Origin of the sequence: Kitasatospora sp. YST-16 (assembly GCF_026802215.1) — a bacterium.
GTDB lineage: Bacteria > Actinomycetota > Actinomycetes > Streptomycetales > Streptomycetaceae > Kitasatospora > Kitasatospora cineracea.
The window spans coordinates 1,418,249-1,475,180 of sequence record NZ_CP113837.1 but is presented as its reverse complement, the minus strand read 5'-3'; the positions used below and the strand labels follow the sequence as shown (position 1 = coordinate 1,475,180).

Sequence of the window (56,932 nt, the reverse complement as noted above, 5' to 3'; positions counted from 1 at the left end):
GGGCCCGGTACCGGTGGGTCTTCACCACGCCGGACGGCGGTCCCCGCCTGGTGGGGACGGACGTGGTCCACCTGCGGCGGAGCCTCATCGACCAGGTCATCGTCTTCGCGGGGGAGATCGGACCGCTCGCCCCCTGAGCCGACGGCCCGAGGCCGTCCGGGCTCCCCGGGGGTGGGGAGTCCGGACGGCCTCGGGGGCTTTCCGGGGCGGGCGCGCCGGTCTCCGGTCAGAGGCCGGGGGACTTGGGCGCCGCGGTCAGGTCGTACAGGGTGGTGCTGCCGACGGTCTTGGCGGTGTAGGTGGACTCCACCCAGGAGGTGATCTCCGAGGAGTAGTTGGAGCCGCCCATGCTGCCGCCGCCCATGCCGCCGAAGCCGCCGCCGCCGATGAACCAGTGCACCTTGCCCTCCTTGACCAGCTGCTTGAAGCCGTCGAGGGAGAGCGACGGGTCGCTGCCGTTGAAGCCGCCCAGCGCCATCACCGGTTCGCCGCTGGCGAGTTGGTAGCTGGCCTGGTTCTGCGAGCCGACGGCGGCCGCGACCCAGGTGTACTTGCCGGCGTCCTGCTTGAGCAGGTCGGCCACCTCGGAGGAGACCCGGGCGCCGTTCAGCAGGCCGCCCATGCCGCCGCCGCCCATGCCGCCACCGAAGCCGCCGCGGCCGGTGCGGCCGTCCCGGCTCTCGCCGGTGCTGCCGGTGCCGGTACCGCCGGGGAAGCCCGGGAAGGTGCCGGTGCTGCCGGTGCCGGTGCCGTTCCGGGTGCCGCCGGGGAAGTTCGGCATGCCGCCGCCGTTGGTGCCGCCGGTGCCGGTGCCGGTGCCGGGGAAGCCCGGGAAGGTGCCGTTCTGGCCGCCGTTGCGGTTGCCGCCGGGGAAGCCGCCTGCGCCGCCCGGGAAGCCGCCCCGGCCGCCGAAGCCGCCGCTCCGGACGGCCGGTCCGGCGGTGACGATGGAGCCGCTGTGGCCGGTGGAGACGGTGTCGAGGGCGTACGCGGCCGGGCCGGCCAGGCCGGCGGCCAGCGCGGTGAGGCCCGCGACGGTGGCGATCCGGCGGCCGGGGCGGCCGGGGATGCGGCCGGCCAGCAGCAGGGCGATCGCGGCCAGGACGCCGCCGATCAGCACCGCGTTTCGCAGCCAGGGCACGAACTGCGAGCTGCGGCCCAGCAGTTGGTGCGCCCACCAGGCGGTGACGGCGACCGTGACGGCCAGCACGGCCGCGTACGGGAGGCGGTGGCGGGCCCGCCACAGGCCGTCGGCGCCCATGCCGACCAGGGCGGCGACCGCCGGGACGAGGGCCACCGTGTAGTACTGGTGGAAGATGCCGGACATGAAGCTGAAGGTCAGCGCGGTGGAGAGCAGCCAGCCGCCCCAGACCAGGAAGCCGATCCGGGCCGAGTCGGTGCGCGGGTGACGGCGGGTCGCCCACAGGCCGAAGAGCAGCAGGATCAGCGCGGCGGGCATCAGCCAGGCGATCTGCCCGCCGATGTCGCCGTCGAACAGCCGGGTGATGCCGGTGGAACCCCACATGCCACCGCCACCGCCGCCCGCCCGGCCGCCACCGCCGCCGACCGAGCCGGTCTCGTCGCCGGTGATCCGGCCGAAGCCGTTGTAGCCGAAGGTCAGCGAGAGGAAGGAGTTGTCCTGCGAGCCGCCGATGTACGGGCGGGCGGAGGCCGGCATCAGCTCGACGATCGCCACCCACCAGCCGCCGGCCGCCAGCATGGCGAGGGTGCCGTACAGCAGTTGGAGGAAGCGGCGGCCCGGGTTGGTGGGCGCGCAGACCAGGTAGACCAGGGCGAACGCGGGCAGCACCAGGAACGCCTGCAGGGTCTTGGTGAGGAAGCCCAGGCCGAACATCACGCCGACGAACACCAGCCAGCGGGTGGAGGCCGTCTCGGTGGCCCGGACGGTGCCGTACGCGGCCAGCGTGAGCAGCAGCACCAGCAGGGCGTCCGGGTTGTTGAAGCGGAACATCAGCGCCGCGACCGGGGTGAGCGCCAGCGCGGCGCCCGCGACCAGGCCGGCCAGCGGGGTGAAGCGGCGGCGCACCGTCGCGTACACGGTGGCGACCGTGCCGACGCCCATCAGCACCTGCGGGGCCAGCACGCTGAACGAGCTGAGGCCGAACAGGCGGGCGGAGAGCGCCATCGGCCACAGCGACAGCGGCGGCTTGTCGACGGTGATGAAGTTCGCCGAGTCCGAGGAGCCGAAGAACATCGCCTTCCAGCTGACCGAGCCGGCCTGCACGGCGGCCGAGTAGAAGGCGTTCGCCCAGCCGGAGGCGGTCAGGTTCCAGAAGTACAGGACGGCCGTCGCCAGCAGCAGGCCGAGGAACGCCGGACGCACCCACCGCGGGTCGTCCGGGCGTCCGCGCCAGGTGCGGGCGGGCAGGGTGCGCAGCCGGCCGGCCCAGGAGGCTCGGCCCTTCGGGCCGGCGGGGGCAGCGCGACGGGCGGGAACAGCGTCTCAGCGGGCCGCTCGCGTTCGGCCCCGGCGGGCGGGAGCGGCGCCGCCTCGGGCCACGCGGTCGGCCCGGCTGCGGCGTCGGCCGCGACCGCCGGTGGCGGGTAGTTCGCGGCGTCGGGCCACGGCTCGCTGGTCGGAGGAACGGAACTGGACGTGGTCATGGGCAATACGCTCGGAGGCGAGGCTGAGAGGTTGATGAGAGGGGGCTATGAGGCCGCTCTAATCTCCGGGCGTACGGGTGGACCTGCGCTGCCGCGCGGGGTCTGACGCGGTGTCAGCCGGCCGCGGGGGCCGGGGTGGGCGGGGCGAGGCGGGTGCCGAGCCAGGTGAGGGCCGGGGGGATCTCGCGGGTCCAGGTGTGGAAGTTGTGGCCGCCGCTGTCCAGGGTGATGGTGGACACCCGGGTCGGGGCCTTGAACGCGGCGACCATCTGCTGGGTGGGCTGGTAGTTCTCCTCGTTGCGGCTGGTGGCCAGCAGCAGCGAGACCGGCGGGGCGGGGTGGTTGCGCAGCCGCCACAGCAGGTCGTTGTCCTGCTTGACCTGGTCGCTGCCGCCGAACAGGTCGCCGGTGGTGGGGTCGTTGTGCACCTCGTAGTAGCCGGACAGCGAGATCGCCGCGCGGTACGCGTCGGGCTTGCGCACCGCGAACTTGACGGCGCAGTAGCCGCCGGTGGAGTCGCCGATCACGGCCCGCGACTCGGGCCGGTCGTCGACCCGGTAGGAGGCGGACATCGCCTTCGGCAGGTCCTCGGTGAAGAAGGTCTCCACCTGCGGGCCGTTCGGGACGTCCATGCACTCGGTGTCGCGGTTGCCGACCAGGGTGGGCCGCATCATCACCAGCACGGTGGGCGGCAGCTCCCTGGCCTCGATGGCCTTCAGGGTGGACGCCGGGTACTGCAGCAGCGAGATCAGCTTCTCCGGGGTGCCCGGGTAGCCGGACAGCGCCAGCACCATCGGGAAGCGGCTGTTCGCGTAGGCGGGCTGGAAGTACTGCGGCGGCAGGTAGACGTACGCGGGGGTGCCGGTCAGGCCGGTGCCGGTGCCGTGGATCTCCACCTTCTGGATCACCCCGGAGCGGTCCTGGGCGGAGCCCTGCGCGGAGTACATCTTCTGCTCGCCGGTCACCGAGACGGCCTTGCCGCCGGGCTGGTGGTCGACCACGGTGCCGGGGCTGCCGTCCAGGCCGAGCAGGTCGCTCCAGGTCGAGTAGAAGCCGAAGTACGAGTTGGCGACCAGCCCCATGGCGACCAGCACCGCGACCTGGGTGCCGAGGAACGCCCCGATCCGGCCGAGCCAGGACCGCCAGCCCCGCCCGCCGAGCCGGGGCCACAGCCACATGGTGGCGGCGAACGCGGCGACGGCCGCCAGGACGGCGATGATCTGCAGCGGAAGTCCGGTCAGGCTGGGCACCCGATGATCGTAAGGTACGCCTTCACGAAGCTCACAGTCGGCTCCCAGCAGGTTCACGGTTTGGCCAAGGCGGCCCCAAGCACACCCCAACCCGCCTGCGGCGCGGGCCCGGGCTGAGAAGGCGGCGGCCCGCCGCACCCATGGGGAAGGTGCGGCGGGCCGCCGGTCCGGGGAGGGGTCAGCCCAGGCTGGTGGAGATGGTGTTGAGCAGGGTGGAGTTGTCGTCGTCGTTCTCCAGGGCGAAGGCGAACATGCCGCCCAGACCCTTGTTCTTCGCGTACGCGGCGCGGGCCTGGATGGCCTTCGGGTCGTCGCCGGTCCAGAAGTTGGTGCCGTCGTAGACCCAGGTGCTCTCGGTCACCGGGTCCCAGTGGGTGTTCTGGGCGGTGAGGGCGAGCTCGCGCCAGCTGGCCAGGCCGGCCTCCTGGCTGCCGGGCTTGGCCGGGGTGGCGCCGGTGGCCTTCTGGTACAGGCCGTAGTTGTCACCGGCCTGGACGCCGGTCCAGCCGCGGAAGTAGAACGGGATGCCGAGGATGATCTTGTTGGACGGGAAGCCGCCCTTGATCCCGTACTCGGGCAGGCCGGTGGTGTACGCGGCCAGCGTGGTGTCCACGTTGTACTTGGCGGTGCCGGGGGCGATCGGCGTGGTCGGGTCGGCCGGGCTGTCGTGCAGCGGGTCCTGGAGGTTGGTCGGACCGGTGGCGTCCCACGAGCCGTGCATGTCGTACGTCATGATGTCGGCGTAGTCCAGGTACTTGCCGATCTGGTCGGTCTCGATGTACTGGATCTTGTCCTGGCCGGACGGCAGCGCCGCGGTGAGCAGGAACTTCTTGCCGACGCTCGCGCCGTACGAGTCGAGCTGGCTGCGGAACTCGGCGAGCAGCGCGGTGAAGTTCTGCTTGTCGGCCGCGGAGTAGTGGTTGCCGGTGTGGCCGCCGGCCGAGCCCGGGTACTCCCAGTCGATGTCGATGCCGTCGAAGATGCCCGCGCCGGTGGCCGCGCCGCCGGAGGCGTCGCCCGCCACGCCCGTCGGCAGGTTGCCCTTGAGGAACATGTCGATGCAGGAGGAGACCAGCTTCTTGCGCGAGGCGTCGGTGGCCGCCGCGTCGGAGAAGTACTTGGAGTACGTCCAGCCGCCCAGCGAGAGGGTGACCCGCAGGTTGGGGTTCTTCGCCTTGAGCTGGCGCAGCTGGTTGAAGTTGCCCTTCAGCGGCTGCTGCCAGTCGTCGGCCGAGCCGTCGACCGAGATGGCGTTCGAGTAGTCCATCTGGTAGTCGGCGTACGCGTCGGCCGCGCCGTCGCCCGCGTTCGGGTTGTCCTCGTGGCTGGCGTCGGACGCCTTGACGGCCTCGAAGCAGTTGAGGTTGGTCGGGTGGATGTTCTCGAACGCGTAGGAGATCACGTCGAGCTTGCCGGCCGCGCCCGAGGTGTCCACGTTCTTCGGGTAGTAGGCGGCGTCGTAGACCGACCACTGGTCGAAGTAGGCCGACTTGAGCGGCTTGGCGGCGGGCGCGGCGGAGGTGGTGGCGCTCACCGCGGCGGACTGCTGGGAGGCGTGCCCGGCCTTGTCGTACGCCTGCACGGTGAAGGTGTACGAGGTGTTCGGCAGCAGCGAGGAGACGGCGATGGTGGTGCCCATCGAGGTGCCGACCAGCTGGCCCTTCGACCACACCTTGTAGCCGACGTAGTTGTCGGTGGAGTCGGTGGAGGCGTTCCACTTCAGCACCACGGCGTTCGAGGTGGCCTTGGTGACCGCCACCCCGCCCGGCACGGTGATCTTGCCGTCGCCCGAGGGGCCGTTGCCGGTGCCCGAGCTGGAGCTCGCGGACGGCGACGGGGAGGTCGAGTTCGACGGGCTGGGGGAGGTGGAGTTGGACGGGCTCGGCGAGGCCGAGGTCGAGCCGGACGGGCTCGGCGAGGCGCTGGTGCCGGTGCTGGTGGAGGGGGACGGGCTGGAGCTGCCGCCGCCGTCCGGGCCGGTCAGGGTCAGGTCGTCCGCCTGGTAGGCGCCGGTGCCGTACCAGCCGTGGGTGAACACCGTCACCGAGGTGGTCGACGCGCCCGTGGTGAAGGTGGTGCTCAGCTGGGTGTAGTTGGTGGCGCCGGGCGTCCAGGTGGAGGCGTTGACGCCGGTGCCGGTGGCGCCCAGGTACACGTAGCTGCCCTTGAGGAAGCCGGAGAGGGTGTACTTGGTGTTCGGCTGGACGGTGACGGTCTGCTGGCACTGGCCGGTGTCCGCGGCGGTGGCGTTGCCGTTCAGGGCGTAGGAGCCGCCGTGCACGGGGGTGGTGACCACCGAGCCGCTGGTGCAGGTCCAGCCGCTCAGCGTGCCGGACTCGAAGTCGCCGTTGGCGAGCAGGTTGACGGTGGCCGCCGAGGCGGAACCGAGCGAGAGCGCGAGCGCGGTGGAGCCGACCGTCATCGCGGCGGCCACCACCAGGGCGCCGGCGCGGCGGCGGGAGGGGGCCCGGCGCGGGGTCGGTTCGGTGGTGGGCGTGGCCCGTTCAAGCATGGAGGAACCTCCGGAGAAGTGGGGTTGTCCGGTAGGTGCGGCGGCCGTGGGGACCAGGTGGGAGCCTGCGCGCCTGGGGTGAGCGCGTCACCTAGATTGGACTGGACCATTCGCCCGGGTCAAGGATTTCGGCCCACGAACCGTCAGGAACCTTTCCGATCGGTCCTTTTGCGGGAGCGGGTCCGGAGCGGGGGTGGCGCCGTTGTGCGCCCCTGGCTCGTAGTTGCACATGACTTGCAATTACGAGCGGATAAAAGGAAAGATGGCCCAGCTCACCGCCCCCGCGGCACCCTGTTCGGAAGGAAGTCCCATGGCAGCGCCCAGCCGTCTGCGCGACCGGCTCACCCGGGAGGAGTGGCTCCGGCTCGCCGGGATGGGCGGGTTCGTCCTGCTCCTGCACGTGGTGGGCTGGGTCACCCTGCTCGCGGTGATCGCCCCGAGGCACTACGACGTGGGCGGCCAGGTGTTCGGCGCCGGGATGGGCCTCACCGCCTACACCCTGGGCATGCGGCACGCCTTCGACGCCGACCACATCGCGGCGATCGACAACACCACCCGCAAGCTGATGGGCCAGGGCAAGCGCCCGCTCTCGGTGGGCTTCTGGTTCTCGCTCGGCCACTCGTCGATCGTCTTCGGGCTGTGCGCGCTGCTGGCGTTCGGGATCCGCTCGCTGGCCGGGCAGGTCGAGTCGGACGACTCGACGCTGCACCAGGCCACCGGCCTGATCGGGGTCAGCGTCTCCGGCACCTTCCTGGTGCTGATCGGCCTGATCAACCTGGGCGCGTTCAACGGCATCCTCAAGGTGTTCCGCAAGATGCGCCGGGGCGAGTTCGACGAGGCCGAGCTGGAGCGCCAGTTGGACAAGCGCGGCTTCCTGAACCGGATCCTCGGCCGGGTCACCCGGGCGGTCACCAAGCCCTGGCACATGTACCCGGTGGGCCTGCTGTTCGGCCTCGGCTTCGACACCGCCACCGAGGTCTCGCTGCTGGTGCTGGCGGGCGGCGCGGCCGCGTTCGCGCTGCCCTGGTACGCGCTGCTGGTGCTGCCGATCCTGTTCGCGGCCGGCATGAGCCTGCTCGACACCATCGACGGCTCGTTCATGAACTTCGCCTACGAGTGGGCGTTCTCCAAGCCGGTCCGGAAGATCTACTACAACCTGACGGTGACCGGCCTGTCGGTGGTGGTGGCGCTGGTGATCGGCGTGATCGAACTGGTCGGGCTGCTCGCGGAGAAGCTGGACATCACCGGCGGACCGATCGGCTGGATCGGCTCGCTGGACCTCAACCTGGTCGGCTACGTGATCGTCGGCCTGTTCGTGGTCACCTGGGCCGGGGCGCTGGCGTTCTGGAAGTTCGGCCGGGTCGAGCAGAAGTGGGGCGCGGGGCTGCGCGAGCAGTCGTAACGCGGCGGGCGGGCCGACGGCCGTCGGTCGTCGGCTGTCGGCCGGGATTCGCGGTTCGCGGTTCGCGGTTCGCAGGGGAGGGGTGCCCGTCCGGGCGCCCCTTCTGGCGTTCCCGGGGCGGGAGGTTCGCGCAGGTGGGGAACTGTTCACGTCCGCACCCTTGTCGCGTCAACTTCTACGCGCGTATCTTCTGGAACCGGATCTACGCGAGTAGCCCGACAGGGCCCGTCCGGACGCCCGGACCGGCCCTGGCCGACAGCCTTCTGACGAACCCTCACCACCCGGAGCGCCCCGGCGGCGCCCCGGGCTTCGGTCCTGCCGTGAAGGAGCCCCGCAACGGTGCCCAGCCCCACTCCCGTCCGCCGTTCCCGCCGCACCCTGCTGCGCGTCACCGCGACGGCCGCGGTCGCCGCGTCCGTGCTGGCCGTCCCGCTGCCGGGCGCGTCCGCCGCGCCGTCCACCGGCGCGGTGATCGCCGAGGTGTACGGCGGCGGCGGCAACTCCGGCGCAACGCTGAAGAACGACTTCATCGAGCTGGGCAACCCGTCCGGCGCGGCCTTCGGCCTGGCCGGCTACAGCGTGCAGTACCTGCCCGGCAGCCCGAGCGCCTCCAGCCAGTGGGGCGTCACCCCGCTGACCGGCTCGGTCGCCCCCGGCGGCCGCTACCTGGTCGCCGAGGCCGCGGGCACCGGCGGCGCCGCCGCCCTGCCCGCCGCCGACGCCAGCGGCAACCTGGCGCTGTCGGCCACCAGCGGCACCGTCGCCCTGGTCAACGGCACCGACGCGCTGACCTGCAAGACCGCCGCCGACTGCGCCGCCGACCCGCGGATCGTCGACCTGGTCGGCTTCGGCACCGCCGTGGTCCGCGAGGGCAGCGGCCCGGCCGCGGGCGCGTCCAACACCGCCTCGGTGGCGCGCGGCGCCGCGCTCGCCGACACCGACGACAACGCCAAGGACCTCACGGTCGGCGACCCGACGCCCACCAACACCAAGGGCGAGACCACCGGCGGCAGCACCACCCCCGGCGGCGGCGACGGCGGCACCACCCCGCCGGTGCCCGGCGCGCTGCGGATCCACGACATCCAGGGCACCACCCGGACCTCGCCGAAGAACGGACAGACCGTCACCAACGTGCCGGGCGTCGTCACCGGCGTGCGCGGGTACGGCACCAAGGGCTTCTGGATCCAGGACCCGAACCCGGACAACGACCCGGCCACCAGCGAGGGCGTGTTCGTCTACACCTCCGCCGCCCCGACCGTGAAGGTCGGCGACTCGGTGCTGGTCACCGCCAAGGTCAGCGAGTACTACCCGAACAGCTCCGGCGGCTCGCAGTCGATCACCGAACTGACCGGCGCGAAGACCACCGTGCTCTCCTCCGGCAACCCGGTGCCCGCGCCGGTCGTGCTGGACGGCGCGAACATCCCGGCCGCCTACGCCCCCGACGCGGCCGGCGGCTCGATAGACGGCCTGCCGCTGGACCCGTCGAAGTACGCCCTCGACCTCTACGAGTCGCTGGAGGGCATGAACGTCCAGGTCGCCGACGTGCCGGTGGTGCAGGCCACCGACAAGTACAACGAGCTGTGGGTGGACGCCGGTTCGGCCGACCCGCGGACCGGCCGCGGCGGCGTGGTCTACCTCGGCTACGACAAGCCCAACAGCGGCCGGATCATGGTCCAGTCGCTGCCGCCGCTGACCGAGACGCCGTTCCCGGTCGCCAACGTCGGCGACCAGCTGACCGGCGCCACCGCCGGCCCGCTCGACTACAACCAGTTCGGCGGTTACACCATCGCCGCCAACACCCTGGGCACCGTCCGGGACAACGGCCTGCGGCGCGAGGTCGCCGACCGGGCGCTGCCCAGCGAACTCTCCATCGCCACCTACAACGTGGAGAACCTCGACCCGAGCGACGGCCCGGCCAAGTTCGCCGAGCTCGCCCAGGCCGTCGTCACCAACCTGCGCTCGCCCGACATCATCGCCCTGGAGGAGATCCAGGACGACAACGGCGCCGTCAACGACGGCACCGTGGACGCCTCGCTCACCGTCAAGACCTTCACCGACGCGATCAAGGCGGCCGGCGGCCCGTCCTACGACTGGCGCTCCATCGACCCGGTGGACGGCAAGGACGGCGGCGAGCCCGGCGGCAACATCCGCCAGGTGTTCCTGTTCAACCCCGACCGGGTCTCCTTCACCGACATCCCCGGCGGCACCTCCACCACCGCCGTGGACGTCACCGGCACCGGCAAGCGCACCGCGCTGACCGCCTCGCCCGGCCGGATCGCCCCGAACGACGAAGCCTGGAACTCCAGCCGCAAGCCGCTGGTCGGCCAGTTCAGCTTCCACAACAAGCCGGTCTTCGTGATCGCCAACCACTTCAACAGCAAGGGCGGCGACCAGGGCATCGACAGCCGCTTCCAGGCCCCGACCCGCTCCTCCGAGGTGCAGCGCGTCAAGCAGGCCACCCTGGAGCAGGCGTTCGTCGCCAAGCTGGAGGCCGCCGACCCGGACGCCCGGATCGTCTCGCTCGGCGACTTCAACGACTACCAGTTCTCGCCCGCGCTGCAGACCCTCACCAAGGACGGCGTGCTGCGCGACCTGGTGAACGACCTGCCCGAGGCGGAGCGCTACTCGTACGTCTACCAGGGCAACTCGCAGGTCCTCGACCACATCCTGGTCAGCGACGCGTTCAAGCGGCAGCACGTCCGCTACGACGTGGTGCACATCAACAGCGAGTTCGCCGCCCAGGCGTCCGACCACGACCCGCAGGTGGTCCGGGTCAAGCCCTGACGGCCCGCCGCTCCCGGCAGCCCCCGCCCGGCCGGGCGGGGGCTGCCGCCTCTTCGCCGCGCCCCGGAAGTTACCGGCGGGTTGACCGCGGGGCGCGCAGGCCGGAGGATCATGGCACCCCCGAGCCAGGTCTGGAAGGACGGCCCCGCATGGCCCACGACGCCGACGTCATCGTGATCGGAGCGGGCCTCGCCGGCCTGGCCGCCACCGCCGAACTCGCCGACGCCGGACGGAAGGTGCTGCTGCTCGACCAGGAGCCCGCCGGCTCGCTCGGCGGACAGGCGCACTGGTCGTTCGGCGGCCTGTTCCTGGTCGACTCGCCCGAGCAGCGCCGGATGCGGATCAAGGACTCCCGCGACCTCGCCTGGCAGGACTGGCTCGGCACCGCCGGGTTCGACCGCGAGGAGGACGCCTGGGCGCGCCGCTGGGCCGAGGCGTACGTCGACTTCGCGGCCGGCGAGAAGCGCGCCTGGCTGCACGCCCAGGGCGTCCGGCTGTTCCCGGTGGTCGGCTGGGCCGAGCGCGGCGGACTGCTCGCCTCCGGCCCCGGCAACTCCGTGCCGCGCTTCCACATCACCTGGGGCACCGGCCCCGGCCTCGTCGAGCCCTTCGCCCGCCGGGTCCGCGAGGCGGTCAGGGCCGGACTGGTCGAACTGCGCCCCCGGCACCGGGTCACCGGCCTCGCCGCCAGCGCCGGGACGCTCGACACCGTCAGCGGCGAGGTGCTCGCCCCGTCCGCCGTGCAGCGCGGCGAGGCCAGCTCCCGCGAGGTCGCCGGGCACTTCGAACTGCGCGCCCAGGCCGTGGTCGTGGCCTCCGGCGGCATCGGCGGCAACCACGACAAGGTCCGCGCCGCCTGGCCCGAGCGGCTCGGCACCCCGCCCGCCAAGCTGCTCTCCGGCGTCCCCGCGCACGTCGACGGCCTGATGCTGGACGTCGCGGGCGAGGCCGGCGGCCACCTGGTCAACGGCGACCGGATGTGGCACTACACCGAGGGCATCGAGAACTGGAACCCGATCTGGGCCAGGCACGGCATCCGGATCCTGCCCGGCCCGTCCTCGCTCTGGCTCGACGCCACCGGCAAGCGGCTGCCCGTCCCGCTGTTCCCCGGCTTCGACACCCTCGGCACCCTCGAACACATCATGCGCACCGGCCACCAGCACACCTGGTTCGTGCTCACCCAGAAGATCATCGAGAAGGAGTTCGCGCTCTCCGGCTCCGAGCAGAACCCCGACCTCACCGGCCGCTCGATCCGCCAGGTCCTCGGCCGCGCCCTGCCCGGCGCCACCGGCCCGGTCGAGGCGTTCAAGCAGCACGGGCCGGACTTCGTGGTCGCCGACACGCTGGAGGAACTCGTCCGCGGCATGAACGAGCGGCAGGGCGACGCGCCCGCCATCGACGGCGCCGACCTGCGCCGCGAGATCGAGGCCCGCGACCGCGAGATCGCCAACCCGTTCAGCAAGGACCTCCAGGTCACCGCCATCCACGGCGCCCGCCGCTACCTCGGCGACAAGCTGATCCGCACCGCGAGCCCGCACCGGCTGCTCGACCCCAAGGCCGGCCCGCTGATCGCCGTCCGGCTCAACATCCTCACCCGCAAGTCCCTCGGCGGCCTGCAGACCGACCTCGACTCCCGCGTCCTGCGCGCCGACGGCACCGTCCTGGACGGCCTCTACGCGGCCGGCGAGGCGGCCGGCTTCGGCGGCGGCGGCGTCCACGGCTACCGCTCCCTGGAGGGCACCTTCCTCGGCGGCTGCCTCTTCTCCGGCCGGGCGGCCGGCCGGGCCGCGGCCGCCGCCACCGCGTAGCCGGGCCGCCCGGCCGGGCTCGTCACCGCCCGGTGGTGCCGTCGAGCTGCTCGCGCAGGATGTCGGCGTGGCCCGCGTGCCGGGCCGTCTCACCGGTCATGTGCGCCAGCACCCAGCGCAGCGAACGGGGTTCGCCGCGCACCACCGGGGCCGCGGTCGGGGCGTCCGGGCCGCCGGCGGCGCGGATGGCGGCGTCGCTGTCCGCGCAGGCCCGCCGGTAGTCGGCCAGCACCCGTTCGGCCGGGACGTCCGCCGGGACGGCCATGCCGAAGTCGACGTCCTCGTACTCGGCCAGGCCCGCCAGGTGGTAGCCGAACCAGTACCGCTCGGACGCCGTCAGGTGCTGCACCAGCCCCAGCAGGTTCGTCCCGGTCGGCACCAGGACGCGGCGCAGCTGCTCCTCCGCCAGCCCCTCGGTCTTCTTCACCACGCACTCCCGGGCGAAGGCCAGGAAGGCGAGTGCGATGTCGAGTTCACCGCCGTCGGCGAGGGGCACGGGGCGGCGCTGCGTTTCGAAGGTCGTCATGCCCACGAACCTAACCGTCCCGGCCCCCGGGGCGCACCGGGTTTCGGCGGTCGAGCGGATGAGCGGCGCGGCCTGGTGTCGGGTGCGTCGGGTACAACGGGTGCGGCGCGCGAGGCGCCGGAGCGGACGGAGGGGCGCGGTGGGCGGGATCGGGCGGGCGGTCGAGGTGTTGGACGTGCACTTGGCGGTGGGGGCCGCCGAGGGGTTCGGGCTGGTGGGGGCGGTCGCGCCGATCGGCGGGGCCGGGCGGGAGCGGGAGGGCGCGCGCTGGGTCGGTGACGACTACGGGACGAACCTGTGGGTGGAGGACGGGTCCGGCGCGGTGGTCTCGGCGATGCCGGGAGTGGTGGAGCGCCGGTTCGTCAACTCGGGGTTCGACCGGTTCACCGCGTGCCTGGACCTGTTCGGCCGCTGGGTCGCGGTGATGGAGGCCGGAGGCGAGCCGGAGCCGCCGGACGAGGACGAGGTGGACGCGCTGGCCCGGGGGCTGGCGTCGGTGGACGGGGCCGCCTTGGAGGGCCCGGACCACTGGTGGAGCCTGGTGATCGAGCAGATCCGGGACGGGCTGATCTGACGGGACGCCGGGGGGCACGCTCCGGTGGCTGCGGAGCGGGTTCCCCGCCGCGAAGGCCACCCGGGGCTTCGACCACGGCGCGACGGCGCGGGGGCGGACCGGGTGGCGGGTGCCCTTACCGTCCCATTCGGGGCGCGGGCAGGGCTCCGCACCGGAAGGACAGTCCGCGGAGCAGCGCGGGGGTCAGCCGGACGCCGGTGAGTACCTCCGCGAGGGCGAACGCCGCGCTCGCCGTGCGGGGGGTGGCGGCGGGTGTCGGGCTGTCGAGGTCGAAGCCCATGTGTCGCAGTGCGGCGGTGATCTCCTGCGGGCTGCGGCCCAGCCGGTTCCCTGAAGCGGCCGGATCCAGCAGCACGAGGGGAGCGGAGTCCACGTAGGCGAGGAACGTGTCGACGTCGCCCTCGCTGCGGTGGTGCGCCACCCACTCGGTTCCGGACGAACCCGGCTCCGCGGCTTCTTCGAGGACGCCCAGAGACCCGTCGGGCTCGACCATCAGCGCCCACGACCCGAGGTCGGCGATGCCGGCGAACCGCAGGCCGTCCGGGCCGGTGCGCCGGGCGGTCGCCGCCTGCTCGACCAGGGCGTCGACTCCGACCGCGTCCGTTCCGGCGCTGCCGCCGAGGCGCCGGAACAGTTCCTCCGGGGACAGGTCCTTCACCAGAGTGAGGCAGTAGGAGGCGGCCAGCGCAGGGAAGTCCCGGTGGAACCACAGGTAGTCGGACGAAGTCGGGTGCATGGCAGTGAGGATGCCGCATCCGGCCCGGGTGATCGTCGAGAATGGGGGCGTGAGCGGAGGAGTCGCGGTGGCGGAGTTGGACGGGCGGCCGGTGTCGGCGGGGCAGTTGCAGGTGTTGGCGCTGACGAACTACGGGCACTTCACCACGATGGTGGTGGAGGACGGGCGGGTGCGGGGGCTGGGGTTGCACCTGGAGCGGCTGGAGCGGGACTGCGCGGCGCTGTTCGGGGTGGTGCCGGACCGGGAGCGGGTGCGGGAGTTCGCCCGGCGGGCGGTGCCGGGGGCGGGGGTGGTGGCGGTGCGGGTGACGCTGTTCGATCCGGCGATCGACCTGGGGAGCATCGGGGGGAAGGCGGAGCCGAGGGTGCTGGTGACGGCGCGTCCGGTGGGCAGCGGGGTGCCGGGGCCGATCCGGGTGCGGACGGTGCGGTTCGAGCGGGAGCTGCCGGAGGTGAAGAGCGTGGCGCTGTTCGGGGCGCTGCGGCAGCGGCGGCTGGCGCAGCAGGCGGGGTTCGACGACGCACTGTTCGTGGACCGGGACGGCGGGGTGACCGAGGGCGGGACGTGGAACGTCGGGTTCCTGCGCGGGGACGGGGTGGTGTGGCCGCGCGGGGCGTACCTGGCGGGGACGGCGATGGCGCTGCTGCGCGGGGTGTGCGGGGGCGCGGAGGAGCGGGTGGGGCCGGAACTGGCGGGGGTGGAGGCGGTGTTCGCCACCAACGCGGCGGTCGGGGTGCGGCCGGTGGCGGCGGTGGACGGGCGGGTGTTCGACACGGCGGGGGTGGCGCGGCTGCGGGAGGCGTACCTGGCGGTGCCGGGGGAGCGGTTGTAGCGGGACGGGGCCGGAGGGTCGGGGTCGAGACGGGGCAGGGCAGGCGGGGAGTTGGGGCGGGACGGTGCGTTAGGGCAGGTGGGGCCGGCCGCGGGGGCGGTTTTACCATCCCATGGTCTGATCATGTGCTGGGCTAGACCGACACGATGACGGTCGTTCACCGACCATCCGGGCGGCGGCCACCGGCCGCTGACAGTCTCCCGCGCATGGATATCCCCAACATGGGCGTGCCCGCCCAGCTCGCCGCCCGCATGAGCATGGCGGAGCAGCACGAGTACCTGCGCAGCAAGCTGTCCCGCCGCACCCTGCTGCGCTCCAGCGCGGTCACGGTCGGCGCGCTGGCCGTCGGCGGGGCGATGGGTTCCGGCACGGCGTTCGCCGACCAGCCCGTGAAGTCCGCCACCGACGGGGTGACCGGTTCGCTGGTCGCGCCGATCGGCCGCCACCTGCAGTTCGGCGCCGACGCCGGCACCCAGATGCGGGTGTCCTGGCAGGTGCCGGCCGCGGTGAAGAAGCCGTTCCTGCGCTTCGGCCGCCACCCCTGGGACCTGAGCGGCAAGATCGAGGCCGAGGTGCGCGCGCTGCACACCCCGGCGCTGGTCGACGGCGCCACCCCGGTCGACCAGTACTACCTGCACGTGTCGCTGGACCACCTGCAGCCGGGCACCACCTACTACTACGGCGTCGGCCACGAGGGCTTCGACCCGGCCTCGCAGCAGGCCGTCTCGACCCTGAAGACCTTCACCACCGCGCCGTCCCGGCACGGCCGGCACAACCGCCCGTTCGAGCCGTTCACCTTCACCGCCTTCGGCGACCAGGGCGTCTCGACCCACGCGGCCGGCAACGACAACGTGATCCTGGCGCAGGACCCGGTGTTCCACCTGCACGCCGGCGACATCTGCTACGCCGACCCGATGGGCCAGGGCCTGGACAGCGACAAGTCCGCGTTCAACGCGCTGACCTGGGACGCCTTCCTGGCGCAGACCGAGCCGGTCTCCGCCGAGATCCCGTGGATGGTCTCCTACGGCAACCACGACATGGAGGCCTGGTACTCGCACAACGGGTACGGCGGCGACGACGCCCGCTTCACCCTGCCGGGCAACGGCCCGGACCCGCGCAAGGCCCCCGGCGTCTACTCCTTCACCTACGGCAACGTCGGCGTGATCTCGCTGGACGCCAACGACGTCTCGTACGAGATCCCGGTCAACTTCGGCCTCACCAACGGCCGGCAGACCCAGTGGCTGGAGCGCACCCTGCGCGAGCTGCGGGCCGACGAGTCGATCGACTTCGTGGTGGTCTTCTTCCACCACTGCGCCTTCTCCACCACCCACCAGCACGCGTCCGAGGGCGGTGTCCGGGAGGCCTGGGTGCCGCTGTTCGAGAAGTACCGGGTGGACCTGGTCGTCAACGGCCACAACCACGTGTACGAGCGCACCGACGCGATCCTCGGCAACAAGGTCAGCAAGGCGGTGCCGAGCGGCGCGACGGTCGACCCGGTCAAGGACGGCGTGGTCTACGTGACCGCGGGCGCGGCCGGCCGCAGCCTGTACTACTTCGACGCCCCCGACACCTACGAGGGCCACGAGAACCACCAGGACGAGGTGGTCACCTTCCACTTCGAGAAGGGCGCCGTGAAGGTCCCCGAGACCGTCCAGTGGTCGCGGGTCCGCTACACCGGCTACTCCTTCATCAAGGTGGACGTCACCCCGGCGCACCGCGGCGCGAACACCACCATGAAGGTGACCGCGCTGGCCGAGAACGGCACCCAGATCGACCACTACTCGATCGTCCGCCGCGCGGGCCGCAGCGAGCACGGCCACTGACGCCGGGGCGGCGCCCGCCCCGGACCAGGTGCTGTCAGGTCCGGGGCGGGCACCCTCCAAGGTGGGCGCCGTCTAGGGTGGGGCGGTGAGCACCGCCCGTTCGATCCTGCTGTTCGCGCTGGCCGCCGTCCTGGAGATCGGCGGCTGCTGGCTGGTCTGGCAGTCCGTCCGCGAGTCCCGCCCGTGGTGGCTGGCCGGGCTCGGCGTGGTCGCGCTGGGCCTGTACGGCTTCACCGCGGCCCTCCAGCCGGACGCGAACTTCGGCCGGGTGCTGGCCGCGTACGGCGGCGTGTTCGTGGCCGGGTCGCTGCTGTGGGGCGTCCTCCTGGACGGGTTCCGCCCCACCCGCTGGGACGTGCTCGGCGCGCTGGTCTGCCTGGCCGGCGTCGGCGTGATCATGTACGGGCCGCGCCGGTAGGGAGCCTCAGGAAGCGATCCAGCGCCAGCCGTTCTTGTCCACGCAGACGATGGTCCGGCCGGAGGCGTCGGTGCCCGAGACGCCGTGGTCGGAGGCCCGGCAGTACTGGCCCGCCTTGTAGCAGTTGCCCGCGTTGGACAGCGGGTGGCAGCCCGCCGCCTGCTGGGTGTGCGTCGGCTCGGCGGGCGGCTTGCTGGTGGTGCGCGCCGCGGTGGGTGTGGTGGCGGCGGGCTTGGTGGTGGCGGTCTTCGGCGCCTGGGTGGTCGCCGCGGCGTTCGGCTCCGGCGTCGCTTCGGGCGTCTGCGCGGGCTCCGGTGTCGGCGTCGGGGTCGGGGTCGGCGTGGGCGTGGGCGTGGGGGAGGGGCTCGGTGCGGGGGCGCTGCTGCTGTGCGACGGTGCGACGGACGCGGGCGCGACCTGGTCGGTCGGCTCGCAGGCGGTGGCGAACAGCGCGGCGGCCAGCAGCGCGCCGGCCGCCGAGGCCCGGCGCAGGCGGAGGGAGAGGGACAAGAGGACTCATCTCGGAGGGACGGCTCGGGACGGGACGCCATCCTTCCGAGTGTGTGCGACCGGTGGACTTCGAGTGATGGCTTCGTTACCGATCGGCAATCGGAACGCCGCGCAGCACCCCCTCGCCGCGGACCCGGACGTGCCGCCCCGGGTCCGCCCGCCCTCCCGCGACCGGCCCCAGCGCCTCCGGAGTCCCCAGTGGCGCAAGCGACTTGACGGCCCGTGCCCGGGCCGGGCCGGCACCCCGGGGAGCCGGCCGTCGAGGGTGAGTCCGCGGCGCCGGCCTCCCAGGTGGGAAAGCCCGGTGCGAGTTCGAACGGAAGTGCTACATTCGCCGGGCTTCAGATGGGGAGGATCATGCGGGACTACGTGGCGGGGGTCGGCCGGACGATCGCGGTGCGCGCGGTGGTGGGGGTGTTCGTCCTGGCGGGCGGGCTGTTCTGGCACTCGGTGCAGGACTCGGGCGGACGGGCGGACGGGGCGCGGGCCGAGGACGGCGGGCCCGCCGTGTGCCGCCCGATCCAGGAGGGCGAGCCGGCCGGCTACCCGGCGATGTGCGCCGCGCTGAACCGCCCCGGCCTGGCGGAGCTGGTCGGCGCTCCGGGCGAGCGCGTGGTGTCCGCCGGGGTCGGCTCCTACTCGCCGTGGGAGACCGGGGCGGCGCAGGTGCAGGTCGGCAAGGTGAAGGCCGCGGTGTCCGAGAGCCGCACCGTCCCGTACGACCTGCTGCTGGACAGTGCCCGGGTGAGCGCCCGCGAGGTGGCGCCGGTGGCCGGGCGGCCCGCGGTCGCCTACGCGGAGCAGCTGCACTGGATGACCATCAACCTCGGGACCGGCGGCTCGGGTCCGGGCTCGGGCTCGGGTTCCGGCCGGGCCGCCGCGCCCCAGGGCGACCCCGGCACGGCGTACCACCTGGTGGTCGCCCGGAACGCGGACGGCAGCGGCGGCTCCCTCGAAGTCTCCCTGTGGCGGGAGGACGGCGGTTTCGCGGACAGCAACCTGCTGCCCGCGCTGGCCGAGAAGCTGATGGCCGACCTGGACGGCTGGAACGCGCCCCCGCTCCCGGCCGAGCCGGGACAGCCGACCCGCCCGCCCCGGCCGTCCCCGTCCCCGTTCCGGCCGTTCGGCGGGCGCTGAGGCCGCCGAGCCGGCGCGCGAGGCGGGACACGTGCTGGGTTCGACCGGTTCCGAGGGGAAGACCGTGACAGGGCGACGAGTGACGCGGCAGATCAGGTGGGAGAAGGTCCAGTTGGCGTGGGCGGTGCTCGGTCTGTGCAGTCTGCTGGCCGTGGGCGTGTGGGGCGCTGATCACGAGAGCCCGACGTTCGGCGGGCGGGGGAGCGACTCGCCCGCCGCCGAGCCGGGTGAGTCGCTCCGGCCGACCCCGCCCTGGGCCTCGTTCCAGCCGTTCTCGGGTGACCGCTGAGCCGTCCGGGCCTCGCGCTACTGGCGGTAGGTGGCCAGGAAGCGGCCGATCCGGTTGATCGCGGTCTCCAGTTCGTCGGCGCGCGGGAGGGTGACGAAGCGGAAGTGGTCGGGGCGGGGCCAGTTGAAGCCGGTGCCCTGGACGATGTGGATCTTCTCGCGGAGCAGCAGGTCGAGGACGAAGCGCTCGTCGTCGACGATCCGGTGCACGGCGGGGTCGAGCTTGGCGAAGGCGTACAGGGCGCCCTTGGGCTTGACGCAGGAGACGCCGGGGATCTCGTTCAGGGCGCGCCAGGTGACGTCGCGCTGTTCGGTGAGCCGGCCGTTGGGCAGCACCAGGTCGTTGATGGACTGCCGGCCGCCGAGCGCGGCCTGCACGGCGTACTGGGCGGGCACGTTGGGGCACAGCCGCATCGCGGCCAGCATGGTGAGGCCCTCCAGGTAGTCCTTGGCGTGCTCCTTGGGGCCGGAGACCACCAGCCAGCCGCTGCGGAAGCCGGCCACCCGGTACGCCTTGGACAGGCCGTTGAAGGTGAGGGTGACCACGTCGTCGGCGAGGGCGGCCAGGCAGTGGTGCTCGGCGCCGTCGTAGAGGATCTTGTCGTAGATCTCGTCGGCGAAGACCAGCAGGTGGTGGCGGCGGGCCAGGTCGAGGATGCCCTCCAGCAGTTCCTTCGGGTAGACCGCGCCGGTCGGGTTGTTCGGGTTGATCACCACGATGGCCTTGGTGCGGTGGGTGATCTTGGCGGCGATGTCGTCCAGGTCCGGGTACCAGTCGGACTCCTCGTCGCACAGGTAGTGCACCGCCTTGCCGCCGGCGAACCGCACCACGGCCGTCCACAGCGGGAAGTCCGGCGCCGGGACGAGCACCTCGTCGCCGTCGTCCACCAGCGCCTGGACGGCCATCTGGATCAGCTCGGAGGCGCCGTTGCCCAGGTAGACGTCGTCCACGCCGACGCCCGGGACGCCGCGCTGCTGGTAGTACTGCACGACGGCGCGGCGGGCGGGGAGGATGCCGCGGGCGTCGGAGTAGCCGTGCGCGTTGGGCAGGTTGCGGATGATGTCCTGGAGGATCTCCTCCGGGGCCTCGAAGCCGAACGGGGCCGGGTTGCCGGTGTTCAGGCGCAGCACGCTGTGGCCGGCCTCCTCCAGCGCGTTGGCGGTGTCGACGACCGGGCCCCGGATCTCGTAGCACACGTCCTTCAGCTTGCTGGACTGGCGAAACTCCATCAGCGGCCTCCCGACCCGTCACCGAGCCCCTGCGGCCGGCTTGCTTCGTTCTACCAAGTGAGCACTTGGAAAGTCCAACCTATTGGCTATGCTGACGGCATGCCACGCCGAAGCTACGACCAGTACTGCGCCGTCGCCCGCGCCCTGGACGCGGTCGGGGAGCGCTGGAGCCTCCTGATCGTCCGTGAACTCCTCGGCGGACCGCGCCGCTACACCGACCTGCACGCCGACCTGCCCGGCGTCTCCACCGACATCCTCGCCACCCGGCTCAAGCAGCTGGAGGGCGAGGGCCTGGTCGAGCGCCGCCGCCTGGAGCGCCCCGCCAACGCCACCGTCTACGAACTCACCCCCCGCGGCGCCGACCTGCGCCCCGTCGTCGAGGCGCTCGCCCGCTGGGGCGGCCCCGACCTGGGCGAACCGCGGCCCACCGACGCCGTCCGCACGCACTGGTACACCGCCGCCGACTCCTGAACCCCCGTACCGACGCCAACTCCTGAGCCCGCCTTGAGGCTTGACGAACCCTTTGCCGGGTAACCTGACGTCATCCGGGCCTTCCCGGGCTCGGAGACGGACGGGGGTCCCACCATGCCGCGCCTGCTCGCACTCGCCGCCTCGGCCGCCCGCGCGGTCACCCGCCCGTTCCGGTCCGAGCGCCGGGCGTACGACCACGCCGAGGCCCACCGCGCCGAGGCCGACCGCGCCGCGGCGGTCTCCCGCCACCACCGCTCCGCCAACCACAGCTGGACGGGCGGCGGCCCGGCCCAGTAGGCGGTCCCGTTCGGAACTCCCGTTCGCCGGTGCGGCGCGGCAGCTGCGGCGGCAGGTCACCCGTCTTCGACCGCGGGGCCCACCGGTGCGTCGTCCCGGGACGGTACGTGCCGGCGCACCCCGCCGACACGTGTCGGGAGAGACCGTGCCCGCGGTTGACAGCCCCGGGTCGTAGGCTCGTTGCGACCGCTTGGAGACCGCGAGCACTTGCCGAAGGTGGACCGCATGGCCAAAGTCCGCGTGCACAACTTCCACATCTCCCTGGACGGCTACAGCGCAGGCGAGACGATCACTCTCGACGCGCCGATCGGGGGCGCCGAGAGGCTGTTCGGGTACTTCGACGGGCGGTTCATCCACGGGGTGGACGCCGTGGACGCGCCGATCACCCTCGATCACGCACTCACGAGCACCTGGGGCCAGGGGATCGGGGCCGAGATCATGGGCCGGGGCAAGTTCGGTCCGCAGACCGGCGAGTGGACCGACGACGACTGGCGGGGCTGGTGGGGCGACGAGCCCCCCTTCCGCACGCCCGTGGTGGTGCTCACCCATCACCGGCGCGACCCGGTCTCCTTCGACAACGGCACGAGCTTCCACTTCCTCGACGCCACGCCCGAAGAAGCCCTCGCACGCGCCCGGGAGCTCGCCGGCGGCCTGGACGTCCGCATCGGCGGCGGCCCCTCCACGGTCCGGCAGTTCCTGGCGGCCGACCTCGTCGACTTCATGCACCTGGTCACCGTGCCCGTCACCCTGGGCGCCGGGGTGTCGATGTGGGACGGGCTCGCCGAGGTCCAGGACCGCTTCACCGTCGAGTCGGCGACCTCGGCGAGCGGCCTCACCCACCACTTCTGGAACCGGACCAGGGGCTAGGCCCGCCGACGGGCCCTCGGCGCAGCACCACCATCCCGCCCGTGCCCGGCCCCGGCCCCGTGCCCGGCCCCGGGCGCGTCCGGGCGCCGACGGCGGGTGCTGTCGGCGGGCGCTGTCGGCGGGGCGTGCTTGGCTGGGCGCCATGACCGCCTCCCCGGGTATCTGGATCACCGCCGTCCCGCCGTTCGGCGCGGAGGACGTCGGCGTGCTGCTCTCCGTCGACACCGCCTCCGCCGACCCCGGCGAACGGGCCGTCAACGGGCTGCTCGGCTACGGCCACGAGGGCGAGGAGGGCGTCTGCTACCTCCTCCCGGACGACCTCGCCGCCCGCTACGCCCGCACCGGCGACCGCCTCGCCGTCACCCTGGTCACCGCCCGCGCCGTCCTCACCCGCTGCTTCGCCGAACAGCCCGCCCTGCTGGCCGAGTTCCCCGGCGACGACGAGTGGGTCCCGCTGCTGCGCCGCGAGCTCGCCACCGACTTCGCCCCCGCCGAGCAGGACGGCGAACTCCAGGCCGTCCTGCTCATCGACCACACCGGCCCGGCCGCCTCGCTGGACGCCCTGCTGGCCGGCTTCGAAGCGGGCGACTGCGGCATCGCGGTACTCAACGCCCGGTAGCGCCAAGGGAGTCGGCCCCGCCGCGCTCCCCGGCCAGCCGCCGGAGGGCGGGCCCGTACTCGGGGTGCGCCAGGGCGTGGGCGAACTGCGCGATCAGGTACGCCCCGGGGTTGCCGGTGTCGTACCAGCGGCCCTCGATGACCTGGCCGTACACGGCGCGCCGGGCGGCGTACGCGTTGAGCGCGTCGGTCAGGTACAGCTCGCCGACCGGGTCCTCCTGGTGGCGGCGGTACTGCTCGCGCAGCTCGTCCACCACGCCGGGCGTCAGCACGTAGCCGCCGATCGCGGCGTACTGCGAGGGCGCGTCGGCGGGCTCCGGCTTCTCCACCAGGCCGGTGATCCGCAGCGACCCGTCGCCGAGGTCCTCCTTCACCACGGGCACGCCGTACCGCCGGGAGTCCTCCGGGCCCATCGGCATCAGCGCCAGCACCGGGGCGTTGGTCCGCTCGTACGCGGCGACCAGCTGCCGGGCGCGCGGCACCGCCGCGACGAACACGTCGTCGGGCCACAGCACCAGGAACGGCTCGTCGCCGAAGTTCCGGGCGGCGTTCAGCACCGGGGTGCCGTTGCCGTACGGGCCGTGCTGGTACAGGTAGGTGAGGTGGCCGCGGCGGGACAGCTCGCCGACCTCCTCCACCGCGTCGGCGTAGCCGGACTTCCCGGCGGCGCGCAGCTGGGCGACCAGCGCCGGATTGGGCCGGAAGTGCTCCTGGATCAGCGACTTGTCGCCGGAGACGACGACCGTGATGTCGGTGATCCCGGAGTCGATCAGCTCGCGGACGGTGTGCTCGATCACCGGCCGGTCGCCGACCGGCAGCATCTCCTTCGGGGTGGCCTTGGTGAGCGGGAGGAGCCGGGAACCGAGCCCGGCAGCGGGGATCACGGCCCGGCGGATGGTGGCGCGCATGCGGGTCCCTTCCAGTGCAACCGACGGCAACTCTTTCCTCACGCATGGTAGTTGGCGGGCCGCCCGGCACGCCGCCCGCACGGCGCGGTGGGTTCCGGGCGCGGACGGGACGGATCCGGCCGCGGCCGTCGGCTGAAACGTTGCACGAACGCTGCGGGTGGCGTCCGGGGGCGGGGCGGACGACCTTGGCGGGGTGACGGTCGAGACGTGCGGCGGTGAGCTGGTGGCCCGGGTGGCCCGGGGGGAGCCGGGGGCCTTCGAGGTGCTGTACCGGCAGCTGCTGGGCCCGGTGGGGGCGGTGGTGCGGCGGGTGCTGCGGGACCGGGCGCAGAGCGAGGAAGTCGTCCAGGAGGTGTTCCTGGAGCTGTGGCGCACCGCCGGGCGCTACCGCCCCGAGCGCGGCAGCGTGCACGCCTGGGCGCTGACCGCCGCCCACCACCGCGCCGTCGACCGGGTCCGCGCCGCCCGGGCCGGCGCCGAGCGGGAGCGGGCGGCCGCCCTGCGCGAGTACCGCCCGGCGTACGACAGCGTCGCTGCCGAGGCCGAACGCCGGATCGAGGACCGGGCCGTCCGCACCGCCCTGGCCGCCCTCGCCCCCGCCCAGCGCGAGGCCCTCGCCCTCGCCTACTGGGGCGGCTGCACCCAGACGCGGATCGCCGCGCTGCTGGGTGCGCCGCTGGGGACGGTGAAGAGCCGGGTCCGGGACGGGCTGCGGCGGCTGCGCACCGAGCTCGGCTGACGTGGCGTCAGTCCGCCGCGCGGGCCGGCCACCAGACCCGGCCGCCCAGGTCGTGCACCAGGGCCGGGACGAGCAGCGAGCGGACCAGCAGGGTGTCCAGCAGGACGCCGAAGGCCACGATGAAGGCGATCTGGGCGAGGAAGGCCAGCGGGATGACGCCCAGCGCCGCGAAGGTCGCGGCGAGGACCGCGCCCGCGGAGGTGATGACGCCGCCGGTCGCGGTGAGGCCGCGCAGCACGCCCGCCCGGGTGCCGAGGGCGGCGGTCTCCTCGCGGACCCGGGTCATCAGGAAGATGTTGTAGTCCACGCCCAGCGCGACCAGGAACACGAACCCGTACAGCGGGACGGACGGGTCGGTCGCCGAGAAGCCGAACACGTGCGGGAAGACCAGCGCCGAGACGCCCAGCGTGGCCAGGTAGGAGAGCGCGACCGTCGCCGCCAGCAGCAGCGGCGCCAGCACCGAGCGCAGCAGCAGCATCAGCACCGCCAGGATGCACAGCAGCACCACCGGCATGATCAGCGTCCGGTCGTCCCGGGCGGTGGCCCGGGTGTCGGCCTGCTGCGCCGAGTAGCCGCCGACCAGCGCGTCTGCCCCGTCCACGGCGTGCACGGCGGTGCGCAGCCGGCCGACGGCGGCGAGGGCGGCGTCGCTGTCGGCGGGGTCGGCGAGCGTCGCGTCGAGCCGGACCCGGCCGTCGGCGACCACCGGTGGGGCGGTGGGCGCGCCGCCGGTGTACGGGCGGACCGCGGCGACGCCGGGCACCCGCGCGGCGGCGGCCGCCACGGCGTCCGCGTGCGCGGCGTCGGCGACGATCACCGCCGGGTTGCCGGAGCCGCCCGGGAAGTGCGCGGAGAGCAGGCGCTGGGCGGCGACCGAGGGCTGGGCGGTGGTGAACAGCTCGGACTGCGGCACGCCCCGGGCGTCCAGCAGCGGGGAGCAGGCCGCGAGTGCCGCCAGCACCGCGACCGAGCCCACCCACAGCGCGCGCGGACGGCGGCCCACCAGGTCGGCGACCCGCTGCCAGAGCCGGTTCGAGCCGCCGCCGGTGCCGGGCCGGGCCGGCCAGAACGCGGCCCGGCCGCACAGCGCGAGCGCCGCCGGGAGGAAGGTCAGCGCGGACAGCACCGCGCAGGCGATGCCGATCGCGCCGACCGGGCCGAGCGCCCGGTTGTTCGTCAGGTCGGAGAGCAGCAGCACCAGCAGGCCCAGGCCCACGGTGAGGCCCGAGGCGGCGACCGGCTCCACCGAGCGGCGCAGCGCGGTGCGGGCGGCGGCGAACCGGTCCTGCCCGGCGGCGAGTTCCTCGCGGAACCGGGCGGACAGCAGCAGCCCGTAGTCGGTGGCCGCGCCGATCACCAGGATCGACAGCAGCCCCTGCACCTGCCCGTCCACCCGGACCACGCCGTGCTGCGCCAGCGCGTACACGATCGCGCAGGCCGCGGCGAGGGCGAACACCGCGCCGAGGATCACCAGCAGCGGCAGCAGCACCGCCCGGTACACCAGCAGCAGGATCAGCAGCACCACGCCGAGCGCCACCCCGAGCAGCAGGCCGTCGATGCCGGCGAACGCCCCCGACAGGTCGGCCAGCACCGCCGCGGGCCCGGCCACCCCGGCGGTGGCGCCCGGGACCTTCCCGGCCTCGTCGCGGATGGCCGCGACCGCCTCCTTGGTGTCCGGCCCGAGGTCGGCGCGCAGCTGCACGACCGCCTCCAGCGCCCGCCCGTCCTCGGACGGCAGCAGCGGCGAGACCTGCCCGGTGCCGCCGGGCACCTGCGCGGCCGCGGCCAGCGCCTGGCCCGCCCCGGCCCGCAGCGCGTCGTCCACCTGCCCGGACTCCGCCTCCCAGACCAGCACCACCGGCAGCGTCGATTCGGTGCGGAAGTCCTTCTCCAGCCGGGCGACCCGGGTCGACTCGGCGCTGCGCGGCAGGAACGCGGCCCCGTCGTTGGTCGACACCTCGCCCAGCCGCCCGGCGAACGGCCCGAGCGCGCCGCCGAGCACCAGCCAGACCAGCAGGAGGACGAGCGGGAGCAGGAACCGCAGGCGGCGGGCCGCGGTCGGGCGCGGTGCGGGGGAGGGCGGTGCGGAAGTCGACATGGCCGCGAGAATATCTCAATGATTGAGAGATTTGCGCTACGGGGCCCCGCCCCCGGGCAGGGCCTAGGCTGACGGGATGTCAGAACTGCCGCCCGAGGCGGGCGCCAGCACCGGGGCGGTCGCCCGGCGGCTCGGGGTCTCGCCGACCACCGTCCGCTCCTGGGAACGCCGCTACGGGATCGGCCCGGCCGAGCGCCCGGCCGGCCGGCACCGGCGCTGGACCGCCCGCGACGTGGCCGTGCTGGAGGCGATGTGCCGCCTCACCGCGCACGGGGTGCCACCCGCCGAGGCCGCCCGGCTGGCCCCCGCGCAGGTCGAACAGGCCGAACAGGCCGAGCAGGCCGAACGGGGCGAGCGGGCGGTGCCGGTCGAACGGGCGGCGCCGCCGGGCGCGGTGCCTCCCGAGGTGCGCGGGCTGGCCCGGGCCGCGCGGCGGCTGGACGGACCCGAGGTGGCCCGGCTGCTGCGGGACGGGATCGAACGGTTCGGCGCCGTCACCGCCTGGACGGACCTGATGGCGCCCGCGCTGCGCGCCGCCGGACGCCGCTGGGCCCGCGACGGCGGCGAGCAGGACGTCGAGGTTGAGCACCTGCTGTCCTGGCACGTCTCCAGCGCGCTGCGCCGGGTCGCGGTGCCCCCGGCGGGCGCGGCCGGGCCGCCGGTGCTGCTGGCCGCGATGCCCGGCGAGCAGCACACCCTGCCGGTGGAGGCGGTGGCCGCGGCGCTCGCCGAACGCGGCCTGCCGTTCCGGGTCTTCGGCGCCGCACTGCCCGCGGCGGCCCTCGCCGCCGCCGTCCGCCGCACCGGCCCCGCCGCCGTCCTGCTCTGGTCGCAGACCCGCGCCACCGCCGACCCCGTCCCCGCCCGTGCCGTCGCCACCACCCCCTGGGGCCCCCGCGGCGCCCGCCTCCGCCCCACCGTCCTCGCCGCCGGCCCCGGCTGGCACCGCACCACCCGCCCGCCCGGCACCCTGGCCCCCCGCGACCTCCCGGACACCCTCACCCTGCTGGCCCGGGCCCTGGACGCGGACGGGCCGGACGGCCGGTGAGCGCGGAGGCCGTCCTCCCGGCCGAGCACGCTCCAGGCCGGGCGCGCTCCCGCCCCCGACGCGTTCCCCGCCCGGGGCCTCCGGGCTTCCGGGCCTCCGGGCCTCGGGGCCGCAGAGGCCCCCGTCCCGTGAGGCGCCCCTCGCCCGGCCCGTCCCTCGCCCGTCCCTGGCCCGGCCTGGCTGAGTGCGCTCCCGCCCCCGACGCGTCCCCGGCTCCCCGCCCCGTGCCGTTCCTCCGTGCCCCGGCGGAGGCGCTCGCGCTAGGGTCGGGGCGGCACGGTCGGGCAGCAGCGGGTGGTGGGTGCGGTGGAGGAGCGGGTGGTGGAGCAGCGGGAGTTCGGGCGGCTGCTGCAGGGGCTGGCGTCCGAGATGAACCTGCTGGGGCACGACTTCGCCGCCGCCTCGGGCCTGCACGCCACCGATGTGCAGGCGCTGCTCGCGGTGCTGCGGGCGGCCGATCCGCCCGGCATCACCCCCGGCGGGCTGCGGGCCGAACTGGGGCTCACCTCGGGCGCGGTGACCGCGGTGCTGGACCGCCTGGAGCGGGCGGGGCACGTGCACCGGACCAAGGACGAGGCGGACCGGCGGCAGGTGCACGTGCACTACCACCCGGACGCGGCCCGGATCGCCGGTGAGTGGTTCGCCCCGGTCGCGGAGTGCACGGACCGGGTGCGGGCCGAGTTCGCGCCGGAACAGGTGGACACCGTGGTGCGCTTCCTGACCCGGATGACCGCGGAGCTGGCCGAGTTGCGGCAGGTCAGGCGGGCCGAACGGGCCTGAGCCGGGGCCGCCGCGGACCCCTCCCGGCCCGGTTCCGCCGGACACGCCCGATTCGGGCGCCATCACGGGTTCTCGAACCTTTTGCCCGGTATGGTCGGCTCGCGTCCGAACGTCCGGCAGCCCCCTGGGAGCCCCCGCCATGCCGCAGCCCCAACCGGTCCTCGCCGCGCTGACCGGGGCCGCCGTGTTCCTGGTGCTCGGGATCGAGGACGGCGGTGAGCAGACCGTCCGCGACCTGCTGCCGGACCTCGGCGGGCTGGCCCGCTCGGTCGGTTCCCGGGCCCCGCACGAGGAGGTCGGCCTGGTGGTCGGGATCGGCTCCGACGCCTGGGACCGCCTGTTCGCGGGCCCCCGCCCCGCCGGACTGCACCCGTTCGTCGAACTGGCCGGACCCCGGCACCTCGCCCCCGCCACCCCCGGCGACCTGCTGCTGCACATCCGGGCCGAGCGGATGGACCTGTGCTTCGAACTGGCCACCCGGATCAGCCAGCGGCTCGGCGACCGGGTCACCGTGCTGGACGAGACCCACGGCTTCCGCTACTTCGACTGCCGGGACCTGATCGGCTTCGTCGACGGCACCGAGAACCCCACCGGCCGGGACGCCGCCGAAGCGGTCCTGATCGGCGACGAGGACCCGGACTTCGCGGGCGGCAGCTACGTCATCGTGCAGAAGTACCTGCACGACATGGCGGGTTGGAACGCGATCAGCACCGAGCACCAGGAACGGGTGATCGGCCGCACCAAGCTCGACAACATCGAGCTGGACGACGCGGCCAAGCCCGCCGACTCGCACGTCGCCCTGAACACCGTCACCGGCCCCGACGGCGAGGACCGCGACATCTGGCGGCTGAACATGCCGTTCGGGTCGTTCGCCGAGGGCGGCGAGTGCGGCACCTACTTCATCGGGTACGCCCGCGACCCGGGGGTCACCGAGGAGATGCTCCGCAACATGTTCCTGGGCCGCGGGGCCGCCGCCCACGACCGGCTGCTGGACTTCTCCACCGCCGTCACCGGGACCTTCTTCCACGTCCCCTCCGCGGACTTCCTGAACGACCCGCCCCCCGCCCCCGGCACCCGGGCCGAAGCTCGGGCCGTGCCCCTGCCGGTCCGGGACGGCAGCCTCCGCATCGGCAGCCTGAAAAGGAGCACCACATCGTGAACAACCTGCACCGCGACCTGGCGCCCGTCTCCGCCGCCGCCTGGGACGAGATCGAGGAGGAGGCCCGGCGGACCTTCCGACTGCACGTCGCCGGGCGGCGGGTGGTCGACCTGGCCGGGCCCGACGGGCCGGGGCTGGCCGCGGTCGGCACCGGGCACCTGGCCGACATCGCGGCCCCCGGCAGCGGCGTCCAGGCCCGGGCCCGGGAGTCCCTCCAGGTGGTCGAGCTGCGGGTCCCGTTCACCGTCACCCGGGCCGCCGTGGACGACGTCGAGCGCGGCTCCCAGGACTCCGACTGGGACCCGGTCAAGGACGCCGCCCGCACCATCGCGCTCGCCGAGGACCGCGCGGTCTTCGACGGCTACCCGGCCGCCGGGATCACCGGCATCCGGGACGGCTCCTCCAACCACCCGGTCGAACTGCCCGCCGACGTCCGCGAGTACCCCAACGCCGTCAGCCGGGCCCTCACCGCGCTGCGCCTGGCCGGGGTCGGCGGCCCCTACTCGCTGCTGCTCGGCGCGGACGCCTTCACCGCCGTCAACGAGACCTCCGACCACGGCTACCCGGTCCACAACCACCTGGCCCGCCTGCTGGACGGCGAGATCATCTGGGCCCCGGCGGTCGAGGGCGCCGTCCTGCTGTCCGCCCGCGGCGGCGACTTCGAGCTGCACCTGGGCGAGGACCTCTCGATCGGCTACCTCTCCCACGACGAGACCACCGTGCACCTCTACCTCCAGGAGTCCCTGACCTTCCAGCTGCACACCCCGGAGGCCGCGGTCGCCCTCGGCTCGATCTGACGGCCCGTCAGCAACAGGGCCCAGGAACCCCACCCGCGCGTCCGGCGCGGGTGGGGTTCCTGGTGTCAACAGGTGCTGGTGGAAGGGGAGTTGACGGTACCGGGGGCGCAATCCGGACAGAGCTGCGCGGAGTCTTCCGGCGGTGGCGCGGCGGGCCCCACCATGGGGGCAGTACGGGGACTTTCGGTGAGGGGAGCACACCGTGTCCGATTCTTCCGTTACCGGCTGCCCGTTCCTCGACCCGGCCGGGGCCGCGCTGCACGCGGAGGCCGCGGAGCTGCGCGAGCAGGGCCCGGCGGTGTGGGTGGAACTGCCGGGCGGGGTGCGGGCCTGGTCGGTGACCCGGCACGCGGTGATCCAGGCGCTGACCACCGACCCGCGGGTCTCCCGGGACTTCCGGCTGCACTGGCCGGGGGCGGCGGAGGTGCCGGAGGGCTGGGTGCTGGGGCCGGTGGCGTTCCAGGACAGCTTCGTCAACCAGTACGGGGCCGAGCACCGCGCCGCGCGGAACCGGCTCGCGCCGACCTTCCTGCCGCGCCGGGTGGAGCGGATGCGCCCGCAGGTGCAGGCCACGGCGGACCGGCTGGTGGCAGCCATGGCCGAACTGGCCCCCGGGGAGCGCGCGGACCTGCGGCTGGCACTGTCCCGGCCGCTCACCCTGACGGTGATCTGCGACCTGTTCGGCGTCCCGGAGGACCTGCGCGGCGCACTCTGCGAGGCGATCGACACCGTGCTGGACTCCTCGCTCGACGAGGACCGCGCACTCGCCGCGCAAGTCGAACTCGACGTCCGGCTGCGGGAGTTGCTGGCACGCAAGCGGACCGACCCGGCGGCCGACCTGACCAGCGACCTGCTGCTGTCCGACCGCCCCGGCGAACGGCCGCTGTCCGAGCCCGAGTTGGTCGGCACCCTGTTCACGATGATCACCGGCGGGTTCGAGACCGCCGTCAACCTGATCACCAGCGCGGCCCTCGAACTGCTCACCCACCCCGCCGAGTTGGCCAGGGTGCGGACGGGCGGGCTCGGCTGGGCGGACGTGATCGAGGAGACCCTGCGGGTCGAGGGCCCGGTGATGCACGTCCCGCTGCGCTACGCGGTCGAGGACCTCGACCTCGGCGAGGGCGTGCTGATCCGCAAGGGCGACCCGATCATCCTCGGCTTCGCCGCCGCCGGCCGGGACCCGCGGGTGCACCCGGAGCGCCCGGACGCGTTCGACCCGGGCCGCCCCGACAAGAGCCACCTGGCGTTCGGCCACGGCCCGCACTTCTGCGTCGGCGCCCCGCTCGCCCGGCTGGAGGCGGAGATCGCGCTCAGCACCCTGTTCGCCCGGCTGCCCGCCCTGGCCCTGGCCGAACCCGACCGGACACCCGCCCGCCTCCCCTCGATGATCGTCAACGGCCCGGCCACCCTGGACGTGGTGCCCCGCCCGCTCCCCGCCCCCGACCGCCGGGCCCGCCACCGACCGCATCCCTGTCTCGACCCCCGTCCCCCCGTCTCTCCCCTCCCGCGCCCCCGCCCCCGGCGGGCCGCTCGGTAGGGTGGGGCCCGGCCAGGGACGACTCCAGGAGGCGGTGTGCGGCAGTACCGGGCGATGGTGGCGGTGGGGGACTCGTTCACCGAGGGGATGTGCGACGACACCCTGCCCGACGGGCAGTTCCGCGGCTGGGCGGACCGGGTCGCCGACGCGCTGGCCGCCGAGGCGGGGGCGGACGGCTTCCGGTACGCGAACCTGGCGGTGCGGGGCAAGCTGATCGGTCAGATCCGGGCCGAGCAGGTCGACCTGGCCGCGGCCACCGACGCCGACCTGGTGACGCTGGCGGGCGGCCTGAACGACGTGCTGCGCCCGGGCTGCGAGGTGGCCGAGGTCGAGCGGCTGCTCGGCGAGTGCACCCGCGAACTGCTGGCCGAGGGCCGCACCGTGGTGCTGTTCACCTCCACCGATCCGACCCGGCGGATGGCGGGCAGCAGCCGCCTGCTGCCCGCGATCCTGCGGATGAAGGCGTTCGTGGAGGGCGTGGTCCGGGAGCACCCGGACGGGGTGGTGCTGGTGGACCTGTTCTCGGCGCCGGTGTTCGACGACCGCCGGCTCTGGGCCGAGGACCGGCTGCACCTGTCCCCGGAGGGCCACCGCCGGGTCGCGCTGGCGGTCCTGGAGGCGCTCGGCCGCCCGTCCGCCGAGGACTGGCGGGCCCCGCTGGCCGAGCCGGACACCCGCACCCGCGGCCGGAAGGCCCGCGAGGACGTCCGCTGGCTGGGCACCCACGTCGGCCCGTGGATCGGCCGCCGCCTGCGCGGCCGCTCCTCCGGGGACGGCCGCCCGGCGAAGCGCCCGGAGCTGCTGCCGTACGAGGGCTGAACGCCGGCGGCCGCCAGTGACCGCCGGCAGCCGTCAGCCGTCCAGCCGGACGGTGATGCCGACGGTGCCGTCCTTGCCGCGCCGCAGCCGACTGCCGAGCAGGGTGAGCCGCCCGACCAGCCCGTACTTGCGGCCGAGCAACTGCCGGTAGCGCTCGGTGGTGGCGGGGTCGGCGATCTCGGCGGTGGCGGGCAGCGGGGAGCCGCTCGGGTTGCCGCGCACGTCGCACGGTCCGACCAGGACGTCGCCGCGGCGCCGGATCCGCTTGACCTTCCAGGAGTCGGCGACGGTCCACACCCCCAGCGCGTCGCCGTCCCGGACCACCCAGACCGGGGTGGCGACGGGGCTGCCGTCCTTCTTGTAACTGGTGATCAGCAGGTACTTCCCGGCGGCGAGCCGGTCCAGCGCGGTGTCGGCCATCGGGGCAGTCTACGTCTCCCGACGGCCCGTCAGACCGCCGAGACGCCGCCGGTGCCGGCGGGCCGGGGCGAGGCGGTGGCCCGCCACAGCCGGGCGGCGGACCAGAGCGATGCGCCCAGCAGCAGCCCGTTGCGGAGCAGGATGACCGCGGTCGGCCACCAGCCGCCGGCCTGCATCGCGTCGAAGAACAGCGGGTAGTCGACGGTGGTGACGCCGACCACGGGCAGCAGCAGCAGGGCGACCGGCCGCTGCGTGGTGTCCTCCACGGTCAGGCAGACGGCGGCCAGGCCGATCAGCCAGACCAGGTACTGCGGGGAGATCACCCGGCTGGTGACGGTGAACAGCAGCACCGCGGTCAGCGCCGCGTCGTACGGGGTGGCGGCCGTCCAGCGCCGGGCCCGGACCCGCCACAGCAGCAGCCAGCCGAAGGCCGCGGCGGTCAGCAGCAGCGACAGCTGGGCGATCCGGTGCACGTACCGGCCGAGGAACTCGAACGAGCCGTAGTGCTGCTCGACCCGGCCGGACCAGCCGAGCTGCCGGGCCGCCTGCAGGGCGCTGCCGCCCAGCGACTCGATCTCCACGCCGCGCCCGCCCTGGGCGTGCAGGAAGCCGAGGGTGTGGTCGAAGCAGGCGGCGAGGACCAGCAGCAGGGCGAGCGCGGAGAGCGCGGCGGCCGTCCAGGCCTGCCGGGTGGTGCGGCCGCGCGGGGTGCCGAGCAGCGTCAGCGCGGGCCAGACCTTGACCATCGCGCCGATCCCGGCCAGCACCCCGCCCAGCCGCGGCCGGGCCGGGAACAGCAGCAGCGCGCCGACCGCGAGCGCGGTCGCCGACAGGTCGTAGCGCCCGTACGGCAGGCCGAGCAGCAGCGGCAGGGCCAGCGCCCACGCCCAGGCCCCCCAGGTCGAGCGCCCCGGGCCGCGGCCGGCCGCCAGCAGGGCGGCCTGCACGGCGGCGTCGGCCAGCAGGGACAGCAGCACGAAGGACTGCAGGTACGTCAGGAACGGCAGCAGGCCCGGGGCGAGCATCGGCAGCGCCGCGCCGGGCGGGTACTGCCAGGTGACGTCGCCGACCGGGAAGGTGCCGGTGCGCAGGACCTGGTACCAGCCGTGGTAGAGCCGGTGCACCTCGATGGCGGGCTCGGTCCGGCCGGAGCGGATCAGCCCGACCATCAGCACCCGGCCGGCGATCCAGTACGCGGCGAGGGCCAGCACCTCGCGGGGCCAGTCGGCGGGGCGGGTCCAGCGGACCGGCCGGTCGGGCGGCCGCAGGGCCGGTGCCGGGGTCGGTGCGGGGGCCGGTGCCGGGGCGGGGGCCTGCGCCACCATGTCCTCCAATGCGCGCGGACGGCAGCTCCGGCAGCGGCGCCGACGGGAGCCCGGAAAACGGTCGTCCACCTCTCATACCAGACGATCCGACCGGCCTCCGGGCCGCTCGGACGCGTGTCCGCCCGCGTCCCCGGAACGCGCCACGCTCCGGGCGGCCGACCGGACCACCGGATGAACGTCGGCCGGACCTGCCAGAATGCACGGGCGACACCGCGCAACCGTCTGAAGGGGTGACCGGCACCGTGACCATGCCCGTCGAACGCAAGATCGCCGAAGAACTCGGCGTCCGCGAGAACCAGGTGCAGGCCGCCGTCGGCCTGCTCGACGGCGGTGCGACCGTGCCCTTCATCGCCCGGTACCGCAAGGAGGCCACCGGCGCCCTCGACGACACCCAGCTGCGCACCCTGGAGGAGCGGCTGCGGTACCTGCGCGAGCTGGCGGAGCGCCGCACCGCCGTCCTGGAGTCGATCGAGGCCCAGGGCAAGCTGGACGACGCGCTGCGCGCGCAGATCCTCGCCGCCGACTCCAAGGCCCGGCTGGAGGACATCTACCTCCCGTACAAGCCCAAGCGGCGCACCAAGGCGCAGATCGCCCGCGAGGCCGGCCTCGAACCGCTCGCCGACACCCTGCTGAACGACCCCTCCCAGGACCCTTCCGCGCTCGCCGCGACGTACCTGAACGAGCAGGTCGCCGACGCCCCCGCCGCGCTGGAGGGCGCCCGGGCCATCCTGGTCGAGCGCTTCGGCGAGGACGCCGACCTGGTCGGCTCGCTGCGCGAGCGGATGTGGACCCGCGGCCGGCTGGTCGCCAAGGTCCGGGGCGGCAAGGAGCAGGACGGCGCCAAGTTCGCCGACTACTTCGACTTCGCCGAGCCGTACACCAAGCTGCCCTCGCACCGGATCCTGGCCATGCTGCGCGGCGAGAAGGAGGAGGTCCTCGACCTCGAACTCTCCCCGTTCGACGGCGAGCAGGAGGCCGACCTGCCCGGCGCCAGCGACTACGAGCAGCGGATCGCCGCCCGCTTCGGCATCGCCGACCGCGGCCGCCCCGCCGACAAGTGGCTGACCGACACCGTCCGCTGGGCCTGGCGCACCCGCGTCCTGGTCCGGCTCGGCATCGACCTGCGCACCCGGCTGCGCGCCGAGGCCGAGGACGAGGCGGTCCGGGTCTTCGCCGCCAACCTGCGCGACCTGCTGCTCGCCGCCCCCGCCGGGACGCGCGCCACCATGGGCCTCGACCCGGGCTTCCGCACCGGCGTCAAGGTCGCCATCGTGGACGCCACCGGCAAGGTCGTCGCGCACGAGACGATCTACCCGCACCAGCCCGCCAACAAGTGGGACGCCGCGCTCGCCACGCTGGCCCGGCTGGCTCGCGAGCACAAGGTGGACCTGGTCGCGATCGGCAACGGCACCGCGTCCCGGGAGACCGACCGGCTGGCCGCCGACCTGATCAAGCGTCACCCCGAGCTGGGCCTCACCAAGGTGATGGTCAGCGAGGCCGGCGCGTCCGTCTACTCCGCCTCCGCGTTCGCCGCCCAGGAGCTGCCCGGCCTCGACGTGTCGATCCGCGGCGCCGTCTCGATCGCCCGCCGCCTGCAGGACCCGCTGGCCGAGCTCGTCAAGATCGACCCCAAGTCGATCGGCGTCGGCCAGTACCAGCACGACCTGAGCGAGCTCAAGCTCTCCCGCTCGCTGGACGCCGTGGTCGAGGACTGCGTCAACGCCGTCGGCGTCGACGTCAACACCGCCTCCGCGCCGCTGCTCACCCGGGTCTCCGGCATCACCGGCACGCTGGCCGACAACATCGTCGCCCACCGGGACGCCAACGGGCCGTTCCGCACCCGCAAGGCGCTCAAGGACGTCGCCCGGCTCGGCCCCAAGGCGTTCGAGCAGTGCGCGGGCTTCCTGCGCATCCCCGGCGGCGACGACCCGCTGGACGCCTCGGCCGTCCACCCCGAGGCGTACCCGGTGGTGCGCCGGATCCTCACCGCGACCGGCGGGCAGCTCGGCGAACTGATCGGCAACGGCGCGGTGCTGCGCGCGCTGCGGCCCGGCGACTTCGCCGACGCGACCTTCGGCGTGCCGACCGTCACCGACATCCTCGGCGAGCTCGACAAGCCCGGCCGCGACCCGCGCCCCGCCTTCCAGACCGCCACCTTCAAGGACGGCGTGGAGAAGATCTCCGACCTGGAGGTCGGCATGGTGCTGGAGGGCGTGGTCACCAACGTCGCCGCGTTCGGCGCCTTCGTCGACATCGGCGTGCACCAGGACGGCCTGGTGCACGTCTCCGCGCTGTCGAAGAACTTCGTCAAGGACCCGCGCGAGGTGGTCAAGCCCGGCGACATCGTCCGCGCCAAGGTCACCACCGTCGACGTCGCGCGCAAGCGGATCGGCCTGACCCTGCGCCTCGACGACGACACCACCCCCGGCTCGGGCTCCGGCTCCGGCAGCGGCGGCGGTGGCAACCGCCGCGAGCAGTCCCCCCGCCGCGACTCCCGCCCCCCGCGCCAGGACCGCCGCCCGAACACCGCCCAGCCCGCCCCCGCCAACTCGGCCATGGCCGACGCCCTGCGCCGCGCGGGCCTCGGCAAGTAGCGCGCCCCGAGGGGCGGCCGGGCCCGGCCGCCCCTCAGCCGGTGCGGGACTCCACGGCCAGCGCGACGAGTTCGGGCCACCAGGGTTCGCGGTACTGGGAGAGGAGCCGCTGGGCCTCCTCGGGCGCGACGGGGCGGACCTCGACGACCTGCTCGCCGTCGTCGGGGTTGGTGGGGGCGGAGTCGACCAGGACGTCGGCCCAGCCCCAGAGCCACGCCTTCACCGGGTGCGGCTGCCAGGGGCGGTAGGGCACCGGGGTGTCGGTGACCGCCAGGTGGTGGCCGATCCAGGTCGGCGGCCCGACCAGCCGGGCCCCGGCCTCCTCGCGCAACTCGCGCTCCAGGCAGGACTCGACGCTCTCGGCGGCCTCCCGGGTGCCGCCGGGCAGGAACCAGTGGCCCCGGACGTCCCGGCACAGGACGACCCGGCCCTCGGCGAAGCCCACCAGGTGGATGTTGGTGACCAGCTCGTCCGGCGGCAGATCGGTGCTGAACTGGGCGTCGATACCGCCCCACTCCCAGCGCTGCGGCGCGTGCAGGGCCGGGTACCGGGCCGCCAGTTCGGCGCTTTCGCTTGCTCTGCGTGTGGTGTCCGTCATTGATCGATCGTAGTCCTGAACGGTCCCGGGCGAACCCGGACGGTCAACAAGCCGGACGAAACGTCACCCGCCCGTGGCGCACCGTCAACCCGCCGCTCCGGACGTTCACCTGACGGCCCGTCACGGTGCGGCGGTCACTCCGGGACGGTGGTCACCGCGCGGGCGGCGGCCCGGACCTCCGGGTCGGGGTGGGTGCGCAGGGCGGCCAGCAGGGGCAGCCAGCGGCCGGTCCAGACGCAGCGGGTGCCCAGGCGGTCGGCGAGCGCGGCGGTCAGCAGGCCGAGGGCCGGGCCGCGGCCGGGGAGCAGCGCGAGCAGGGCGTCGGGAACGGCGGTGTCGGCGGGGACCGGCAGGGGCGCGGTGCCCGCGACGGTGTCGGCGAGGCCGGCGGCCAGCCGGGCGGCGAGGACGGGGCGGTCGGCGAGGGCGTCGGCGAGCCGGGCGAAGGCGGGGCCGAAGCCGGGACGCCCCGGGCGGGCGGCGAGGGCCAGCAGGGCGGCCCGGAGGTCGAGCAACTCCTCGTGCGGTCGCAGCAGTTCGTCGACCTGCTCGAGCACCTCCGGGAAGCGGCGGGTGACCGGCAGCGTGGTCAGCGAGACGATCCGCTGCCGGACGGGCTGGTCCCGGGCGGGGCCGGGAGCGGTCTCCTCCGGCGCGGCGAGCAGGGTGGCCAGGGTGCGGTGCAGCAGGCTGCCGGGGGCGCCGCCGCCGACGGGGTGGGCGCGGTCGCCGAGGGCGACGGCCCGCAGGGCGAGGGCGGCGGCGCCCCAGACGGCGCGGTCGTCGAGGTCGGTGACCAGGCCGGGCAGCACCTCGGCGGTCTCGGGCGCGTACCGGGCCCACCCGGGCAGCGCGGCGACCGCGGTCCGGGCGGCGTCCGGCTCCTGGCCGGGCCGGGTGGCGACGGCGGCCACCAGCCGGGCGTAGCGGGCCCGGTGGCGGGCCGGGAGCAGGTGCGGGGAGAGCGCGGCGACGGCCCGGCGCAGCTGCGGTTCGGGCGCCTCGGCGGCCTCGGCGAGCAGCGCCCAGACGGGGTCGGCGTCCAGCAGTTCCCGGCAGTGGGCGGTCGCGGCGGCCCGGACGTCGGGGTGCTGCCCGGGGGCGTGGAAGGCGGCGGTGAGCACCTCGGCGGCCCGGGCGGGCGGCAGCAGGGCGGCGGCCAGCCGGACGGCCTCCTTGCGGGAGGTGACCTTGCTGCCGGTGGTGCGGGCGGCCAGCTCGGCGAGCAGCGGGCCGAGCCGGTCCGGAGGGGTGTGCCGGGCGGCCCGGCCGGCGGCGTACAGCGCGGTCCGGGCCCGGTCGTCCCCGGCGTGCGCCAGCAGGTCGGGCAGTGCGGCGGCCGGGTCGGGGGCCAGCGGCAGCGCGGCGAGCGCGGTGTCGGCGATCAGCGGGTCCGGGTCGTCGAGGTGGCGGCGCGCCACGGCCGGGCCGGGGCCGGGCAGTGCGGCGGCCAGGTGGACGGCGGTGGCCCGCTGCTGCCGGGTGCGCCAGGCGGTGGCGGCGATCTCCGCGAGCAGGGCGGCGGCCCGGTCCACCTGGCGGGGCGTCCAGCGCTCCGGGGTGTCGACGGGCGGCAGCGGGCGGTGGTCGCCGGGGCGCAGGAACCGTCCGGTGGGCGGCTGTTCGGCCAGCGCCAGGTCCAGCAGGTCGGTGCGGACCCGGGCCAGGTGCCGGGCGACCGGGTCGCAGAACACGGCGGACGGGTCGTGCTCGATCGCCGCCAGCACCTTCGGGGTGCGCCCGTGGCGGGGCAGCAGCCACAGCCGCAGCGCCTCGGCGGCGGTCCGCTCCCGCGGGTCGCGCGCGGCCCGGCCCAGCCGCTCGTCGAGTTCCGGCAGCTGCCCGGCCCGTTCGTCCAGTGCCCGGACCAGCGCGAACAGCAGCCGGTGGTGGCCCCGCCGGTCCTCGGCGTCCAGCCAGGGCCGCAGGGCCTCCAGCACCTGCCGCTCCTGGCCGCGGCGCAGCCGTCGGGCCAGCGCGGGCAGCGGGAGTCCGCCGTCGCGGGCGGTGAGCTGTTCGACCGTCAGCAGGGCGAAGGCGAGCAGGTCGGGCCGCTCGCCGGTGGGGTGGGCGGCCAGCGCGGCGAGGGCCAGGGCGGACAGCGCGCGGCGGGTGGCGGGCGAGCAGTCGCGGGCGTCCAGCGCGTCGGCGGCCTGTTCGGTGAGGGCGTCGGCGTGCGCGTCGGTGAAGCGGTCGGCGGGGAAGTCGGCCAGCGCGGCCAGGGCGGCCTGCCGGACCGGGTCCTGCTCGTTGCGGACCCGGCGCAGGTCGGCGAGCAGGACGCCGGGCGCGGCCGGGTCGGGGTCGGCGGCGGCCGCGGCGACCAGGTGCCGCCACACCTCGGCACGCTCGGCTGCGTCCGGCACCCGGGTGCGTTCGAGCAGCTCGGCCCGGGCCTTGGCGGGCTCAAGCAGTGCGGTGAGGTCTATGAGTTGACGGTCCGTCAGGCCCTTGGCGGCCTGCTCCGCGCGCAGCCGGCGGGCCTCCGCGTGGCGGCGCCCGTGCGGCAGCAGGCGCAGCACCGGCGCGGTCAGCCGGTCGGCGCCCGGCGGCTGCCCGTCGGCGACGGCGTCCAGGAACGCGGCGCGCCGGGACGGCGGCAGGGTGCGCAGCAGGACGGCGAACAGGCGCGGCTCCGGCAGCCAGCGGCGGCCCAGCGCGGGCAGGGCGGCCGGATCGGCCCGGACGATCCGGCGCAGCGCGCTGCGGCTGGGCGGCTGCTCCCAGGGCTGGAACGGGCGGGCCGGGTCGGCCAGCCAGGCGGTGGCGCGTTCGGCGTCCACCGCCACCAGGTGGCCGAAACCGGCGCGGACCGCAGGCGGGACCGTCCGGCCGGGGTGGCGCTCCAGCAGGTCGAGCACCCGGGCCGGGCGCCGCCGCAGCACGGCCGCCACCGGCGGACCGTACAGCTGCCACCAGTCGGCCCGCGGGTCGGCCGACCGGGCCGCCAGCTCGCCCGCGACGTGGTCGAGCACCGCGTCCGGGTGCCGGGCCGCCAGCGCAGACCAGGACCGCACCGCGTCGGCCAGGCCGGGCAGTTCGGCGGCCACCAGCGCGGGCGGGCAGGCCGCCAGCAGCGCCGCGGCCTCCGCCTCGCCCCAGTGCGCGCGGGCCACCGGCAGCAGCCGGGCGGCGAGTTCGGCGCGCCGCCCGCGCAGCACCGCCCGGCGCAGCGCCCGCCGGGCGGCGGACGACGCGTGCGGGTAGGCGGCGAGCACCGCCCCGTCCAGCCCGGGCACGGTGCGCAGCGCGTCGACCGCCCGGCCGCGCACCACCCGGTCCGGCGCGTCCAGCAGTGCGCCCAGCAGGTCGGCCCGGCCGGTCAGCACCGCGGCGAACGCGGCCAGCCGCGCCCCGTACCAGCCGTCCGCAGCCAGCGCGTCGACCAGCGCGTCGACCTCGGCGGGCCCGGCGGCCCGGACGGCGCGGGCGAACAGCGCCTCCCGCTCGTGGTGCGGGAGCGGGTCCATGGCGGTGAGCAGCGCGGTGGCGTCGAGGTGCGGCATACCGGCCATTCTCACCGGCCGGGCAAACGATTTCGGGCCGGTGGGCCGGTGCGGTGGCCGGCGGGGGCACGGAACCGGCCCGGCCGGTCGCGCTTACTGACTGTGGGGGAGCGCGACGGCCGGACCGTGTGGGGGTTGGTTCTCAACACCCGTCCCGGGGACGGGTTTCGAACACCGTGCACGAGGCGGACGGACCGCCCCGTGCACTCAAAATGCCCGGGTCGCCGAGGCCCGTCAAGCGTTCCCCGGCCCGCTTGAGCCACCCTTAAGGCTCCCTTCGCCGACACCACTGGTGCGGCCCTCCGGCCCCCGGCCCGGACCGTCGGGCGGCTCCAGCCGGACCTCGCTCCACACGGTGTCCTGCACCAGGCCGTCGGTGCAGGGGAGGACCGAGCGCCGGTGCCCCCAGCGGTCGCCCAGCGCGAGGGCCGCCAGCACCCCGGGCACGTCCGGCGCGGGCCGGGTCGAGCGGAGTTCGACCCGGTACCCGTCCTCGAAGGAGATCAGCCATGCCTCCTCCCCGCCGGCCCGCGCCAGCCGGTCCGCGATCGTCCACGCCCGCCGCCGGACCTCCTCGCCGGGGTCCGCAGGCCGCTCCTCAGACCGCATCCGACTCCCCCCGCCCGTCGGCACACCGCGGACACCGGCAGACCGGCCAGGTCAGCGCGGAGCGCGGCGCGGGCACGAGCGGCTCGTCGGACGTGCAGGACGAGACCGGCAGCCGGGTGCCGTCGGCCCGCACCGTGTAGACGCGGATCGTCAACTTCGCTCTCGACTCCGGGTACGGGTGGTCGGACATGGTGGATGACCTCGCGGCTGGTGGTGCTGGACGGAAGGGGGTGCGGCGGGCCGGGCGGTCAGACCCGCGATGCGGACGCTGTGTGACCGTCCGTGTGTCCATGGTTGCGGGATCGCTGACGCTCCGCCACCATCTGAACCGGACAGTCTGGATATTTCAGTTGGGGGGCAACTGCCGTGAACAAGAAGGACCTTGACCCCACGATTTCTCCCGCGCACGCGTTCGGGGTCCAGTTCCGGCGCTCGCGCGAGGCGAAGGGGCTCACCCAGGCCCAGCTCGGAGATCTGCTGGGCGTCACGGGCACCTACGTCGGCTGCTTCGAGCGCGCGAGCCGGATGCCTCACATCGACACCGTGAACAGGGCGGACGAGGTGCTGGAGACCGGCGGGACGCTGGCGCTGATGTACTGGAACATCCGGCACACCGCACTGTTCGAAGGCTTTCCGGAGTTCACCGAGTGCGAGGCGAAGGCCACCGAGTTGCGACTCTTCGAGCTCGGCATCATGCCGGGGCTGCTCCAGACTCCGGAGTACGCGCAGGTCGAACTCGCCGCTGGAGTCTCGCGTGGCAACATTTCAACCGAACAGGCCGCCGAGCGGCTCTCCTTCCGGCTCGCCCGGCAGGCGGCGATCACCCGACAACCGGCGCCCATGATCCACGTGGTGATGGACGAGAGCGCACTCCGCTGGCAGGTCGGCGGTCCTGCGGTGATGGTTCCGCAGCTGCGCCGCGTCGAAGAACTGGCCGGACTGCCGAACATGATCATCCAGGTGGCGCCCTTCAGCCTCGGCGCCCGCCGCCCGTTCCACCACTCCTTGACTCTGCTCACCCTCCCCAACCACATGCAGATCGGCTACGTGGAGGATATGAAGCAAGGACACCTCGTACGAGACATCCCCACTGTTCGGGAGTGGTCCAGGGACTACGCTCGCCTGCAGGCTGACGCGCCGTCCGTGGCCGACTCGATGGCGACGGTCCGTGCCGTACGAAAGGAACTGGAACGGTGACCCTTCTCCCCGACCTGAGCGCCGCGCGTTGGAGCAAGTCGAGCTACAGCGGTTCCGGCGGCCAGTGCGTCGAACCGGCGATGAACCTTGTTCAGATGCACGGCATCGTCCCGGTCCGGGACTCGAAGGACCCGCGGGGGCCGGTGCTGGTGTTCCCCGCCGGGGCCTTCGCCGCGTTCGTCGCGGCGGTCAAGTCCGGTGGGTTCGGCGAGGTCTGAGGCTGCGGGGGTACGGCGAAGCCCCGCGGGCCCGGGGTCCGGGTGCGCGGGGCTTCGTGGTGCCGGGTGCGGGTCAGGCGCGGACCAGGGCCTTGCCGGCGGCGGTGGCGGCGTCCAGGGCCTGGGTGTGGTACTCGGCGGCGAGGCCGCGCAGGCTCTCCATCGCCGGGTTGACGGCGGCCAGGGTCAGTTCGCGGCGGACGGTGGTCAGCTCGGCGCCCCAGACGTCGCGCAGGATGCGCTCCAGGTACGGGGTGGAGTGGTCCCAGCCCTCGCGGGGGGTGCCGGGGGCGAAGCCGCCGCCGAGCGAGGTGAGCAGGACGACCGGCTTGCCCTTGAGGAGTTCGGCGGTCGGGCCGGCGCCCGCGATGACCAGGTCGACCCAGGTCTTGAAGTGCTGGGAGACGCCCCAGTTGTAGAGCGGGACGGCGATGATCGCGGCGTCGGCGGCGCGCAGTTCCTCGGCCAGGGTGGCGCCGAGCGCGGCGGCCTCCTGCTGCTCGGGGGTGCGCTGGTCCTCGGGGGTGAAGCCGGCCAGGGCGGCGGTGGCCCAGATGTCGCCGGGCAGCGGGTCGGTGCCCAGGTTGCGGCGGGTGACGGTGCCCTCGGGGTGGGCGGCGGCCCACTCGGCCTCGGCGGCGTTGGCGAGCTCGGCGCTGGTGGAGGCGCCGGGCATGATGCTGGCGTCCAGGCGGAACAGGTGCATGACAGAACTCCTCGGTTCGCGCCCCGTCAGGGAAGTGGCGGACGCGGTGGGTACGGCCGGGTGCGGCTGGGTACGGCAAGGCCGGGCACGGGCCGGGGCGCCGTGCTCGACGTAAACGGACTTTACCCCGTTTCTCTCGCCGGGTAAATTGGCGGCATGGACAGCCCCCTGGTCCCCTTCGGAAACCCCCCCACCGAGCGCGCGGACGCGGCCCGCAACCGCGAGGTGCTGCTCTGCACCGCCCGCGCGATGATCGCCGAGCTCGGCGTCGACCGGGTCACCATGGACGGGCTCGCCGAACGGGCCGGGCTGGGCAAGGGCACCGTCTTCCGCCGCTTCGGCACCCGGGCCGGGATCTTCCGCGCCCTGCTCGACGCCGAGGAGCAGCGCTTCCAGTGCCAGGTGCTGTCCGGCCCGCCCCCGCTGGGCCCCGGCGGCGACCCGGTCGACCGGCTGATCGCCTACGGCCGCGCCCGGACGACCTTCCTGCTGGCCCGGTACGACATCGCCCGCGCCGCGTTCGAGCGCAAGGGCCCCGTCCAGCCCGCCGCCGGCCCCGACTTCTCCCGCCCGCACATCCGGATGCTGCTCGGCCAGGCCGCCCTCGGCCTCCCCGACCCGGACACCCTCGCCCTCCAGCTCACCAGCACCCTCGAAGGCCCCCCGCTGCTCTTCCTGGCCGGCGAGCCGCCCGCCGACCCGGCCGAACGCTGCTACAGCGGCGACCTGCCCACCCTGCTCGGCGACAGCTGGCAGGCCCTGGTCGAACGGCTCGCCCGGCGCTGACCGGCGGCGCCCGGGCACGCGCGGGAGGGCGGCCCGTACGGGCCGCCCCCTCCTCCAGCTGTGCCGACGGGCCGTCAGGCGCCGGTCAGCCAGATCATCTTGCGGCCGGTCTCGGCCGGGGCGGTCGGCGCCTCCTGGACGATCCGGTCCAGCGTGTAGCCGAGCTTGCGCGGGACGGCGGCGCTGGCCGCGTTCGACTCGGCGCAGTGGATCTCGGCCCGGGTGATGCCCGGCAGCGCGAGGGCCGCCGAGGTGAGGGCGCGGGCGGCGGCGGTGGCCAGGCCGCGGCCGGTGTGCTCGCGGTGCACCCAGTAGCCGATCTCCAGCGCGCCGGGGCCGATCCGGCCGTGCAGGCCGAAACCGCCGATCACCAGGGCCGGTTCGGCGTCCAGGCCGAGCAGGTACAGGAAGTCGCTGCCCTCGTCCCAGGCCGCCTCGCCGCGCACCGAGAGCTGCTCGCTCTCCGGGAGGGTCGGCGCCTGCTGGGCCCAGGGCATCCACGGACGCAGGTGGTCGAGGTTGGCCAGCACCGCGGCGTTCAGCCCGGCGGCGTCCGCCAGCCGGCGGCGGCGCAGGTGCGCGCCGTTGCCGAGGGGCAGCAGCTCGGGCGGGCGGCCCGCGCTGAGCGGTCGCGCAACGTTGTCAGGTGCGTCGGTGGAGTGACTCATGAACGGAGTATGCGCCATGCACCAACGCGCCGACCAGCGGATATCGGGACCGCCACCCCGTCCGCCACCCTTGCCCGCCGGCCCCGGCCGGGGGCCGGTCGGGGGCCGGTCGGGGCGTGGGGCGCGGCAGGTCAGAGCCGGACCATCACCTCGTCCAGCGGCTTGCGGACCAGGTCGGGCACCCGGGCGTCCTCGGCCGGGTAGCCGACCGGGATGACGTACGCGGCGCGCTCCTCCGGCGGGCGGTCGCAGACCTCGTTCAGGAAGCGCATCGGGCTGGGCGTGTGGGTCAGCGTGGCCAGGCCCGCCTGGTGCAGCGCGGAGAGCAGGAAGCCGACCGCGATGCCCACCGACTCCTTGGTGTAGTAGGGGCGCGGCGAGTGCGGGCCCTTGTGCACCTCGAACACCACGATCACCGCGGGCGCGTCCTCCAGGAACGGCTTGCGCCAGTCGGTGCCGATCGGGGCCAGCGCCGCCAGCCACTCCTCGGACGCCCGGTGGGCGTAGAACTCGCGCTCCTCCGCCTCCGCGGCCTCCCGCAGCCGCCGCTTGCGCTCCGGATCGGTGATCACCACGAACCGCCACGGCTGCACGTGCGCGCCGCTCGGCGCGGTCGCCGCCGTCCGCACCGCCCACTCCACCACCCCCTCGGGCAGCGGGCGGGTCGAGTAGTCGCGCACGGTGCGGCGCTGGTCCATCACCTGGTGGAAGGCCCGGCAGCGGTCGGCCGCCTCGTGGGCGGGGACACTCATCGGGCGGAGCGGCGTCGTCGGGTGGGACGGCGCCGGAGCGGGTGCACTGTCAACCATGCGCGCCAGCCCAGCACAGGGCGCGCCCCGGCGGAAGGGGCCGGGGCGCGGTCGGCACGTACTGGCAAGAAGTGGTGGGCGAGGGCCTACGCCTCGGTGACCCTGCCCGCCCGGGCAGGGGCGCTACGCCTCAGTGACCCTGCCGTCCGCGACCACCAGGCGCCGGTTCACCTGCACGGTGTCCAGCATCCGCCGGTCGTGGGTGACCAGCAGCAGGGTGCCGGTGTACGAGGCGAGTGCCTGCTCCAACTGCTCGATCGCGGGCAGGTCCAGGTGGTTGGTCGGCTCGTCCAGCACCAGCAGGTTCACCCCGCGGGCCTGGAGCAGCGCCAGCGCCGCCCTGGTCCGCTCGCCCGGCGAGAGCGTCCCGGCCGGGCGCAGCACGTGCACCGACTTCAGGCCGAACTTGGCCAGCAGGGTGCGGACGTCCTCCGGGTTCGTCTCCGGCACGGCCGCCGAGAACGCCGCCAGCAGCGGCTGCTCCGCGTCCCCGCCGAACAGGTGCCCGCGGGCCTGCTCCACCTCGCCGATCCGCACGCCGGAGCCGAGCGCCGCGGAGCCCGAGTCCAGCTCCAGGCGGCCCAGCAGCGCCGCCAGCAGCGTCGACTTGCCCGCGCCGTTCGCGCCGGTGATCGCCACCCGGTCCGCCCAGTCGATCTGCAGGTCCACCGGGCCGAACGCGAACTCCCCGCGCTTGACGGCGGCCTGACGGAGCGTCGCCACCACCGAGCCGGAGCGCGGCGCGGCGGCGATCTCCATCCGCAGCTCCCACTCCTTGCGCGGCTCCTCCACCACGTCCAGGCGCTCGATCATCCGCTGGGTCTGCCGGGCCTTCGCGGCCTGCTTCTCGCTGGACTCGGCGCGCTGCGCCCGGGCCTTCTTGTCGTTGTCGCCGCCCTTGCGCCGGGCGTTGCGGACGCCGTTGTCCATCCAGTTGCGCTGCATCTGGGCGCGGGCCTCCAGGCCCGCCTTGGTGTCCGCGTACTCCTCGTACTGCTCGCGGGCGTGCCGGCGGGAGATCGCCCGCTCCTCCAGGTACGACTCGTAGCCGCCGCCGTACAGGTTGACCTGCTGCTGGTGCAGGTCCAGTTCCAGCACCTTGGTCACGGTGCGGGCCAGGAACTCGCGGTCGTGGCTGATCAGCACGGTGCCCGCGCGCAGGCCCTTCACGAACGCCTCCAGGCGCTCCAGGCCGTCCAGGTCCAGGTCGTTGGTGGGCTCGTCCAGCAGGAACACGTCGTAGCGCGACAGCAGCAGCGAGGCCAGGCCCGCCCGGGCGGCCTGGCCGCCGGACAGCGCCGTCATCGGCAGGTCGAGCGAGACCTTCAGGCCGAGCTGGTCGGCGACCTCCTCGGCCCGCTCCTCCAGGTCCGCGCCGCCCAGCTCCAGCCAGCGGTCCAGGCCCGCCGCGTAGGCGTCGTCCGCGCCCGGGCGGCCCTCCACCAGGCCCTCGGTGGCCTCGTCCAGCGCCGCCTGCGCCGCCGCCACGCCCGTGCGCCGGGCCAGGAAGTCGCGCACCGACTCGCCCTCGCGGCGCTCCGGCTCCTGCGGCAGGTGGCCGACGTTCGCGGTCGGCGGGCTCAGCTTCAGGCTGCCGCCCTCCGGGGCGTCCAGCCCGGCCAGCAGCCGCAGCAGGGTCGACTTCCCGGCGCCGTTCACCCCCACCAGCCCGATCACGTCCCCGGGGGCGACGACCAGGTCCAACCCGGAGAACAGCGTGCGCTCACCGTGGCCGGCGGCGAGGTCCTTGACGACGAGAGTGGCAGTCATGATGGGGTCGATTCTAGGCGGCGGCCCGGCCCCCTCCGGACGGGTGGGGGACGGTGGGTCCGGGACCGGGGCCGGAACGCCCCGGCGGTGAAGTTACGCTGGTCGCCGTCACCGTTCAGCGTTCCGGGGGGATGCCGTGCCGCTCTACAGCACCAGTGTTCCGCGGGCGCGCCGCCTGCGGTTGGTCCTGGGCGCGGCGGCGGGCGTGCTGCTGCTCGGCCTGGTGCCCGCGGTGCGGCACGATGCGGAGGCGATGGTCGGCGAGGGCGGCCCGGACGGGCCGGTCGGGCCCCGGCTGACGGTGGCCACCTGGAACATGTGCGGGGAAGTCGTCTGGGGCTGCGGCAAGTACGGCAGCGGCGAGCAGAAGGTCGAGGCGCTGCGCTCGATGGCGGTGCACCACGGGGTGCGGGCGATGCTGGTGCAGGAAGCGTGCCGGGGAGACCTGGAGCGGGCCCGGACCGGGCTCGGCGCCGACTGGCAGCTCGCCTTCCAGCCGTACGCGGAGGTGGACGACGTGGGCACCGCCGCCCCGGTGGACTGCGGAGACGGCCGGGGCGAGGCCGGCATCGGCATTCTGGCGGCGGCCCCGCTCACGGACGTCTCCCCGGTCGCCGCGCCCCAGCCCGAGCACGGCCTGCGCCGCGGCATCCTGTGCGCCACCGCCACCGCTCCGGTTTCCCCGACGGCCCCGGATTCCCCGGCCGCCGCGTCCGGCGGCGGCCTGCGGCTGTGCGTCGCGCACCTCTCGCTGCCGCCCGCCGACCGGTCCGACCACGCCGCGGAACTCCGCGACGACCAGCTGGCGGCGCTGCTCGCCGCCGGGACGGCCTGGGCGCCGGGCACGACCAGCTCGGTGTTCGGCGGCGACTTCAACTCCTCGCCGCCGGGCCAGAACGGCAGGGACGCCTGGATCTGGCCTGCCGCCTACTTCGACACCGTCCAGGAGTGCGCCCAGCAGGAGCCGGACCAGCGCTCCGGCTTCGCGCCCACCCACCAGAACGGACGCAAGCTGGACTACCTGTTCACCGCACTGCCCCGGCACGGCTGTCACCAGGTGGACACCGGTTCCTCCGACCACCGGGCGGAGCTGCTCACCGTCACCGCCGCGCTCTGACGGCCCGTCAGCCGCTGTAGCGTTGCCGGAGCACGGGGTTGGTGACGAGCGCGCCGGCCACCACGAAGGTGACCTTGCCCGGAGGCGAGACCCGGCCGTCGGCGTCGGCCGCCCGGACCTCGACGGTGTGCCCGCCGCCGCGCCACTCCCAGGCGGGCTGCCAGCTCCACCGGCCGTCCTCGACGGGGGCGGCGCCGAGCACGCGCTCCCCGATGGCGAGTTCGACCCGTTCGGCGCCGGCCGCGTGGCCGGCCAGCCGGACGGCGGGGCCGGCCACGTAGCTCTCGTCGACGGGATCGGTGACCACCGGCGCGGGCAGCGCCGGCGCCGCCTCGGCGGGGGCGTACTGGATGCGGGGGGCCTGCGCGTCGATGGTGAACACCACGTCGGAGCGTTCGCTCTGGACGTTGCTGGCGTCGGCGGCGAACAGGCGGAGCAGGTGCCGGCCCGCGCTGAAGGTCCGGTTGGCCTGCCAGGACCAGCTGCCGTCGGCGGCGACCGGGGCCGAGGCGACGTACTTGCCGTTCTCCCAGATGCTGATCCGCACGCCGCCCGGCGCGAAGCCGGTGATGACCACGCCGTCCGGCGGGAGCACCGCCTCCGCCGGGGGACAGGTGATCACCGGGCGGGGGAAGTCGTCGCCCTTGACCTGCGAGGTGTCCTTGAGGAACTGCTCGATCGCGGTGAGGTCGGGCTGCGCGGCCTCCCCGCCGTTGGCGATCAGGCCGATCTGCGGGACCACGCCGTCCACCAGCAGGTTGAGGATGCTCATGATGGTGGGCAGGTTCCGCAGCGTCACCTTGCCGTGGCCGGTGATCAGCACCGAGTCGTTGTAGATGAAGTTGAAGTTCGAGTAGCCCTGGAAGAGCTGGACGAACGGTTGCACCTGCCGCACGTACTGCTCGTCCTGCGGGGAGGTGATCAGGTAGATGTTGGCGTTCCGGTGGGGGCTGTTCATCACCAGGTCCGGCAGGACGGCGTCGAGGACGGCGACGTTCCGCTCGGTCACCTCACCCATCATCAGCCGGGCCGCGCTGGGGATGCCGTCCAGCACGTAGGAGCCGATGTGGAACTGGGGCACGCTGGCGACGATGTTGGCGTAGCCGTACTTGAGGCCGTAGAACAGCGCCGCGCTGCCGCCCTTGGAGCTGCCGAAGACGGTGACGTCCTGCGGCGTCAGGTACAGCGACCGCATGACCCGGTCGATCAGCGCCGCGATGGACCGCTCCAGCGAGAAGTCCATCCGCTTGCACAGGTAGTAGGTGTTGGCGCCCTCGAAGAAGTCGCGGATCCACAGGATGTTGCCGCGCACCTTGTCCAGCACGCCGTTGCCCCAGCCGTACTCGTCCGGTGCGGTGAAGTTGGCGAACACCACGACCAGGTGCCGGTTGCCGTTGCGGGCGTGCGAGAAGCGGTACTCGATCGGGACGGCGCCCGTGGTGTCCACACCGGTGAAGATGCGGCGGGTGTGCTTGGCCTGATCAGCCATGTGCCGATTCCAATCGTCTGCGCAGTTCTGCCTGGAGGTCGCGCGGCGGCTCCTCCGCCGTCGTCGCGACCCCGTCGAGGTCGCGGAAGGAACGGGAGCCCGGCCCGGGGTCACCGAGCGGGAGCGCCGACAGGTCCTGCGGTGGCGCTTCCAGGTCGCCGCCCGCGACCAGGATCCGGTCCGCCAGACGGACCGAGGCGTACCCGTCGTCCAGGTCGCAGAAGGCGTCCTGGAAGCGCCGGTAGCGCTCTGCGTAGCGCTCCTCGATCCGGTCCACGTCCCGGATCGAGGAGATCAGCTCCTGGGAGTCGAAGACCAGCGGCCCGGGGGCGCTGCTCTGGAAGTCGAAGTAGAAGCCGCGCAGGGTGTCGCGGTAGTGCTCCAGGTCGTAGGTGAAGAACAGGATCGGCCGACCGGTGTTGACGTAGTCGAACATCAGCGAGGAGTAGTCGGTGATCATGACGTCGGTGATCAGCGACAGGTCGGCCATGTCCGGGTAGTCGGATACGTCGAAGACGAAGCCGTCGCCGGCGCCCGGCACCGGGTCCACCACGTTGGGGTGGCGACGGACCAGCAGCACGTGGTCCTCGCCGAGCCGCGCCCGGGCGTCGTCGAGGTCGATCCGGAAGTCGAACTTGTACCGGCCGGGCGCGTAGTACTGGTCGTCGCGCCAGGTCGGGGCGTACAGCACGACCCGCTTGCCGTCGGGGATGCCGATCCGGCGGCGGATCCCGGTGGCGAGCCGCTCGGTGCCCGGGCGGCGCAGCACGTCGTTGCGGGGGTAGCCGGACTCGACCATCTCGCCGGGGAAGCCGAAGGCGCGGCGCAGGATCGGGGTGGAGAACGAGTTCGGGGAGACCAGCAGGTCCCAGTTCTCCACCTCGACGGCGAGGCGCTCCAGGTAGCGCTTGTCGGCGAAGTGGACGGCCTCGATGTCGTGGCCGATCTTCTTCAGAGGGGTGCCGTGCCAGGTCTGCACGACGACCTGGCCGGGCCGCTTGCGGAACCAGTCGGGCAGGTGGTTGTTGGCCACCACGTAGCGGCTGGTGGCGAGCGCCTCGTACCACTCGGGTGACCACATCCGCACCGCGCGGGCGGTGTCGGGGACGTCCACCTGGTCGTCCTTGACCACCCACAGGTGCTCCAGCGCGACGCCGCGGCGCACCAGTTCCTCGTGGACGGCGCGCGGGCTGTCGGAGTACTGGGTGCCCTTGAAGGCGTCGAACAGCACGGTGGGCCGGACGGCCTGCTGGCGGGCAGCGGGGTACGCCTTGGTGCGCAGCAGCTTCTGCCGGTAGGGGCCGCGGGCGTGGTCGGGCATCGCGGAGTGGACCAGCAGGGACAGCCGGTCGTACGCCTCGGCCTGGAGCTCGTAGTCGCGGCCGTCGGCCGCCGCGGACTGCGGGAGCCGGGGGATGGCCTCCTGGTCCAGCTTGAGCATCAGGTCGGGCAGCAGGTCGGCGGGCGCGGTGCGGGACGGGTCCTGGCGGCGCAGGAAGAGGTCCCAGCGGCCGGCGGCGAGCGGGACGGTGCCGGCCAGGGTGCGGATCCGGGAGGGGACGAAGCGGGCCCGGAAGTGCTCGCCGGCCAGTTCGACCGGGACGGCGCGCTCGATGCCCTGGGCGCGCGAACGCAGTACCAGGTGGAGCTGTCGGCGCTCCGCGACGGGGAGCAGCTGCAGGGCGGGGTAGCGGCCGACGACCTCCAGGGTGCCGTCCTCCTCCCAGCCGAAGCGGGTCGCCAGCGGGAGGGCGGCGCGTTCGAACAGGACGAGGTAGCCGGCGCCGTTGCGGTGCACCACGAGCTCCCGGTCGCCCTCCGGGGTCTGCAGCTCGGCGGGGAGGCGGTGGTGGCCGTCGGGGGTGTCCTCGGCCATCACGGGGTACATCGTCATCTTGCGCCCGGCGACGTGGAAGGTGGTCTTCCAGCCGTTGGCGCCGAGGTCCCAGGACTCCGGGACGCCCCCCTCGCCGTCGCCGCCGGTGCCGCGGTGCGAGGGCACCAGGGAGCGCAGCGGGACGCGGACGGTGAAGGTGCACCAGCCCTCGCCGCCGGCAGTGAAGTGGACGGGGGCCTGGGCGCGGCCCGCGCCGCCGAGGCTGACCAGCCGCAGCTGGCCGCTGGTGGGGACGGTCGGGCCCAGGTGGACGCCGCGCAGTTCGAGCCGGTCGCCGACCAGGCGGTGCCCGGTGATCCGGCAGCGGACCACCTCGACGCGGAGCTTGAGCCGGTTCTGGACGAACAGCGGCAGCACCCGGGTGTTCTTGTCGACGTACCGGTAGGGCGGGTTGGCGGCGCTGCCGGCGCTGCCGCGGTCCAGACCTCGGTAGCGGAACAGACCGCGGCTGAGCACTCCGGCGGCGACGTCCCAGGTGCCCTCGACCCACTGGCCCTTCTGCTTGAGCCGGTTGGTGTCGAAGCTCGCGCTGAACCCGGACCAGTCGTAGCAGTAGCGGTTCTGGTTGGAGTGCTCGGTGGCCTGCGGCGCGTAGACGGTGCGGGCGGGCACCAGCAGCATCCGGCCCTGCTTCTTGTTGCGCAGGGCCAGTGCCTTGATCGACATGTGCCGCTTGTGGACGTTCAGGAAGCGGATGTAGGCGTTGCCGGAGAACTCCAACCGGTCGCCGTCCCACCGGACCCCGCCGATCGAGCCGTGCAGCGAGAGCTCCTTGCCGAGCCGGTACGCCTTGCGGCCGATGCCGGTCCCGCGATCGCCGAGGTGCGGGTACTTCAGGTACCGGTGGAAACGGCGCTGGATCGGCAGCGGTCCGCCCCGGCGCTCGAACTCGACGACGTCCAGCAGCGCCTGGAGCTTGCGGTGGCGCACCAGTAGCCACTTCACCCGGGCCTCGGCGGGCAGTTCCTCGATCAGGTCCTCGCCGGCCTCGTCCAGGAACTCGTTGGCCCAGGTGATGAAGGAGGTCCGGTACTCTTCGTCGCCGTCCGGGAGCGCCTTCAGATGGAGCATCAGGTCGGAGGCGAGGCAGGCGAGGTCGTACTTGCGCTTGGACTCGGCGAAGGTCCTGGAACGGTGCCGGCCGAGGAAGCGGCTGACGGTGAGGACGGCGTTGACCCGGTCGCGCAGGTTGTCGATTTCGTGGTGCCGCTGGGTGATGGAGGGGGCGGCGTTGCCCTCGCGGCGGCGCCAGTAGTAGACGACGTCGGTGATGGTGTCGACCTTGGCCGCCCGGAAGTGGGCGAACATGTTGACCCAGGAGTCCTCGTAGAGGACGCCCTCGGGGAACTCGATGAAGTAGTAGTCCCAGAAGCTGCGCCGGAACAGTTTGTTCCACACCGTACGGTCGTAGATCAGTTTGTCGTACTTCGTGATGTGGGTGCCCCGCCGGTTGGCGGCCATCGGGGCCTTGTGCAGCGGGGACTGCCACTTCTTCGTGGAGGTCATCATCTGCACGTTGCCGGAGACGAAGTCCGAACCGGACTCCTCCAGGGTGCGCAGCAGCGTCTCGTACGCCTGCTCGGGCACCACGTCGTCGCCGTCGGCGAAGACGAGGAACTCGCCGTCCGGGTGCATCGCCCGCAGACCGGTGTTGCGGGCGTGACCCGGGCCGTGCGCGTCCTGCCGGATCAGCCGGAAGCGCGGGTCGCGGGCGCACATCGCCCGGGCGATCCCGGTGGAGCCGTCGGTCGAGCCGTCGTCCACCAGGATCACCTCGAAGTCGCGGAACGACTGCCGGGCGATGGACTCCAGGCATTCGGCGAGGTACGCCTCGACGTCCTGGAAGGGCACGACGACGCTCAGCCGCGGGTGGTAGGCATCCACGAACGAAATCCGTCTCTTCTGTCAGCCGGCGGCGGCCGGAACTGGCTTGTCCTCGCGCAGGGCCTGCCAGAGCTGCTGGGCGCGGGTCTCGTCGGCGACCACCCGGTTGTGGTCGATCCGGTCGGTGACCACCGGGAGCATCACGGTCTTCATCCGCTCCGGCTGGAGGCCCTTCATGCTCTGCGCGAAGTCGAGCAGGCCGGTGAGCGACCCCAACGAGGTGTCGGTGGTGAGCGCCTTGGTGGCCGCGTCCGCCACGCCGTACGCCTTGGTCGGGCTGGAGAGGGTGCCCTTGCGCTGGAGCTGGGACAGAACCGAGAGCAGGAACTTCTGCTGCAGGCCGATCCGTCCGAGGTCGCTGCCGTCTCCGATGCCGTGCCGGGTGCGGACGAAGGCGAGCGACTGGGTGCCGTCCAGCAGGTGGGTGCCGGCGGGCAGGTGCAGGCCGCTGTACTTGTCGTCGATCGCGACGTCGGTGGTGATCTCCACCCCGCCCATCGCGTCCACCAGCTCCTTGAAGCCGGCGAAGTCGACCTCGACGTAGTGGTTCATCCGCAGACCGGTCATCGTCTCGACGGTCTTCACCACGCAGGCCGGACCCGCCGTGGTGTAGATCGAGTTGAACATCACCCGGGGCGCGGCGGCCACCTGCTTGCCGGCGGCCGTGGTGCAGGCCGGGCGGGCGACCATGGTGTCGCGGGGGATGCTCACCACGGTGGCGTTGGTACGGCCCTCGGGGATGTGCACCACCATCGCCGTGTCGGAGCGGGCAGTGCCGCCGACGTCGCCGCCCGCCAGATCGCCGTTGTCGCCGCTGCGGGAGTCCGAGCCGAGCACCAGGATGTCCTGCGCGCCGGTCGGCAGCACGGCCGGGCGGTCCTCGCCGAGCGTCTTGTCGATGTCGACGGTGCTGAGGTTGCTCTCCAAGTGCCGGTACAGCCAGAATCCGGTGCCGGCGGCGGCCAGAACGAGGGCGAGCAGCACGCTGCTGCTGATCAGGAGGATCCGTCGGCCCTTTCGGCGAGGCCCGGCCTTTCGGCCGGGTGCGGTTCCCGGATCGGGCTCCGGTGCGGATCCCGGTGCGGCCGACATCTCGTCAGTCTGCGCCATGGGTCGAGCGTCCTCCTACTTCACGGGCAACGGTGCGCACCCGAAGGGGGACATGCTCTCATGCGATATTCATCAGGCGTTTACTTTTTTGATCACAGCAATATACCGAAGCTTTCCGTGTTCGGGTGATCGCTTTCCGCGATCAACCCCTTTGATGGGCGGGGGGCAATTCCGGCGCCGTCGTCCGCCCGTCCAACCCCACCGGGGCGGGCGGCGGGCCCCGCGACGTCGGGACTTAATTCCGTTGCGGGGCGCGGAGGGGGCTGCGTACCCTCGGAGACGTCGCATCCCCGCACGTCTGGAGAAGGCCGTTGCTCGTCTGAGGTCATGAGACACCGCGCCACGCCACACCCGTGTCCTTTCCGGGTCCGTTGAGCGTGCGGGCGCGAGTGCGACCTCGGCCGGTTGGCGGTTCTGCGGCTCCCGTGCGGGTTTCCTGTTTCCCGCGGCGGTTTCCCCGTTCCCCGTGACGGCCCTGTGCGCTCCCGCGTCCCCGGTGTCTCCCGTGTTGCTCCCCATCCCTACGCGGCAACCTCCAGGAGGCCCTCATGGCGCAACCCACCACCTCGATCCTCTGCACCGACCTCGGCTTCGAATGGCCCGACGGCCGTCCGCTGCTGAGCGGTTTCCACCTCGCCGTCGGCCCCGGCCGCACCGGGCTGGTCGGGCTGAACGGCGCGGGCAAGTCCACGCTGCTGCGGCTGATCGCGGGGGAGCTCGCCCCCGCCGCCGGCACCGTCCGGGTCGCGGGCGAACTCGCCTACCTGCCACAGGACCTGACGGTCGCCGCCGGGCAGCGGGTGGACGAGACGCTCGGCATCCGGGCCCAGCGCGAGGCCCTGCACGCCATCGAGTCGGGGGACGTGGACGAGCGCCACTTCACCGCGGTCGGCGACGACTGGGACGTCGAGGAGCGCGCCCGCGCCACCCTCGACCGCCTCGGCCTCGCCGAACTCGACCTCGACCGCACCACCGGCGAGCTCTCCGGCGGCCAGGCCGTCCTGCTGCACCTCGCCGCCCTGCTGCTGCGCCGCCCCGACGTGCTGCTGCTCGACGAGCCCACCAACAACCTGGACACCCAGGCCCGGGCCCGGCTGTACGACGCGGTGGCCGGCTTCCCCGGCGTGCTGCTGCTGGTCAGCCACGACCGCGAGCTGCTGGACCGGGTCGACCAGATCGCCGACCTTCGGGACGGCGAAGTCACCTGGTACGGCGGCAACTTCAGCGCCTACCAGGAGGCCCTGGAGGCCGAGCAGGAGGCCGCCGAGCGCGTCGTCCGCAACGCCGAGGCCGACGTCAAGCGGCAGAAGCGGGATCTGGTCGAGGCCACCCAGCGGCTCGCCAAGTCCGCCGCCTACGGCAAGCAGCGCTCGGTGCGGCGCAACGACCCCAAGGCGCTGGCTGACAAGCTGCAGGGCAAGGGAGAGGAGACCGCCGGCCGCCTGCGCGGCATGCACACCGAGCGCCTCAACGAGGCCAAGGACCGGCTGGCCACCGCCGAGGAGGCCGTCCGGGACGACGCCGAGATCCGGATCGACCTGCCCCGCACCGCCGTCCCCGCCGGGCGCACCGTCCTCTCCCTGGAGGGCGTCCGCCTGGCCCACGGCGGCCGCGGCCGGATCGACCTGGAGCTGCG

At 74.0% G+C, this 56,932-nt stretch carries 48 protein-coding genes and 1 pseudogene (2 of these 49 cut by a window edge); 27 read left to right on the top strand and 22 right to left on the bottom strand.

Features of this window, described 5'->3' with window-relative positions:
• On the top strand, positions 1-137 hold the 3' portion of the coding sequence (locus tag OU787_RS06715) for a nuclear transport factor 2 family protein (RefSeq protein ID WP_268658833.1). It extends 241 nt beyond the left edge of the window; 137 of the gene's 378 nt are visible here — the last part of the coding sequence; its start codon lies beyond the left edge, outside the window; it ends in the stop codon at positions 135-137.
• 89 nt (positions 138-226) lie between these two features.
• On the opposite strand, the gene OU787_RS06710 is transcribed toward OU787_RS06715, so the two are convergent.
• The 3 genes from OU787_RS06710 to OU787_RS06700 form a co-directional block, all read right to left on the bottom strand.
• A complete protein-coding gene (locus tag OU787_RS06710; RefSeq protein ID WP_268658832.1) occupies positions 227-2,344 on the bottom strand; it encodes an ArnT family glycosyltransferase in 2,118 nt (705 codons plus the stop codon).
• A gap of 394 nt (positions 2,345-2,738) precedes the next feature.
• Positions 2,739-3,875: an alpha/beta hydrolase gene (locus tag OU787_RS06705; RefSeq protein WP_268658831.1), complete on the bottom strand. Its 1,137-nt coding sequence runs from the start codon at positions 3,873-3,875 to the stop codon at positions 2,739-2,741.
• Between the two features lie 178 nt (positions 3,876-4,053).
• The gene (locus tag OU787_RS06700) at positions 4,054-6,387 is read right to left on the bottom strand and encodes a glycosyl hydrolase family 18 protein (protein ID WP_268658830.1); all 2,334 of its coding nucleotides are present in this window, start codon (positions 6,385-6,387) and stop codon (positions 4,054-4,056) included.
• A gap of 310 nt (positions 6,388-6,697) precedes the next feature.
• Between OU787_RS06700 and OU787_RS06695 the strand changes: the two genes are divergently transcribed.
• From OU787_RS06695 to OU787_RS06685, 3 genes are all read left to right on the top strand, one after another.
• Positions 6,698-7,789 carry a HoxN/HupN/NixA family nickel/cobalt transporter gene (locus tag OU787_RS06695; RefSeq protein WP_030461519.1) on the top strand — a complete coding sequence of 364 codons (1,092 nt, stop codon included), beginning with the start codon at positions 6,698-6,700 and terminating at the stop codon, positions 7,787-7,789.
• Positions 7,790-8,128: 339 nt separating this feature from the next.
• Positions 8,129-10,573: an endonuclease/exonuclease/phosphatase family protein gene (locus OU787_RS06690; protein WP_442788430.1), complete on the top strand. Its 2,445-nt coding sequence runs from the start codon at positions 8,129-8,131 to the stop codon at positions 10,571-10,573.
• A 149-nt stretch (positions 10,574-10,722) separates the two neighbouring features.
• Positions 10,723-12,381 (top strand): FAD-binding dehydrogenase, encoded by a 1,659-nt coding sequence (locus tag OU787_RS06685; RefSeq protein WP_268658829.1) that lies wholly within the window; start codon positions 10,723-10,725, stop codon positions 12,379-12,381.
• 22 nt (positions 12,382-12,403) lie between these two features.
• Here the strand turns inward: OU787_RS06685 and OU787_RS06680 are convergent, their stop codons facing one another.
• Positions 12,404-12,907 carry a DinB family protein gene (locus OU787_RS06680; protein ID WP_030461516.1) on the bottom strand — a complete coding sequence of 168 codons (504 nt, stop codon included), beginning with the start codon at positions 12,905-12,907 and terminating at the stop codon, positions 12,404-12,406.
• A gap of 139 nt (positions 12,908-13,046) precedes the next feature.
• Between OU787_RS06680 and OU787_RS06675 the strand changes: the two genes are divergently transcribed.
• A complete protein-coding gene (locus tag OU787_RS06675; RefSeq protein ID WP_268658828.1) occupies positions 13,047-13,481 on the top strand; it encodes an SUKH-4 family immunity protein in 435 nt (144 codons plus the stop codon).
• Between the two features lie 115 nt (positions 13,482-13,596).
• Here the strand turns inward: OU787_RS06675 and OU787_RS06670 are convergent, their stop codons facing one another.
• Positions 13,597-14,217: a DUF6461 domain-containing protein gene (locus OU787_RS06670; protein ID WP_268658827.1), complete on the bottom strand. Its 621-nt coding sequence runs from the start codon at positions 14,215-14,217 to the stop codon at positions 13,597-13,599.
• 67 nt (positions 14,218-14,284) lie between these two features.
• Here OU787_RS06670 and OU787_RS06665 point away from each other — a divergent pair, with 67 nt between their 5' ends.
• The 3 genes from OU787_RS06665 (at position 14,285) to OU787_RS06655 (ending at position 17,290) form a co-directional block, all read left to right on the top strand.
• Positions 14,285-15,049 (top strand): aminotransferase class IV, encoded by a 765-nt coding sequence (locus OU787_RS06665; protein WP_030461513.1) that lies wholly within the window; start codon positions 14,285-14,287, stop codon positions 15,047-15,049.
• A 206-nt stretch (positions 15,050-15,255) separates the two neighbouring features.
• A complete protein-coding gene (locus OU787_RS06660; RefSeq protein ID WP_268658826.1) occupies positions 15,256-16,872 on the top strand; it encodes a purple acid phosphatase family protein in 1,617 nt (538 codons plus the stop codon).
• A gap of 85 nt (positions 16,873-16,957) precedes the next feature.
• The gene (locus tag OU787_RS06655) at positions 16,958-17,290 is read left to right on the top strand and encodes a YnfA family protein (protein ID WP_030461511.1); all 333 of its coding nucleotides are present in this window, start codon (positions 16,958-16,960) and stop codon (positions 17,288-17,290) included.
• Between the two features lie 6 nt (positions 17,291-17,296).
• Here the strand turns inward: OU787_RS06655 and OU787_RS06650 are convergent, their stop codons facing one another.
• Positions 17,297-17,800, bottom strand: coding sequence for a hypothetical protein (locus OU787_RS06650; RefSeq protein WP_268658825.1), 504 nt, complete (start codon positions 17,798-17,800; stop codon positions 17,297-17,299).
• 345 nt (positions 17,801-18,145) lie between these two features.
• Between OU787_RS06650 and OU787_RS06645 the strand changes: the two genes are divergently transcribed.
• Entirely contained in the window at positions 18,146-18,937 is a 792-nt protein-coding gene (locus tag OU787_RS06645; RefSeq protein WP_157852429.1) for a DUF6215 domain-containing protein, read from the top strand.
• Positions 18,938-19,016: 79 nt separating this feature from the next.
• Positions 19,017-19,226 (top strand): hypothetical protein, encoded by a 210-nt coding sequence (locus tag OU787_RS06640; protein ID WP_268658824.1) that lies wholly within the window; start codon positions 19,017-19,019, stop codon positions 19,224-19,226.
• A gap of 17 nt (positions 19,227-19,243) precedes the next feature.
• Here OU787_RS06640 and OU787_RS06635 read toward each other — a convergent pair whose 3' ends face one another.
• Positions 19,244-20,455 carry a pyridoxal phosphate-dependent aminotransferase gene (locus OU787_RS06635; protein WP_030461507.1) on the bottom strand — a complete coding sequence of 404 codons (1,212 nt, stop codon included), beginning with the start codon at positions 20,453-20,455 and terminating at the stop codon, positions 19,244-19,246.
• 99 nt (positions 20,456-20,554) lie between these two features.
• Here OU787_RS06635 and OU787_RS06630 point away from each other — a divergent pair.
• The 4 genes and pseudogenes from OU787_RS06630 to OU787_RS06615 all read left to right on the top strand — a co-directional run.
• A pseudogene (locus OU787_RS06630) lies at positions 20,555-20,908 on the top strand (winged helix-turn-helix transcriptional regulator); the annotation flags it as partial.
• Between the two features lie 132 nt (positions 20,909-21,040).
• The gene (locus OU787_RS06625; protein ID WP_030461505.1) at positions 21,041-21,223 is read left to right on the top strand and encodes a hypothetical protein; all 183 of its coding nucleotides are present in this window, start codon (positions 21,041-21,043) and stop codon (positions 21,221-21,223) included.
• A gap of 225 nt (positions 21,224-21,448) precedes the next feature.
• Positions 21,449-22,090: a dihydrofolate reductase family protein gene (locus tag OU787_RS06620; protein WP_268658823.1), complete on the top strand. Its 642-nt coding sequence runs from the start codon at positions 21,449-21,451 to the stop codon at positions 22,088-22,090.
• A gap of 142 nt (positions 22,091-22,232) precedes the next feature.
• Positions 22,233-22,709, top strand: coding sequence for a hypothetical protein (locus OU787_RS06615; protein ID WP_051817191.1), 477 nt, complete (start codon positions 22,233-22,235; stop codon positions 22,707-22,709).
• On the opposite strand, the gene OU787_RS06610 is transcribed toward OU787_RS06615, so the two are convergent.
• On the bottom strand, positions 22,696-23,616 hold the full coding sequence (locus OU787_RS06610) for a UTP--glucose-1-phosphate uridylyltransferase (RefSeq protein WP_268658822.1): 921 nt from the start codon (positions 23,614-23,616) through the stop codon (positions 22,696-22,698). The two genes, OU787_RS06615 and OU787_RS06610, sit on opposite strands and share 14 nt — an antisense overlap.
• 193 nt (positions 23,617-23,809) lie before the next feature.
• Between OU787_RS06610 and OU787_RS06605 the strand changes: the two genes are divergently transcribed.
• Positions 23,810-24,355 carry a sigma-70 family RNA polymerase sigma factor gene (locus tag OU787_RS06605; protein ID WP_030461501.1) on the top strand — a complete coding sequence of 182 codons (546 nt, stop codon included), beginning with the start codon at positions 23,810-23,812 and terminating at the stop codon, positions 24,353-24,355.
• 7 nt (positions 24,356-24,362) lie between these two features.
• Here OU787_RS06605 and OU787_RS06600 read toward each other — a convergent pair whose 3' ends face one another.
• Complete coding sequence (locus OU787_RS06600; RefSeq protein ID WP_268658821.1) at positions 24,363-26,453, bottom strand: MMPL family transporter; 2,091 nt, start codon at positions 26,451-26,453, stop codon at positions 24,363-24,365.
• A gap of 76 nt (positions 26,454-26,529) precedes the next feature.
• Here OU787_RS06600 and OU787_RS06595 point away from each other — a divergent pair, with 76 nt between their 5' ends.
• From OU787_RS06595 to OU787_RS06570, 6 genes are all read left to right on the top strand, one after another.
• Positions 26,530-27,501: a MerR family transcriptional regulator gene (locus OU787_RS06595; protein ID WP_030461499.1), complete on the top strand. Its 972-nt coding sequence runs from the start codon at positions 26,530-26,532 to the stop codon at positions 27,499-27,501.
• A gap of 294 nt (positions 27,502-27,795) precedes the next feature.
• Entirely contained in the window at positions 27,796-28,281 is a 486-nt protein-coding gene (locus tag OU787_RS06590; RefSeq protein WP_051817389.1) for a MarR family winged helix-turn-helix transcriptional regulator, read from the top strand.
• Between the two features lie 139 nt (positions 28,282-28,420).
• Positions 28,421-29,440: a Dyp-type peroxidase gene (locus tag OU787_RS06585; protein WP_030462462.1), complete on the top strand. Its 1,020-nt coding sequence runs from the start codon at positions 28,421-28,423 to the stop codon at positions 29,438-29,440.
• Positions 29,437-30,237 (top strand): family 1 encapsulin nanocompartment shell protein, encoded by an 801-nt coding sequence (locus tag OU787_RS06580; protein WP_030462461.1) that lies wholly within the window; start codon positions 29,437-29,439, stop codon positions 30,235-30,237. The genes OU787_RS06585 and OU787_RS06580 overlap by 4 nt, the downstream gene beginning before the upstream one ends.
• A 202-nt stretch (positions 30,238-30,439) precedes the next feature.
• On the top strand, positions 30,440-31,774 hold the full coding sequence (locus OU787_RS06575) for a cytochrome P450 family protein (protein ID WP_081967161.1): 1,335 nt from the start codon (positions 30,440-30,442) through the stop codon (positions 31,772-31,774).
• Positions 31,775-31,810: 36 nt separating this feature from the next.
• On the top strand, positions 31,811-32,593 hold the full coding sequence (locus OU787_RS06570) for an SGNH/GDSL hydrolase family protein (RefSeq protein WP_081967160.1): 783 nt from the start codon (positions 31,811-31,813) through the stop codon (positions 32,591-32,593).
• Between the two features lie 33 nt (positions 32,594-32,626).
• Here OU787_RS06570 and OU787_RS06565 read toward each other — a convergent pair whose 3' ends face one another.
• Both OU787_RS06565 and OU787_RS06560 read right to left on the bottom strand, forming a co-directional pair.
• Positions 32,627-33,013 carry a PPOX class F420-dependent oxidoreductase gene (locus OU787_RS06565; protein ID WP_030462458.1) on the bottom strand — a complete coding sequence of 129 codons (387 nt, stop codon included), beginning with the start codon at positions 33,011-33,013 and terminating at the stop codon, positions 32,627-32,629.
• A gap of 29 nt (positions 33,014-33,042) precedes the next feature.
• Positions 33,043-34,338 (bottom strand): glycosyltransferase family 87 protein, encoded by a 1,296-nt coding sequence (locus tag OU787_RS06560; RefSeq protein WP_081967159.1) that lies wholly within the window; start codon positions 34,336-34,338, stop codon positions 33,043-33,045.
• Positions 34,339-34,586: 248 nt separating this feature from the next.
• Between OU787_RS06560 and OU787_RS06555 the strand changes: the two genes are divergently transcribed.
• Entirely contained in the window at positions 34,587-36,932 is a 2,346-nt protein-coding gene (locus tag OU787_RS06555; RefSeq protein ID WP_051817391.1) for a Tex family protein, read from the top strand.
• A 34-nt stretch (positions 36,933-36,966) separates the two neighbouring features.
• Here the strand turns inward: OU787_RS06555 and OU787_RS06550 are convergent, their stop codons facing one another.
• From OU787_RS06550 to OU787_RS06535, 4 genes are all read right to left on the bottom strand, one after another.
• Positions 36,967-37,530: an NUDIX domain-containing protein gene (locus tag OU787_RS06550; protein ID WP_051817388.1), complete on the bottom strand. Its 564-nt coding sequence runs from the start codon at positions 37,528-37,530 to the stop codon at positions 36,967-36,969.
• Positions 37,531-37,664: 134 nt separating this feature from the next.
• Positions 37,665-41,036 carry a hypothetical protein gene (locus tag OU787_RS06545; protein WP_030462454.1) on the bottom strand — a complete coding sequence of 1,124 codons (3,372 nt, stop codon included), beginning with the start codon at positions 41,034-41,036 and terminating at the stop codon, positions 37,665-37,667.
• Positions 41,037-41,270: 234 nt separating this feature from the next.
• Positions 41,271-41,645 carry a hypothetical protein gene (locus OU787_RS06540; protein ID WP_030462453.1) on the bottom strand — a complete coding sequence of 125 codons (375 nt, stop codon included), beginning with the start codon at positions 41,643-41,645 and terminating at the stop codon, positions 41,271-41,273.
• The gene (locus tag OU787_RS06535) at positions 41,635-41,835 is read right to left on the bottom strand and encodes a hypothetical protein (RefSeq protein ID WP_030462452.1); all 201 of its coding nucleotides are present in this window, start codon (positions 41,833-41,835) and stop codon (positions 41,635-41,637) included. The genes OU787_RS06540 and OU787_RS06535 overlap by 11 nt, the downstream gene beginning before the upstream one ends.
• Before the next feature lie 176 nt (positions 41,836-42,011).
• Between OU787_RS06535 and OU787_RS06530 the strand changes: the two genes are divergently transcribed.
• Entirely contained in the window at positions 42,012-42,842 is an 831-nt protein-coding gene (locus OU787_RS06530) for a helix-turn-helix domain-containing protein (RefSeq protein WP_268658820.1), read from the top strand.
• Positions 42,839-43,060: a DUF397 domain-containing protein gene (locus OU787_RS06525; protein ID WP_081967157.1), complete on the top strand. Its 222-nt coding sequence runs from the start codon at positions 42,839-42,841 to the stop codon at positions 43,058-43,060. The genes OU787_RS06530 and OU787_RS06525 overlap by 4 nt, the downstream gene beginning before the upstream one ends.
• Before the next feature lie 73 nt (positions 43,061-43,133).
• On the opposite strand, the gene OU787_RS06520 is transcribed toward OU787_RS06525, so the two are convergent.
• On the bottom strand, positions 43,134-43,766 hold the full coding sequence (locus OU787_RS06520) for an FMN-dependent NADH-azoreductase (protein WP_030462449.1): 633 nt from the start codon (positions 43,764-43,766) through the stop codon (positions 43,134-43,136).
• A gap of 156 nt (positions 43,767-43,922) precedes the next feature.
• Here OU787_RS06520 and OU787_RS06515 point away from each other — a divergent pair, with 156 nt between their 5' ends.
• Positions 43,923-44,552 carry a TetR/AcrR family transcriptional regulator gene (locus tag OU787_RS06515; protein ID WP_268658819.1) on the top strand — a complete coding sequence of 210 codons (630 nt, stop codon included), beginning with the start codon at positions 43,923-43,925 and terminating at the stop codon, positions 44,550-44,552.
• 74 nt (positions 44,553-44,626) lie between these two features.
• Here the strand turns inward: OU787_RS06515 and OU787_RS06510 are convergent, their stop codons facing one another.
• From OU787_RS06510 to OU787_RS06500, 3 genes are all read right to left on the bottom strand, one after another.
• Positions 44,627-45,220, bottom strand: a complete 594-nt coding sequence (locus OU787_RS06510; RefSeq protein WP_268658818.1) for a GNAT family N-acetyltransferase — start codon at positions 45,218-45,220, stop codon at positions 44,627-44,629.
• A gap of 131 nt (positions 45,221-45,351) precedes the next feature.
• Positions 45,352-46,029 (bottom strand): nitroreductase family protein, encoded by a 678-nt coding sequence (locus OU787_RS06505; RefSeq protein ID WP_268658817.1) that lies wholly within the window; start codon positions 46,027-46,029, stop codon positions 45,352-45,354.
• Positions 46,030-46,152: 123 nt separating this feature from the next.
• Positions 46,153-47,799, bottom strand: coding sequence for an ABC-F family ATP-binding cassette domain-containing protein (locus OU787_RS06500; RefSeq protein ID WP_030462445.1), 1,647 nt, complete (start codon positions 47,797-47,799; stop codon positions 46,153-46,155).
• Positions 47,800-47,935: 136 nt separating this feature from the next.
• Here OU787_RS06500 and OU787_RS06495 point away from each other — a divergent pair, with 136 nt between their 5' ends.
• Entirely contained in the window at positions 47,936-48,916 is a 981-nt protein-coding gene (locus OU787_RS06495; protein ID WP_268658816.1) for an endonuclease/exonuclease/phosphatase family protein, read from the top strand.
• A 7-nt stretch (positions 48,917-48,923) separates the two neighbouring features.
• Here the strand turns inward: OU787_RS06495 and OU787_RS06490 are convergent, their stop codons facing one another.
• From OU787_RS06490 to OU787_RS06480, 3 genes are read right to left on the bottom strand one after another with little or no spacing between them, the layout of a single operon-like run.
• Positions 48,924-50,405 carry a hypothetical protein gene (locus OU787_RS06490; protein ID WP_268658815.1) on the bottom strand — a complete coding sequence of 494 codons (1,482 nt, stop codon included), beginning with the start codon at positions 50,403-50,405 and terminating at the stop codon, positions 48,924-48,926.
• Positions 50,398-54,186, bottom strand: coding sequence for a bifunctional glycosyltransferase/CDP-glycerol:glycerophosphate glycerophosphotransferase (locus tag OU787_RS06485; RefSeq protein WP_268658814.1), 3,789 nt, complete (start codon positions 54,184-54,186; stop codon positions 50,398-50,400). The genes OU787_RS06490 and OU787_RS06485 overlap by 8 nt, the downstream gene beginning before the upstream one ends.
• 21 nt (positions 54,187-54,207) lie before the next feature.
• Entirely contained in the window at positions 54,208-55,296 is a 1,089-nt protein-coding gene (locus tag OU787_RS06480; protein WP_442788429.1) for an LCP family protein, read from the bottom strand.
• Between the two features lie 548 nt (positions 55,297-55,844).
• Between OU787_RS06480 and OU787_RS06475 the strand changes: the two genes are divergently transcribed.
• Positions 55,845-56,932, top strand: partial view of an ABC-F family ATP-binding cassette domain-containing protein gene (locus OU787_RS06475; RefSeq protein WP_268658813.1) — the 5' portion only. 529 nt of this gene lie beyond the right edge of the window; 1,088 of the gene's 1,617 nt are visible here — the first part of the coding sequence; it begins with the start codon at positions 55,845-55,847; the stop codon falls past the right edge of the window.

Coding starts and splice junctions, on each gene's coding strand:
- OU787_RS06625 (WP_030461505.1), top strand. CDS start 21,041: ATGCCGCGCCTGCTCGCACTCGCCGCCTCGGCCGCCCGCGCGGTCACC.
- OU787_RS06480 (WP_442788429.1), bottom strand. CDS start 55,296: ATGGCGCAGACTGACGAGATGTCGGCCGCACCGGGATCCGCACCGGAG.
- OU787_RS06660 (WP_268658826.1), top strand. CDS start 15,256: ATGGATATCCCCAACATGGGCGTGCCCGCCCAGCTCGCCGCCCGCATG.
- OU787_RS06490 (WP_268658815.1), bottom strand. CDS start 50,405: ATGGCTGATCAGGCCAAGCACACCCGCCGCATCTTCACCGGTGTGGAC.
- OU787_RS06610 (WP_268658822.1), bottom strand. CDS start 23,616: ATGCGCGCCACCATCCGCCGGGCCGTGATCCCCGCTGCCGGGCTCGGT.
- OU787_RS06520 (WP_030462449.1), bottom strand. CDS start 43,766: ATGCACCTGTTCCGCCTGGACGCCAGCATCATGCCCGGCGCCTCCACC.
- OU787_RS06535 (WP_030462452.1), bottom strand. CDS start 41,835: ATGTCCGACCACCCGTACCCGGAGTCGAGAGCGAAGTTGACGATCCGC.
- OU787_RS06550 (WP_051817388.1), bottom strand. CDS start 37,530: ATGACGGACACCACACGCAGAGCAAGCGAAAGCGCCGAACTGGCGGCC.
- OU787_RS06680 (WP_030461516.1), bottom strand. CDS start 12,907: ATGACGACCTTCGAAACGCAGCGCCGCCCCGTGCCCCTCGCCGACGGC.
- OU787_RS06645 (WP_157852429.1), top strand. CDS start 18,146: ATGGGGAGGATCATGCGGGACTACGTGGCGGGGGTCGGCCGGACGATC.
- OU787_RS06560 (WP_081967159.1), bottom strand. CDS start 34,338: ATGGTGGCGCAGGCCCCCGCCCCGGCACCGGCCCCCGCACCGACCCCG.
- OU787_RS06515 (WP_268658819.1), top strand. CDS start 43,923: ATGGACAGCCCCCTGGTCCCCTTCGGAAACCCCCCCACCGAGCGCGCG.
- OU787_RS06505 (WP_268658817.1), bottom strand. CDS start 46,029: ATGGTTGACAGTGCACCCGCTCCGGCGCCGTCCCACCCGACGACGCCG.
- OU787_RS06500 (WP_030462445.1), bottom strand. CDS start 47,799: ATGACTGCCACTCTCGTCGTCAAGGACCTCGCCGCCGGCCACGGTGAG.
- OU787_RS06700 (WP_268658830.1), bottom strand. CDS start 6,387: ATGCTTGAACGGGCCACGCCCACCACCGAACCGACCCCGCGCCGGGCC.
- OU787_RS06540 (WP_030462453.1), bottom strand. CDS start 41,645: ATGCGGTCTGAGGAGCGGCCTGCGGACCCCGGCGAGGAGGTCCGGCGG.
- OU787_RS06555 (WP_051817391.1), top strand. CDS start 34,587: ATGCCCGTCGAACGCAAGATCGCCGAAGAACTCGGCGTCCGCGAGAAC.
- OU787_RS06615 (WP_051817191.1), top strand. CDS start 22,233: ATGACCGCCTCCCCGGGTATCTGGATCACCGCCGTCCCGCCGTTCGGC.
- OU787_RS06635 (WP_030461507.1), bottom strand. CDS start 20,455: ATGGAGTTTCGCCAGTCCAGCAAGCTGAAGGACGTGTGCTACGAGATC.
- OU787_RS06670 (WP_268658827.1), bottom strand. CDS start 14,217: ATGCACCCGACTTCGTCCGACTACCTGTGGTTCCACCGGGACTTCCCT.
- OU787_RS06685 (WP_268658829.1), top strand. CDS start 10,723: ATGGCCCACGACGCCGACGTCATCGTGATCGGAGCGGGCCTCGCCGGC.
- OU787_RS06565 (WP_030462458.1), bottom strand. CDS start 33,013: ATGGCCGACACCGCGCTGGACCGGCTCGCCGCCGGGAAGTACCTGCTG.
- OU787_RS06545 (WP_030462454.1), bottom strand. CDS start 41,036: ATGCCGCACCTCGACGCCACCGCGCTGCTCACCGCCATGGACCCGCTC.
- OU787_RS06585 (WP_030462462.1), top strand. CDS start 28,421: ATGCCGCAGCCCCAACCGGTCCTCGCCGCGCTGACCGGGGCCGCCGTG.
- OU787_RS06620 (WP_268658823.1), top strand. CDS start 21,449: ATGGCCAAAGTCCGCGTGCACAACTTCCACATCTCCCTGGACGGCTAC.
- OU787_RS06595 (WP_030461499.1), top strand. CDS start 26,530: ATGTCAGAACTGCCGCCCGAGGCGGGCGCCAGCACCGGGGCGGTCGCC.
- OU787_RS06600 (WP_268658821.1), bottom strand. CDS start 26,453: ATGTCGACTTCCGCACCGCCCTCCCCCGCACCGCGCCCGACCGCGGCC.
- OU787_RS06510 (WP_268658818.1), bottom strand. CDS start 45,220: ATGAGTCACTCCACCGACGCACCTGACAACGTTGCGCGACCGCTCAGC.
- OU787_RS06695 (WP_030461519.1), top strand. CDS start 6,698: ATGGCAGCGCCCAGCCGTCTGCGCGACCGGCTCACCCGGGAGGAGTGG.